Source organism: Bradyrhizobium sp. Arg237L (genome assembly GCF_029990105.1).
GTDB lineage: Bacteria > Pseudomonadota > Alphaproteobacteria > Rhizobiales > Xanthobacteraceae > Bradyrhizobium.
On the sequence record NZ_JAQMIL010000003.1, the window covers coordinates 55,913 to 112,940 of the forward strand.

Annotated in this window: 52 protein-coding genes and 3 pseudogenes (2 of these 55 cut by a window edge); 30 read left to right on the top strand and 25 right to left on the bottom strand. The window is 61.7% G+C overall.

All coding sequences use genetic code 11. The features are described from left to right. A protein-coding gene (locus tag OZ411_RS02415; RefSeq protein WP_282526636.1) for an alpha/beta-hydrolase family protein crosses the window boundary here: on the bottom strand, positions 1–1,000 show its 5' portion. 719 nt of this gene lie to the left of the window's left edge; 1,000 of the gene's 1,719 nt are visible here — the first part of the coding sequence; its start codon is at positions 998–1,000; its stop codon lies off the left edge, out of view. Positions 1,001–1,528: 528 nt separating this feature from the next. On the opposite strand from OZ411_RS02415, the gene OZ411_RS02420 reads away from it, so the two are divergent. The 3 genes and pseudogenes from OZ411_RS02420 to OZ411_RS02430 form a co-directional block, all read left to right on the top strand. Further along, positions 1,529–2,365, top strand: a complete 837-nt coding sequence (locus OZ411_RS02420) for a universal stress protein (RefSeq protein WP_282526637.1) — start codon at positions 1,529–1,531, stop codon at positions 2,363–2,365. A gap of 227 nt (positions 2,366–2,592) precedes the next feature. Beyond that, entirely contained in the window at positions 2,593–4,458 is a 1,866-nt protein-coding gene (gene ggt, locus OZ411_RS02425; RefSeq protein ID WP_282526638.1) for a gamma-glutamyltransferase, read from the top strand. A 54-nt stretch (positions 4,459–4,512) separates the two neighbouring features. Further along, positions 4,513–4,956: pseudogene (locus OZ411_RS02430) on the top strand (ATP-binding cassette domain-containing protein); the annotation flags it as partial. A gap of 221 nt (positions 4,957–5,177) precedes the next feature. Here OZ411_RS02430 and OZ411_RS02435 read toward each other — a convergent pair. Together OZ411_RS02435 and OZ411_RS02440 are read right to left on the bottom strand one after the other, a co-directional pair. Then, positions 5,178–6,122, bottom strand: coding sequence for a LysR family transcriptional regulator (locus OZ411_RS02435; protein WP_165421000.1), 945 nt, complete (start codon positions 6,120–6,122; stop codon positions 5,178–5,180). A 65-nt stretch (positions 6,123–6,187) separates the two neighbouring features. After that, the gene (locus OZ411_RS02440; RefSeq protein WP_282526639.1) at positions 6,188–6,346 is read right to left on the bottom strand and encodes a hypothetical protein; all 159 of its coding nucleotides are present in this window, start codon (positions 6,344–6,346) and stop codon (positions 6,188–6,190) included. Positions 6,347–6,357: 11 nt separating this feature from the next. Between OZ411_RS02440 and OZ411_RS02445 the strand changes: the two genes are divergently transcribed. The 4 genes from OZ411_RS02445 (at position 6,358) to OZ411_RS02460 (ending at position 10,223) form a co-directional block, all read left to right on the top strand. After that, positions 6,358–6,744, top strand: coding sequence for a cupin (locus tag OZ411_RS02445; protein ID WP_282526640.1), 387 nt, complete (start codon positions 6,358–6,360; stop codon positions 6,742–6,744). An 88-nt stretch (positions 6,745–6,832) separates the two neighbouring features. Continuing rightward, on the top strand, positions 6,833–8,056 hold the full coding sequence (locus tag OZ411_RS02450; RefSeq protein WP_165421002.1) for an FAD-dependent monooxygenase: 1,224 nt from the start codon (positions 6,833–6,835) through the stop codon (positions 8,054–8,056). A 154-nt stretch (positions 8,057–8,210) separates the two neighbouring features. Beyond that, positions 8,211–9,188 carry a tripartite tricarboxylate transporter substrate binding protein gene (locus OZ411_RS02455; RefSeq protein WP_282526641.1) on the top strand — a complete coding sequence of 326 codons (978 nt, stop codon included), beginning with the start codon at positions 8,211–8,213 and terminating at the stop codon, positions 9,186–9,188. Between the two features lie 663 nt (positions 9,189–9,851). After that, entirely contained in the window at positions 9,852–10,223 is a 372-nt protein-coding gene (locus OZ411_RS02460) for a hypothetical protein (protein WP_282526757.1), read from the top strand. A gap of 598 nt (positions 10,224–10,821) precedes the next feature. Here OZ411_RS02460 and OZ411_RS02470 read toward each other — a convergent pair. The 8 genes and pseudogenes from OZ411_RS02470 to OZ411_RS02505 form a co-directional block, all read right to left on the bottom strand. After that, positions 10,822–11,427, bottom strand: a complete 606-nt coding sequence (locus OZ411_RS02470) for a hypothetical protein (RefSeq protein WP_282526642.1) — start codon at positions 11,425–11,427, stop codon at positions 10,822–10,824. Between the two features lie 36 nt (positions 11,428–11,463). Further along, the gene (locus OZ411_RS02475; protein ID WP_349016967.1) at positions 11,464–14,400 is read right to left on the bottom strand and encodes a DEAD/DEAH box helicase; all 2,937 of its coding nucleotides are present in this window, start codon (positions 14,398–14,400) and stop codon (positions 11,464–11,466) included. 153 nt (positions 14,401–14,553) lie between these two features. After that, positions 14,554–16,130: pseudogene (locus tag OZ411_RS02480) on the bottom strand (DUF2235 domain-containing protein). Between the two features lie 65 nt (positions 16,131–16,195). Continuing rightward, on the bottom strand, positions 16,196–17,713 hold the full coding sequence (locus tag OZ411_RS02485) for an SAVED domain-containing protein (protein ID WP_282526644.1): 1,518 nt from the start codon (positions 17,711–17,713) through the stop codon (positions 16,196–16,198). A 34-nt stretch (positions 17,714–17,747) separates the two neighbouring features. Next, positions 17,748–18,647, bottom strand: coding sequence for a CBASS oligonucleotide cyclase (locus tag OZ411_RS02490; RefSeq protein WP_282526645.1), 900 nt, complete (start codon positions 18,645–18,647; stop codon positions 17,748–17,750). Then, on the bottom strand, positions 18,647–19,153 hold the full coding sequence (locus OZ411_RS02495; protein ID WP_282526646.1) for an HORMA domain containing protein: 507 nt from the start codon (positions 19,151–19,153) through the stop codon (positions 18,647–18,649). Before OZ411_RS02495 ends, OZ411_RS02490 begins: the two co-directional genes overlap by 1 nt. After that, the gene (locus OZ411_RS02500; protein WP_282526647.1) at positions 19,150–19,632 is read right to left on the bottom strand and encodes a hypothetical protein; all 483 of its coding nucleotides are present in this window, start codon (positions 19,630–19,632) and stop codon (positions 19,150–19,152) included. The genes OZ411_RS02495 and OZ411_RS02500 overlap by 4 nt, the downstream gene beginning before the upstream one ends. Before the next feature lie 2 nt (positions 19,633–19,634). Next, positions 19,635–20,654, bottom strand: a complete 1,020-nt coding sequence (locus tag OZ411_RS02505) for an AAA family ATPase (protein WP_282526648.1) — start codon at positions 20,652–20,654, stop codon at positions 19,635–19,637. Positions 20,655–20,809: 155 nt separating this feature from the next. Between OZ411_RS02505 and OZ411_RS02510 the strand changes: the two genes are divergently transcribed. From OZ411_RS02510 to OZ411_RS02520, 3 genes are all read left to right on the top strand, one after another. Further along, on the top strand, positions 20,810–23,950 hold the full coding sequence (locus OZ411_RS02510; protein ID WP_282526649.1) for a tetratricopeptide repeat protein: 3,141 nt from the start codon (positions 20,810–20,812) through the stop codon (positions 23,948–23,950). 98 nt (positions 23,951–24,048) lie between these two features. Further along, positions 24,049–24,624, top strand: coding sequence for a hypothetical protein (locus OZ411_RS02515; RefSeq protein ID WP_282526650.1), 576 nt, complete (start codon positions 24,049–24,051; stop codon positions 24,622–24,624). A gap of 98 nt (positions 24,625–24,722) precedes the next feature. Continuing rightward, a complete protein-coding gene (locus tag OZ411_RS02520) occupies positions 24,723–25,820 on the top strand; it encodes a hypothetical protein (protein WP_282526651.1) in 1,098 nt (365 codons plus the stop codon). A gap of 115 nt (positions 25,821–25,935) precedes the next feature. Here the strand turns inward: OZ411_RS02520 and OZ411_RS02525 are convergent, their stop codons facing one another. The 3 genes from OZ411_RS02525 to OZ411_RS02535 form a co-directional block, all read right to left on the bottom strand. Continuing rightward, entirely contained in the window at positions 25,936–29,244 is a 3,309-nt protein-coding gene (locus tag OZ411_RS02525; protein WP_282526652.1) for a UvrD-helicase domain-containing protein, read from the bottom strand. Beyond that, positions 29,241–31,889: a PD-(D/E)XK nuclease family protein gene (locus OZ411_RS02530; RefSeq protein WP_282526653.1), complete on the bottom strand. Its 2,649-nt coding sequence runs from the start codon at positions 31,887–31,889 to the stop codon at positions 29,241–29,243. The genes OZ411_RS02525 and OZ411_RS02530 overlap by 4 nt, the downstream gene beginning before the upstream one ends. A 251-nt stretch (positions 31,890–32,140) precedes the next feature. After that, the gene (locus OZ411_RS02535; RefSeq protein ID WP_282526654.1) at positions 32,141–32,539 is read right to left on the bottom strand and encodes a hypothetical protein; all 399 of its coding nucleotides are present in this window, start codon (positions 32,537–32,539) and stop codon (positions 32,141–32,143) included. Positions 32,540–32,680: 141 nt separating this feature from the next. Here OZ411_RS02535 and OZ411_RS02540 point away from each other — a divergent pair, with 141 nt between their 5' ends. The 3 genes from OZ411_RS02540 to OZ411_RS02550 are packed head-to-tail and all read left to right on the top strand — an operon-like array spanning position 32,681 to position 35,176. Beyond that, positions 32,681–33,610 carry a Ku protein gene (locus OZ411_RS02540; protein WP_282526655.1) on the top strand — a complete coding sequence of 310 codons (930 nt, stop codon included), beginning with the start codon at positions 32,681–32,683 and terminating at the stop codon, positions 33,608–33,610. A 13-nt stretch (positions 33,611–33,623) separates the two neighbouring features. Next, on the top strand, positions 33,624–34,529 hold the full coding sequence (locus tag OZ411_RS02545; protein ID WP_282526656.1) for a ribonuclease Z: 906 nt from the start codon (positions 33,624–33,626) through the stop codon (positions 34,527–34,529). A 23-nt stretch (positions 34,530–34,552) separates the two neighbouring features. Beyond that, complete coding sequence (locus tag OZ411_RS02550) at positions 34,553–35,176, top strand: cell envelope biogenesis protein TolA (RefSeq protein WP_282526657.1); 624 nt, start codon at positions 34,553–34,555, stop codon at positions 35,174–35,176. Between the two features lie 56 nt (positions 35,177–35,232). Here OZ411_RS02550 and dinB read toward each other — a convergent pair whose 3' ends face one another. The 3 genes and pseudogenes from dinB to ligD all read right to left on the bottom strand — a co-directional run bounded on the left by dinB (position 35,233) and on the right by ligD (position 37,529). Then, positions 35,233–36,357: a DNA polymerase IV gene (gene dinB, locus OZ411_RS02555; RefSeq protein ID WP_282526751.1), complete on the bottom strand. Its 1,125-nt coding sequence runs from the start codon at positions 36,355–36,357 to the stop codon at positions 35,233–35,235. Between the two features lie 88 nt (positions 36,358–36,445). Next, on the bottom strand, positions 36,446–36,613 hold the full coding sequence (locus tag OZ411_RS02560) for a hypothetical protein (RefSeq protein ID WP_282526658.1): 168 nt from the start codon (positions 36,611–36,613) through the stop codon (positions 36,446–36,448). Further along, positions 36,613–37,529: pseudogene (ligD, locus tag OZ411_RS02565) on the bottom strand (non-homologous end-joining DNA ligase). Before ligD ends, OZ411_RS02560 begins: the two are co-directional and overlap by 1 nt. Before the next feature lie 108 nt (positions 37,530–37,637). Here ligD and OZ411_RS02570 point away from each other — a divergent pair. Further along, complete coding sequence (locus tag OZ411_RS02570; RefSeq protein ID WP_282526659.1) at positions 37,638–37,823, top strand: DUF3606 domain-containing protein; 186 nt, start codon at positions 37,638–37,640, stop codon at positions 37,821–37,823. Between the two features lie 35 nt (positions 37,824–37,858). Here the strand turns inward: OZ411_RS02570 and OZ411_RS02575 are convergent, their stop codons facing one another. The 3 genes from OZ411_RS02575 to OZ411_RS02585 all read right to left on the bottom strand — a co-directional run bounded on the left by OZ411_RS02575 (position 37,859) and on the right by OZ411_RS02585 (position 39,224). After that, positions 37,859–38,125 carry a hypothetical protein gene (locus OZ411_RS02575; RefSeq protein ID WP_282526660.1) on the bottom strand — a complete coding sequence of 89 codons (267 nt, stop codon included), beginning with the start codon at positions 38,123–38,125 and terminating at the stop codon, positions 37,859–37,861. Positions 38,126–38,257: 132 nt separating this feature from the next. Continuing rightward, positions 38,258–38,920, bottom strand: coding sequence for an SOS response-associated peptidase (locus OZ411_RS02580; protein WP_282526661.1), 663 nt, complete (start codon positions 38,918–38,920; stop codon positions 38,258–38,260). A 109-nt stretch (positions 38,921–39,029) separates the two neighbouring features. Next, complete coding sequence (locus OZ411_RS02585) at positions 39,030–39,224, bottom strand: hypothetical protein (protein WP_282526662.1); 195 nt, start codon at positions 39,222–39,224, stop codon at positions 39,030–39,032. A gap of 15 nt (positions 39,225–39,239) precedes the next feature. Between OZ411_RS02585 and OZ411_RS02590 the strand changes: the two genes are divergently transcribed. From OZ411_RS02590 to OZ411_RS02605, 4 genes are all read left to right on the top strand, one after another. Beyond that, positions 39,240–39,833, top strand: a complete 594-nt coding sequence (locus tag OZ411_RS02590) for a hypothetical protein (RefSeq protein WP_282526663.1) — start codon at positions 39,240–39,242, stop codon at positions 39,831–39,833. 159 nt (positions 39,834–39,992) lie between these two features. Then, on the top strand, positions 39,993–40,376 hold the full coding sequence (locus tag OZ411_RS02595; protein ID WP_349016968.1) for a thermonuclease family protein: 384 nt from the start codon (positions 39,993–39,995) through the stop codon (positions 40,374–40,376). Between the two features lie 133 nt (positions 40,377–40,509). Beyond that, the gene (locus tag OZ411_RS02600; protein WP_282526664.1) at positions 40,510–40,692 is read left to right on the top strand and encodes a hypothetical protein; all 183 of its coding nucleotides are present in this window, start codon (positions 40,510–40,512) and stop codon (positions 40,690–40,692) included. A 644-nt stretch (positions 40,693–41,336) separates the two neighbouring features. Then, positions 41,337–43,349 carry a ParB/RepB/Spo0J family partition protein gene (locus tag OZ411_RS02605; protein WP_282526665.1) on the top strand — a complete coding sequence of 671 codons (2,013 nt, stop codon included), beginning with the start codon at positions 41,337–41,339 and terminating at the stop codon, positions 43,347–43,349. Between the two features lie 308 nt (positions 43,350–43,657). Here OZ411_RS02605 and OZ411_RS02610 read toward each other — a convergent pair whose 3' ends face one another. Beyond that, positions 43,658–43,786 carry a hypothetical protein gene (locus OZ411_RS02610; protein ID WP_282526666.1) on the bottom strand — a complete coding sequence of 43 codons (129 nt, stop codon included), beginning with the start codon at positions 43,784–43,786 and terminating at the stop codon, positions 43,658–43,660. A 260-nt stretch (positions 43,787–44,046) separates the two neighbouring features. Between OZ411_RS02610 and OZ411_RS02615 the strand changes: the two genes are divergently transcribed. Further along, positions 44,047–44,358, top strand: coding sequence for a DUF736 domain-containing protein (locus tag OZ411_RS02615; protein ID WP_194456893.1), 312 nt, complete (start codon positions 44,047–44,049; stop codon positions 44,356–44,358). Between the two features lie 361 nt (positions 44,359–44,719). Next, positions 44,720–45,916 (top strand): DUF932 domain-containing protein, encoded by a 1,197-nt coding sequence (locus OZ411_RS02620; protein ID WP_282526667.1) that lies wholly within the window; start codon positions 44,720–44,722, stop codon positions 45,914–45,916. A 143-nt stretch (positions 45,917–46,059) separates the two neighbouring features. Here OZ411_RS02620 and OZ411_RS02625 read toward each other — a convergent pair whose 3' ends face one another. Continuing rightward, entirely contained in the window at positions 46,060–46,287 is a 228-nt protein-coding gene (locus OZ411_RS02625; protein ID WP_282526752.1) for a helix-turn-helix transcriptional regulator, read from the bottom strand. Positions 46,288–46,519: 232 nt separating this feature from the next. Between OZ411_RS02625 and OZ411_RS02630 the strand changes: the two genes are divergently transcribed. The 8 genes from OZ411_RS02630 (at position 46,520) to OZ411_RS02665 (ending at position 51,208) form a co-directional block, all read left to right on the top strand. Continuing rightward, complete coding sequence (locus tag OZ411_RS02630; protein WP_282526668.1) at positions 46,520–46,792, top strand: DUF2285 domain-containing protein; 273 nt, start codon at positions 46,520–46,522, stop codon at positions 46,790–46,792. A gap of 167 nt (positions 46,793–46,959) precedes the next feature. Continuing rightward, positions 46,960–47,154 carry a DUF6499 domain-containing protein gene (locus OZ411_RS02635; protein ID WP_282526669.1) on the top strand — a complete coding sequence of 65 codons (195 nt, stop codon included), beginning with the start codon at positions 46,960–46,962 and terminating at the stop codon, positions 47,152–47,154. Positions 47,155–47,230: 76 nt separating this feature from the next. Next, the gene (locus OZ411_RS02640) at positions 47,231–47,731 is read left to right on the top strand and encodes a DUF2285 domain-containing protein (RefSeq protein ID WP_349016969.1); all 501 of its coding nucleotides are present in this window, start codon (positions 47,231–47,233) and stop codon (positions 47,729–47,731) included. 132 nt (positions 47,732–47,863) lie between these two features. Then, complete coding sequence (locus tag OZ411_RS02645; protein WP_249759698.1) at positions 47,864–48,145, top strand: helix-turn-helix domain-containing protein; 282 nt, start codon at positions 47,864–47,866, stop codon at positions 48,143–48,145. 22 nt (positions 48,146–48,167) lie between these two features. Next, entirely contained in the window at positions 48,168–49,049 is an 882-nt protein-coding gene (locus OZ411_RS02650; protein ID WP_282526671.1) for a replication initiator protein A, read from the top strand. 289 nt (positions 49,050–49,338) lie between these two features. Next, entirely contained in the window at positions 49,339–49,803 is a 465-nt protein-coding gene (locus OZ411_RS02655; protein ID WP_282526672.1) for a DUF2840 domain-containing protein, read from the top strand. After that, positions 49,800–50,312 carry a S26 family signal peptidase gene (locus OZ411_RS02660; RefSeq protein WP_282526673.1) on the top strand — a complete coding sequence of 171 codons (513 nt, stop codon included), beginning with the start codon at positions 49,800–49,802 and terminating at the stop codon, positions 50,310–50,312. Before OZ411_RS02655 ends, OZ411_RS02660 begins: the two co-directional genes overlap by 4 nt. 2 nt (positions 50,313–50,314) lie before the next feature. Then, positions 50,315–51,208: a lytic transglycosylase domain-containing protein gene (locus tag OZ411_RS02665; RefSeq protein ID WP_282526674.1), complete on the top strand. Its 894-nt coding sequence runs from the start codon at positions 50,315–50,317 to the stop codon at positions 51,206–51,208. Positions 51,209–51,323: 115 nt separating this feature from the next. Here OZ411_RS02665 and OZ411_RS02670 read toward each other — a convergent pair whose 3' ends face one another. The 3 genes from OZ411_RS02670 to OZ411_RS02680 all read right to left on the bottom strand — a co-directional run bounded on the left by OZ411_RS02670 (position 51,324) and on the right by OZ411_RS02680 (position 54,166). Further along, entirely contained in the window at positions 51,324–52,859 is a 1,536-nt protein-coding gene (locus tag OZ411_RS02670; RefSeq protein WP_282526675.1) for an IS66 family transposase, read from the bottom strand. 69 nt (positions 52,860–52,928) lie between these two features. Beyond that, positions 52,929–53,282: an IS66 family insertion sequence element accessory protein TnpB gene (gene tnpB, locus OZ411_RS02675; RefSeq protein ID WP_045003380.1), complete on the bottom strand. Its 354-nt coding sequence runs from the start codon at positions 53,280–53,282 to the stop codon at positions 52,929–52,931. Further along, positions 53,279–54,166, bottom strand: a complete 888-nt coding sequence (locus OZ411_RS02680) for a transposase (RefSeq protein ID WP_282526676.1) — start codon at positions 54,164–54,166, stop codon at positions 53,279–53,281. Before OZ411_RS02680 ends, tnpB begins: the two co-directional genes overlap by 4 nt. Before the next feature lie 260 nt (positions 54,167–54,426). Between OZ411_RS02680 and OZ411_RS02685 the strand changes: the two genes are divergently transcribed. Further along, positions 54,427–56,190, top strand: coding sequence for a DUF3363 domain-containing protein (locus OZ411_RS02685; protein WP_282526677.1), 1,764 nt, complete (start codon positions 54,427–54,429; stop codon positions 56,188–56,190). Between the two features lie 36 nt (positions 56,191–56,226). Beyond that, positions 56,227–57,028, top strand: partial view of a conjugal transfer protein TraG gene (locus tag OZ411_RS02690; protein WP_282526678.1) — the start only. 1,187 nt of this gene lie beyond the right edge of the window; the window shows 802 of its 1,989 coding nt (coding positions 1–802); the start codon lies at positions 56,227–56,229; the stop codon falls past the right edge of the window.

The window sequence follows — 57,028 nt, forward strand, 5'->3', positions numbered from 1 at the left end:
GGTATAGCCAACTGGCAAGATAGGAGTATTGCAGAGCAACGCTCGCCACGTCACCGTCGTGCAGATATTCGACGCTGTCGATCGCCGCCGGGTCAACCCAGCCGGTGCCGGTCGGAGTTACCACAATAAGCACGGATCGTTCGAACCCGCCGACGCGCTTTAGTTCTTCCAGTGCAAGCTTGGCGCGCCGTTCCGGCGTGGCCGCCGAGCGTAGTCCGACATAGGCGCGAATGGGCTCGAGCGCTCGCCTGCCCGACAAAGTGCTTATGTCTTCGCGGGTCGGCCCCGAGGAGATGAACTCTCGCCCCGCCCGCCCGAGCTTGTCCCAGGCGAGCAGGGAAGCGTTGCTTCCGGTCTTCAAAGGGTCTGTGGGCGGCGGAGTCTCCGGTTCGATCATCGCGTCGTATTCCCGGAAGGACGCCTCTGCGACGTGCAGGACCGCGCGGAAGAGGACTCCATTGATAACCGACCAAAACAGCGCAACCGCCGCGATGACGCCGATGACGTTAGACACCCGTCCTGGCAGGAAACGATTAACGCTTGTCGCGACAAAGCGGAGCGTCAGTCGGAAGAGCCGCGCGAGCGCGATCAGGATTGCGAAAACAGTCAGCGCAATCAGGCTGACCTCGAGTGGATACACCGTGTCGACCGGCTCGAGTTTCATCAACTCACGGATTGAATTCTGCCATTGCGCCATCTGCGAGAGGGAGATGATCGCGACGATCGCGCAACCGGTGGCGGCAGCGAGCTTGACGACGCGCAGGAAGCGGCCAGTGAGTTGCACAAGCTCCATATAGTCCCAAAGCCAAACGCCAAATACGCCGATGCCGTATCCGGCCGCAAGAGAGCATCCAGAAAGCACGCCCTGCGTCAAAAAGGTCCGCGGCAACAGCGTCGGCGTCAGAGAGGCAGCAAAAAACAGCGTTCCAATGAGAACGCCGCCGGTAGAGAATGAAGGCCACAGCCTTCTCTTTATGGCTGGGGATCGATTGGTGACCATCGTGCTGCGAGCGAAGTGTGGTCAGAAAGCGCCGTTGAACGGATTGCAACAGCATCGCAAGCATGCCGCATACTGACCCGAGTGTTTAGCCGAAGGATCGTCGGCCCGGACGGTATCCTTCGTGTGGCAAACCGCCTTCGAAGAGCATGACGCCCTCCTTGCTGGTTAATCGTCAACCTTCTGCGCGGCGCGCGTTGGCCACTACTAGCATTTTTGTGCCAGCTCGTACACAACTGGGTTGTATGACTATTCGCCAGATCGCCTTGACAGGCTGGTGTTGATGGCTGCGCCGACGCCCCCGTTGGATCATTGTTGGGCGCTACGCTGCCAGAGGCTCGCCCTGGCGCCACCCGCGATCATCATCCCGCGGGCATCAGGCGAAGAGGTCGCGGAACCGACAGCAGGAGGGAACACGCGACACGATCCCGTCGTATTGCAAGGTAGGCAATTGACGAGCCGGCCAGCCTGAGGACAATTGATCACGTGCGCAAACGAGTGCGGATCTCTTGAGCCGTATGGTGATGAAACATGAAGGACATACTCGTTTTCCTTTCCCCCTCGCGCAGAGATGACCTCTCGAGCGGAGCGCATTGTGCGATCGCCCTGGCTCGCATGCATGGGGCGCATCTATCTGCATTGATTGCAGATGTGGAAACCGACCTCCGCGACTTGCCGCCTGAACCGGACATTCGGCAAGTGGAGAGGGCTGGCGCCAAGCCGGCAACGTCAAGTGAACGGGTGGCACGAACGGCGGAACTCGTTCAGTCCGCTGCGACGGACGCAAACGTATCATGTGACATTCTGCAGACCGAAAACCAGCCCGTCTCGCTTCGCGAACGAATGATCCATTGCACCCAGGTGCACGACGTCCTGATTATCGATGCGCGCGGGCCGCTCGATTCGCCCCGCAAAGAACTCGTCGAGGCAGCTCTGTTTGCGAGTGGTCGGCCAATTGTCTTCGTGCCACCAAACACCCCTGTACTCGCAAAAGGCCGGATTGTCGTTGCATGGGACGGAACACGTTCGGCGGTTCGTGCAGTGCGCGATGCTTTGCCCCTTCTCGCTCAGTCGCGTGAGGTACTCGTCGTATCGGTCATTGACGACAAGCTGTTTCCGATACCTCATTCTGGAGACGCACTCTGCCGCTATCTGGGGCGGTGGCATGTTGATGCCAAGTTCGGCACGATCCATCGTGAGACTTTGAACATTGGCGCGAGCCTTCTGGCCTATGCGCAGCAAGCAGACGCGGATCTGCTTGTGATGGGCGCGTTCGCACATGGATTCGAGCGCGAGCTGATGCTCGGTAGCGCAACGCGAGATATCTTCAACGCGAGGATCGAGATTCCCGTACTCTTATCGCACTAGTTTGCAGCGACGGCGCCGCCTGCGCGCGCGACATCCATCCTTCATGCGGCCCTGCTGCTGGCTGCATTAGAACTTGGCAAACACATTGACGCGACCATCCTGCGTCGCGCCGTGGAAGCGGTCTTCGTAGCCAGTGACGCTGACGAAGCCGGGGACTGGAAACCACGAATTTGTCGGTGAACTGAAAACGAGCGGGTCAAACGCTGCCCGTTCAACTCCTGGCGGGGATGTTGGATCGTGACAAACGTAACCATCTAAGTGTTGCGAAGCGCGCGATCACGGCGTCTCCTCATGCGGAAGAGCGTGCGCCCGAGGCTGGCGCGTACTGGAATGGTATGATGATGAACATGCAATGGATTGCCCTGCTCCTGGCGATGGTGGCGGGTGGGGCGCATGCGGCGACGCCGTTGGCGCTCGAGGCACAGAACGGGATGGTTGTGAGTTCGCAACACCTCGCGTCTGAGGCAGGCCTGGAGATTCTGAAGGCTGGCGGCAACGCCATCGATGCGGCTGTCGCAGTAGGCTACGCCGAGGCGGTCGTAAATTCGTGTTGCGGCAATATTGGTGGCGGCGGGTTTATGCTGATGCATCTGGCCGATGGTCGTGACCGGTTCATCAATTTCCGCGAAACTGCGCCGGCAGCGGCGAGCGAAAAGATATATCTCGACATCAGCGGCAATCCGATTCCGGGCGCTAGCCGGTATGGCTACAAGGCGGTTGCTATCCCGGGCACGGTCAAGGGGCTGGATGCCGCCCTGACCGAATATGGGACGATGTCGCGCGCCGAGGTGATGGCGCCCGCGATCCGGCTTGCCCGCGATGGGTTTGTGCTGACCCGCGCTGACACCGACATCATGGATTATGCGGCAGGTCGGTTTCACAATGACCCGGCGGTCGCAGGCATCTTTCTGCGCCACGACGGAAGTAACCTCCAGCCGGGCGACAGGTTGGTGCAGACAGATCTGGCGGTGACGCTCGAAGCGATCGCCAAGGACGGGCCGGACGCCCTCTACACCGGCCGAATCCCGGCTGCGGTCGAGGCTGCGTCGAAGGCAGGCGGCGGAATCCTTACAGCCGATGATTTTGCTCATTACAAGATCACCGAGACAGAGCCGCTGCACTGTACCTATCGCGGCTACGTCTTCGCCTCGGCGCCGCCACCGAGCTCAGGCGGCACGACGCTGTGCGAGATCCTGAATGTTCTCGAAGGCTACGACATGGCGGCGCTTGGTTTTCACTCGGCTGCCTCGATCCATGTCATGGCCGAGGCTATGCGTTATGCCTATCTCGACCGCAATACGTATTTGGGCGATCCCGATTTCGTTAGAAATCCTGTTGATCGGCTATTGTCCAAGCACTATGCGGCAGCCATCCGAGCCAAAATTCTGCCCGACAAGGCGACGCCTTCAGCGGAGCTGCGGCCCGGACTCGAACAGCATGAACAAGGCGATACCACGCACTACTCGGTCATCGATCACGCCGGCAACGCTGTCTCTGTCACCTACACGCTCAACGGTCTGTTCGGCGCAGCGGTGATGGCGCCGGGCACTGGTTTCGTCCTGAATGACGAGATGGATGACTTCACTATCAAGCGCGGCGTGCCGAATATGTACGGGCTGGTGCAGGACCAGGCGAATCTCATCGCGCCGAATAAGCGCCCGCTGTCATCAATGGCCCCGACGCTGATCACCCGGAACGGCAAAATCTTTGCGGCGCTCGGCAGCCCAGGCGGCCCGCGCATCATCACCATTACGCTTGAGGCGGCACTCAACATCATCGATTACGGCATGGAGCCGCGGCAGGCAGTTGATGCGCCCCGGCTGCATCTTCAAGGGCTGCCTGATGAACTCGACTACGAGCCGTATGCGATCTCACCTGACACCGCAAAGCTGCTTCGTGAGATGGGCTACAAACTGGTCGAACAGACGCCGTGGGGAGCGGCTGAGCTCATCGCGATCGGTCCTCCCGATGACGGCGTTGCCGGTCCGCGCTCGTCCGGCAATGATGCCGCGCGGAGCGGCAGGATGCGGCCCGGCTATTTCTATGGCGCCCATGATGATCGCCGACCGGCCGGCAGTGCCGCGGGAGACTAGATCGACGTTTCGAAAGGTCGCGACCGATGAATCGTTGAGCAGGACACCAGCAGCGTGAAGGCTGCGGCCGAAATCCTTGGCATCGAGGAACAACTGCAACGCAAGCCGCGGCAGCTCTCCGGCGGCCAGCCGCAGCGCGTCGCCTTGGGCCGCGCCATCGTTCGACATCCGCAGGTGTTCCTGTTCGACGAGCCGCTATCGAATCTCGACGCCAAGCTGCTCCGGTCGTATGTGGGAGAGAACGTCACGCTCGGAATCCGCCCGGAGGATCTGCATGTCGCATCCGACAGCGACGCGGCGGGCCTCAGCTTCGATGCTGTGGTCGAGGTCATCGGGAAGCTCGGCTCCCAGATTCTCTCGGACGTCAGGGTCGGCCCCAACACGATGGTGGCCGCAGTGGAGCCGACCATCAAAGCAAAAGTCCGCGACCGGCTTCGCCTCGCGCTGAATCCCGATCGGCTGTACTTCTTTGACCGTGTATCGCAGGCGGCGATCTGACGGTTTTTCTTGCGTTAGAGCATGATCCAATCAGGTGGAATTGCAGCCGCGATGAACGCTGCGCTCCCTCTCCCGCTTGCGGGAGAGGGTCTGGAGAGGGCTCTCCGCGAAGGGACTCTTCGTGTGGAGAGAGCGCCATAGCCGAAGCGATGGTGGCCGAAATGGTCACTTGCGCTCGTCGCGTCTTAGGCATTAGGCGTTCGAGCGAGGTTTCGACGGCGTCAAAGCTGTTTCTCAGAGCGAGATACAGTTGAGCGGCGGCTTGCGTTAGGACCAGTTTGCCCACCTGCCGTTCGAAGTGCCGGAGGCGCTGACGTGCCTGCTTGCGTCAGGAGCCATGCACGAAATGCCGAGAGCAGGGGATTGTCGGCTTTCTCTTCCGGGCAGGCGAAATAGTACGAGCCGACGCTTCTCAACGTGAGGCTCGACAGCACCTTCAGCTTGCCGGAGGTCAACTGGTCGGAAATCAGGAATTCAGGAAGCAGGGCGACGCCAAGACCGGAGTTCGCTGCGCTGATCAAAGTGGATTGAATATCGAAGCGTGGCCCGCGGATCACATTCGTACCGCCGAGTTCCGCAGCATCGAACCAGCGACGCCATGCATCGGGTCGCGTGACCAGATGCAGAAGCCGCAATTCGGCAACCTCACTCGGTCGCAGTTCGGCGCGCTTGCCGATAAGCGTCGGCGATCCGACCGGCAGAAGAACTTCGTCGAACAGATAGTCTGCTTGCGTGCCGGGCCAGTCCGGCTCACCGAAGTATAGCGCACCATCGAGCGCGGTCTCGCTGAAGAAGAAGCGCGTGTTGCGCGCACTCACGTTGACGGCAACGCCGGGATTCTGAGCATAGAAGTCCGGCAGGCGCGGAATGAGCCATTGGGTGCCGACGGTGGGCAGCACCGCGATGTCCAGAACCGTGCCGTCGGCCTCGTAGCCCATGATCTCGAGTGTATCGCGCTCGATCCGCTCGATCGTCTGCGCCACACGGGTGCTGTAGGCTGTTCCGGCACGCGTCAGGGTGATCCGCTTTTTGATCCGGTGGAAGAGTTTGACGCCGAGCTGCGTCTCCAGCTGCGCGATCTGGCGCGAGACCGCACTTCCGGTCAGCGCGAGTTCGCTGGCGGCACGCGTGACGCTGAGGTGCTTAGCAACCGCGCTGAAGGCCATCAGCGCGCCGAGGCTGGGTATTCTGCGGCGCATAGTTCATTCCAAAAACGCAAGACGTCCGCAGATTAAATTGTTTGCACGCCTAAACACAAGGCAACAAACTTGCGCGGATGACGAAAGTCAATTGAGCGGCGGCCTCTATCAACGCCGCGCCCATCAATGGCGTTGGGAATTTCAGACTGCGGCGCCAGCCAACCTGCAGGCGCTTCAACGATCAACTTCAAGGAGAATATCCGTGGCGGTCAACAAATTGCATGACGAGTTCCACACGCTCGACATGGAGAGCGGCTGGCAGCTGCCCCAGGGCTACAATCCCAAGTCGGGCGCGCTGGAGAAGATTTTGTCCGGATCGCTGGACACCGCGAACAAGCGCGGTAGCCGGACGCGATTGCTGAAATTCCCTCCGGGCCTATTCACCAAGCAACCGATCGTTCACGACCACTGGGAAGAAGTCTTTCTGGTCTCCGGCGACCTGATCGTTGGCAATGACGTGAACGGGCAAGGTGGCACGCCGTTTGCTGGATACACCTACGCGGTCAGGCCGCCGGGCGCGTGGCACGGTCCGTTCAAATCTGAAGGCGGCTGCCTGCTTCTCGAAATGCACTACTACGATCCCGCCTGACAGCGGCAGACACATTGACTGGCGGCCTCCTTCGCGGAGGCGCCGATGAGAGCCGATGCTCGAAATTTCTGCAAGAGGTCTGGATACAATGAGTAATGCGAAGCCTCCCGTCATCATCGCTGGGGCAGGGCCGGTGGGCATGGTGGCAGCGGCAGATATGGTGCGACAGAACATCCCGGTTCTGGTGCTGGAGAAGAACGACCAACTGAGCAGCGAGTCGCGCGCATCGACGTTCCATCCGCCCACGCTGGACATGCTCGATGATCTCGGTTTCGCCAGCACCCTGATTGCGCAGGGCCTGAAGGCGCCGACTGTTCAATACAGCTCGTCCGAAGACGGCGTGCTCGGGACGTTCGACTTCGCAGCGATTTCCGATCTGGTGCGGCATCCGTTCCGCCTGCAGGCCGAGCAGTTCAAGCTAACGCGCATCATTTTGGATGCTTTGTCCGGCAACCCGCTGTTCTCGATCGCGTTCGGCAGCGAGGTCAAATCCGTCGAGCAGACGAGCGATGCCGTCAAGGTAGTGGTCGGAGCCCAGGGGCGCGACACCATGCATGAATGCGCCTGGCTGATCGGCGCCGATGGCGCGAACAGCATCGTACGCCGCAGCCAGGACATCAAATTCGAGGGCTTCACCTGGCCCGAGCGCTTTCTGGTGATGACAACTCCGGTCGATTTCACGGTGCTTCGCCCGGGTGTGTCGTCGGTCAGCTATGTCGCCGATCCCGAGCGCTGGTACTTCCTTCTCCGCATCCTCGGAGCGTGGCGCGTGATGATGCCGGTGGCTGCGGAAATCTCCGATGCCGAGGCGCTCTCCGAAGACTATGTGACGGCGTCGATCCGGCGGATCGTTCCCGCCGAGATGGAAGCCCCCATCCTCCACACGACGTTGTATCGTGTGCATCAGCGCGTCGCCGCGAACTTCCAGAAAGGTCGCACCTTCCTGGCTGGCGACGCCGCCCATATCAACAATCCGCTCGGCGGCATGGGCATGAATGGCGGCATTCACGACGCATTGAACCTGACGGCGAAGTTGGGTTCGGTCATCAATGGTACGGCCAATGAGCGTGTTCTCGCCGACTACGATCTGCAGCGTCGTACGGTCACGATGCAGGCCATTCAGGGCGACACCATTCGCAACAAGAAGAATCTCGAGGCGAAAGATGAAGCCGACCGCGCGCGTTTCCGCGACGACATTCGCGCCGCGGCCGCCGATCCGGAAAAGGGACGAGCGCTCTTGCGCCGAATTGCAATGCTAGACTCGCTCGAGCGTGCAGCTTCGCTGCATGTCGCCGCGGCCCACCAGGGGTGATCAGCAATTCTCTCTTAGACGATGTCGACGGTAACCGGCTTATCGGCCGGGTAAGAACCACGTCAGTGGAAGCACCAGTGAACTTGGAGGAGTCAATGCCATGGTTCCCAAGATGTCATGCAGGATGTTCAGAATGCGAAGCAATGATCTACTGATGAAGTGGGCGACGTTTATTTTGGCGGCACTGCTATCGCCAGCATCCTTCGGGGTGCCCGGCGCGGCAGCGGCTGGATTTCCTGAAAAGATGATTACGATTGTCGTCCCGTATCCTGCCGGAAGCACCGCCGACGCGATTCCACGATTGGTGGGTCCGTTGATGTCCAAGTCGCTCGGTGTTCCGGTGATCATCGAAAATCGCGGCGGCGCAAACGGGTCGATCGGGGCGGTTCGCGTCGCTTCCTCACCAGCGGATGGCCACACGATTCTGCTTGCGACCACTGGCATGCTTACGATCAACCAATGGATCTATGAAAAGCCGACGTACAATCCTGAAAAGGATTTCACGCCGATCACCAATGGCGCTTCGACGCCGAACATCATCGTCGTCAATCCGTCGGTCAAGGCAAGCTCGCTGAAGGAATTGGTGGCGCTGGCCAAAGCTGAGCCTGGCAAGCTGACATTTGCTTCGGCCGGCAACGGGAGCACGAGCCACCTGTGTGGGGAGACGTTGAAGGTGCTCGAAGACATTGCTGCCGTTCACATACCGTACCAAGGAGCGGCTCCAGCACTCCAGGATGTTGTCGGTGGTCAAGTTTCTATGATGTGCGACAACCTATCGAATGTCGTCCAGCAGGTGCAGAGCGGAGCGCTGAGGCCAATTGTCGTGACCGCGCTTGAACGAAGCAAGCAGCTACCCGATGTGCCGACGTCCCCGGAAGCAGGATCACCTGATCTCCTCGCAGGCAACTGGTACGGCTTTGTTGCTCCATCGGCGACCCCAAAGCACGTGATCGAGAAGCTCAACAAGTCCATCGTGGAGGCCTTGCGAGATTCGACCGTCTCAGCTCGTCTGGAAGGCCTTGGTTTGACCGTGATCGCTGATGAGCCCGCCAAGTTCGGAGAAACCATCGCAAAGGATTCTGCACGGATGGAAAATATTGTAAAGCGTGCAAAAGCAAAGGTTTTCAACTGATGCTGTCGATCAGAAGGCACCGATGATCCCCGTGAGAAGCACTTTCAGCACGAAGACGTAGGCTGCCGCTACAGCACCCAACGCCTGCAACCCGCCTCTCGCCCACAGAAACGTATGTGTGCCCAAACCGCTATGGGTGCCTGAAGCGGATGGGGACGACCTTTGTGAGCGGGTGGTGAGAGCTGTCAAAGGCGGCTTGTGGTCGCACCAACAGCGAGCAGGGTTGTTTGTTCGGGTTTGTCTCGAATGGTGGCGAGTTGGTGCCCCTGGCCGGCAGTCGCCTATTCCCGTAACCATCTGAGTTTAAGGTCATTTTATCCGTCAATTGGCGTCGATACCAGCAGAAATACCAGCAAGATGACGCGCGGCATTAGCTCGCAAAAAATAAAGCAGCAACCGCCTCGGCAGCACGCGCGGCCTATGCCTTCTGGCCTCTACAATCTTCCCAACTGGAATCGAACCCGGCTATCACTCCCGTCGGATCGAACGAATTGATATCACCAGGGCAAGAGAGGCTTATCCCAAGCGCACCTCGTCGATTATGCCCCGCGATGCTGAGCGAGACACTTACCGCGCGCTGGAGGGTTTCCGCGGTCGACCGGTTCGCTTGGCGCCAGACAGGACGCCGAAAGCGCTCATCCGTCCAATGACGATGGCGCGCCAATGTCGGACAAGGCGCTGCGGATCATCGGCTGCGATATTGGCCCCGGCGGCGGACCAATGTGCGCCCGGCTTCCGCTCGACCACGGCGACCCTGCTCAACAAGGAGGGCGCGTTAGACAGCAATGGTGGAAGTCGATCTCGTGCACTACACGGACAAAAGCGCTGGCGCCCTGGCTGCGCCAGCTTAATAAGGGCGGCAAGAACAAGACCTACGGCATCGATGGCCGTGCCGCCTATTGCGCCGAACGCGTGCGTTTAATGCAGCATTTGGCCAGTTGCCTCTACAACCTGCGCGACCGTGTCTTCTCCGTCTCGCTGCGCAGATCGGCGGCCTGGCTTGCTCTCGTTTCGACTCTTGGTAGCGAAGCGTGATAGTCGTCCACGCTCTCAAGGTCGATCATAGTCTTGCCGCCCATCTTGTAGGCTCTGATCCGCTCGCGGGCGATGAGCTCATAAGCCTTGGTCTTTCCGAATTTGCCATAGCGGCAACCGTCCTTGAATTCGACGAGTCGGCGCCGTTTCCTGTTATCGTTGTCAACCATGGTTCCTGCATGTGCTTCGATGAACTCCGCCACAATTGGATCAAGCCCCGCTGAGCGAGATGGCCATTTTCACGGCGCGACCTTGGTGTCGACGCGCGCTTACCAGCAAGGCGCTGCTCTTGTGGTAGCTGACGACGTTCCTGCTGACTTGTTTCGACATGCGCGTAGCCCAATTGTCCGGGATGCGTTGATCTATACCGCCTACGGTGCCAAGCAAAAGGATCTCTGCTGCCGCGGCAAACTCCAGCGCGCTGTAGCGTGCAAATCGGACAGACCGGAAGCCGAAGACGGTGCAGACCTTCGAAGGCCATAGCAGCTTGCAGGTGACGATGGACCTCTACGGCCGCTTGTTCAAATCGGACGACCACAAGAAGGCGATGGACATGGTCGCCGTTGCTTCTAGCCTAAGGTCTCTTACCACCGGCTAGTCACTCATCTGTCAGGTTGGTTTTGTCTGGGACTTCATTGTCGTTTGTCTTCAGCAGGTGTCTCATCGCGCGCGCTGCTGGGACGAATGCCTTTTCGAAGGTGAATGCGTGCCAGTCGATTTCCGCTCGGGCGCCCACCTTATCTTGGTGAAGTTTGTCTCTGACGTTCTTCGCGTTTCCGACGTCGGCATCAAGGCCCATCTTTTTTTCGGGATCGAATTTCTTAGCTAGGGACGGCCTCCACTGGTAAGGTTCGACCTTATCGCCCTTCAGCCCATCCCGACCATTTTCGACTAGCCACAGGGCCGAGCCCAATCCTTCGCAAATCGAAAACGTACCGACGCAGAATTCGAAGTTCAGGATCTGGAAGTAGGGTTCGAACAAAAGGGACTTACCGTTGCCTCGCTCGGCGTGCGGAACGATCAGTGCAGCCTTCATCTCCAGCCCGACCAGAATGTGCTTCAGGTTGGAGACAAGCCGATCGTGCACTTCCTGAGCGAGGCCTGCCGGAAGACATTTCCGGATCCATGCTTCCCAATCGGCGGAATTGGAGACGTTGACGTATCCGTTTGGCTTACCAGGCAATTCGACAAGGTGAAACTTCATTCCGAGTTCCCTGTTCGGGCGCTCTTGCGGGTGGAATCAAGCAACCATCGCACCGACTTCGCCCTCCTGCGGCGCGCCGATGCGTTGGGCCGCAACGGCACCAATGCAATTTTCCAGTATCTGGATTCCGAGCGCCTTCGCCGTGTCGGGCGAACGGGCTCCCGCTCCAAACAAGGCTAGATATTGCCCCCTCGACAAGGGTATCGGCAATGCCATCAGCCCCAAAGCATCAGAAGGAAGGCCGAACTCAAGCCGGCGCAGCAGCCCGTCGAGCGCGAGCAGGAAATCGGGCTGTGCCGGGAAGAGGGCGGACAGGATCTGGTGCGCCGATCGGAGATGGAAGCGCGCGCCGTCCGCGATGCGGGCGATGTCGCCGTAATTGATGACTCCTTGGCGGAGGTTGGTCGTATAGTGCCGCTCAATTTCGTCGACGGGCACGCCGTCGATCCAGTCGTACAGGATTGCTGCTCGCTTGCATCGTGCCAGGAATTCGAACTCGCCGTCGCAGTAGCGCTGCAGGAAGTGTGCCATGTCGGCACCGTAGCGCTGTCCGACCTCGCTGGCGCGGATGCCCTCCGCGCGGCCACGCTTCATAACCGGCGTGTAGATGGCATCCATCTCGGCGAGCACCTGGATGATGCCCAGCACCCTGACCGGATCGGTGCGCGAGATGTCCAGCTGGCGCATTAGCTCGATCAGGCGCAGGCTGGACTCGAAGGCGAGAGAGGACGATCCGCACGCGCGGCCGAGCAGCGTCAAGCGGACCAGGTCGCCATCGCGTTCCGCGAGGCCGGCCTGCAGCAGCCGGTCGATCAGCGCCGCGATGTCGTTTTCGGTCTGGCGGATCCAGTGCGGGTTCGCCAGCGAAGCGGAATAGCCGCCGAACGTGTTGGCAAGAAGCCCGGGGATCTCGTCGGCCCGCACTCCGCGGACCTGGCTGAGGAGGCGGAGGATCCAGGTCGGCAGATCGCGCTGCTTGAACGAGGACGTGACGTCCTCGGGCCTTCCGAGCACGTATTTCTGGAATAGTTGCGCCCGCTCGACGGGCGTGTCCGCGAGGATGATCGCCTTGCCAATCTCGTTGTAGCCAAGCCGCCCGGCGCGACCGGCCATGTTCTTGTACTCGGCGATCGTGAAGGGGCGGCCATCCTCGCCGACGAACTCGTTCTCCGCGAGGATGACCGTCGAGGCCGGGCTGTTGATGCCGGCGGCGAGCGTCGTGGTCGCGGCGAGTGCGTGGATCTGTCCGCCTTGCGCTCGGTATTCGCGCTCGACGGCCTCGCGCTCGGCGCGCAGCAGATTGGTGTTATGGAAGGCGGTGCCTCCCTGGAGACAGACGCGCAGATCCTGCGACGCTGCCGTCAGGTCCTGCGTCGGAAGGACGGCGAGTACGTCCGTTGCGGGACCGAGACCCAGTTCCTTCGACAGATAGCGCGCACAGCCCTGTGCCGGACCTCGCGTGTTGCGGAAGACGATGATCTTCTCGCCCTTCGTGACCAATTGCTTGGCGAGCGGCACGATCACGTCCTGCGAACTCGGCTTCTCCCGCCGCTGGATGATGTGTCCTGGCGGGACCAGGGTCTCGGTCTTCGTCGTTCCGTCGACGTCGACGAACTGGAAGGTGCCGCGCCGGTCGAGCACGCCCTCGATCAGCGGGACGGGGCGATCGCGCGACGTCAGCAGCGGCAGGTCGAGCCACCGGTCGAAATTGTTGAGGTTGCCGATGACCGCGGACAGGACGACCAGCTGGGGATCGATGCCGCGCTGGCGCGCGCGAAGCAGCAAAGCGAAGATCAGTTCGACGGTGATGCCGCGCGTCGGATCCGTGATGAACTGCCCTTCGTCCAGCACGACCAAGCCAAGTTGATTGAGCAGACGCGGTGAGGAGAGCGCGAGATTCAGGAACATCTCGTACGTGAAGAAGCCGAGGTCGTACCGGCCGCTTAGGACAGGCCCAACGCCGTCGGAGGCGTCGCCGCTGCAGCGGACGACGCGCAGGCCCGCGGGCGCGAAGCGGGCGCTGAAGTCTTCGAACTTTTCGTTCACCAGGGCACGGTACGGCAGCAGGAAGACGGCCTTCCTGCCCTCGGTGACCGCGCGGATGGCGGCCAGTTCGCCGACTAGGGTCTTGCCGCTGCTGGTCGGCGCCACGACGAGCAGCGAATTGCCGTTCAGCACGCCGAACTCGTTCACGGCCCTGACCTGCAGCGCGTTCAGGCCGCCCGCAAAGGCCGCGGTCCACCCATCAACGATCTCCTGCGGCAGGCCGGCTCCGGCGAGCTCAGAGAAGGAGCCTGTGATCCGATGCGCGGGCGCGGGCGGGAACGCGGCGGCGTAGTTCGCACCGCGGACCAGCGCCGGGAAGACCAGTCCGCCCTGGACAGTACCGAGGAACGCGGGCGTCTGCGTCACGCCGATGCGGGTCGCCTCCACGCGCGCCAGGCGGATGATCTCGTCGGCGACCGCAGGGAAGCTGACCGGCGCACCGGCGCTCCCGCTCATCGCCTCGATCGTTGCGTAAGTGAGAAGGCCGTGACCGGTGCCGGGCTGCTCCCACGCGGCTTCGGTCGGCGAGCAGGCCGCGAGCAGGATCCGCCCCTCGCCGAAGATGCCGGTTAGCGCGAAGGCGCTACGTGGCTTGGCCGCGGCTTCGAGCACGCGGGCGGGAGCATGACCGCTGAAGCAGCAGTCCAGGATGCACAGGACCACCTTGGCTTTCGTCGTCCGGAACGCCTCGGCCAGCACCGTCATCGACAGCGCCGTGCCGGCGAGATCGGAAGGCTCGGTGTCGTACAGGACTAGGCTGCCGTCCGGGGAGCCATGTCCGGCGAAGCTCAGGACCACAATGTCATCGGCGCCAGCGCCGTTCAGGGTGCCGACGACCGCGTCCCGCACCGCCGACAGCGTGGCCTGCTCGTCGACGAGAATTCGCGATGCGAGCCCGGGCACGGAATCCGCGAACAGCGCCCACAACGCGGTGGCGTCGCGCTTCGCGCCGCCGAGTTCCGGAACGTCCAGCGACCGGTGACGGTCGATGCCGACGAATACTGCCTTCATGGTCATCGGTCTGTCTCTTCGTTGGGTCGGCCCGCGCCTTTTCGGGCAGGATCCGACATGTGCCTGCGATTAGCTTCGAACCTCTTGGGGGACGGCGGGTCGGACGGGCTCGCGGCCGGCAGCATCATCTGCGTAGTACCGCTTGAAATCGACGTGCTGGGCGAGCGCGTCCGGCCGGTAGGGTGCCGTGCCCACCGCGCACTGCACTACGGCGGCAGATCGAAGCGCCGTGCGACGGTTGGATGGACCTTGGAGTCCGTTCCCACATCGCGGTTCTTGATCTCCCAGTTCTGACGGCCAAGCAGACGGCGCAGCCACACCCAGTTCGGCAGCGCGTCGGCGATGCCATCGATGGTGTCGCGCATGCCGGCGACCTCGCAATGCTGCACGCCGCCGGCGGACGGACGGATATTCAGAGCCTGGCCGACGTTGCCGGATCCTTCCATCTTCGTTCCGTCGACGAAGATCGGGCCCGTGAGCAGGCCTTCGGGGACGGAGATCGCCTCGCGGCACATCCATTCCAGCGCGATGTCGGAAAGGCGGGACTCGGGCTCCGGATAGGAGCCGCCAACGTCGGAATGGTTGCCGGCGAACCACCACTGGCGAAGCCGCTCATGTCCGGGGAAGACCGGCGCGCCTTCGTTGCCGCCGCCCCAGCCGACGCGGTCGAAATCCTTCCGCTTTTCGTCGATCGCGTTGGCGGAGCGCGCGAACGCGACGTGGCGACTGAGGAGCCGGTCGAAGTTCGCGCCCTTCCATTCGGCCTTATGCGAGCGGGATTCGCCGGGCTTCGGGTAGTCGACGATCGTCTTGGTGGTCGATTTGTTCTGCCAGCACCAGAACGCGCCGAGTGCGCCGGCGACGATGACGATCTGCGCGAGGAAGCCGGAGAGCATGAAGCCGGCTCCGAGCCAGGAACACAGCAGCGCGATTCCGACCGCCGGGAGGAATCCGGCGGCGAACGCCGCGGCGGCGACGCCGGCGGCAAGTCCCGCCTGGATGATGAAGTAGCGCAAGCCGCTTGCGCCGAGGGCGGCCACGGTGTCGAAGACGCCGATGAAGTACGGCGCGACGTTGGAATCGCTGCCGTCTCCGGATCCGAATTTGACCTGGAAACGCCGCGCCAATTCGAGGCGCTCGGCCTCGTATTCCTCACGGGGATGGCCGGCGCCGTGCTCGAGCACGGTGTTGACCGCCTCCCAGGCGATGTCCTTGACCTGCTTGCGGTAGCGCATCAGCGGGCCGTTCGGCGTTCTGGTCGGCACGCCGCACAGCATCAAAAGGTTAGCTAGGCTCCGGACCGTGTAGGCGCCGCGGCTGAAGCCGAACAACATGATCCTGTCGCCAGGTTCATAGTGGTTGACGATGAATTCGTAGCAGTCCGCGATGTTGCGTTTGATGCCGGCGCCGGTGACCGACCCAAGCAGCTTCTGGACGAAGCGGACGGGCGCGGTCAGCGCCGTGGTGCCGATGTCGGTGCCGAGGCCCGCATCGTAGAAGACAACTTGCCGCGACGGATCGATGCCGGTCTCGGAGTGATCGCGCGAGATGCGATACATCTTGTAGATATTGCTGATCCGCTGCTCCGGACGGGCGCCTCCGTCCTGGCCGGTGCCATCCGAAAAAATCACAATATTCTTTGTCATCGTTTTCACCTTGGCGGCGCGTCTCCCATGGGAAGGCAACTGTGGGTCGAGAAAAACTATCTAAGTCAATCCACGATCATCGAAGGTTGGTAGCTCTTGTTGCCGCGTCGATCGAAATCGTATTCGTAGACGACGCAGGGTGCGATCGCCTGATGCTGCTGGCCGAGATAGAAGAGCAGCGCGTTCGGCGCGGCCGCGAAGATGTGCGCGACGGCGTCGATGTCGTTGCCCTTCAGCGAGCGCAGGTGGTTGGCGACGGATTCGGCGAGCGCCGCGGCGTGGCCGCCGCCCAGTACGCCGCGCTGGCTCGGCCCAAGCGCGAAGACCACCAAGCGACCGACCTTCGGCAGCGACGCCTTGCAGTAGGCGCGCGCGGCGGCTTCGGCGGATTGAGCGACGCTGATGGCGACCGCGATCTCCGGTCCGTCGCCGAGCTTGTGTTCCGCGACGTCGAACGTAGGAGCTTCGCGGTCCGAACCGTCATCCGCTCGCCACACGCGAGACCCGACGCTGCCCTTCTGCACCAACTCGATGGAAACGCCGGATTTCACGTCCAACACGGCGCCGGCGATGAAAGCCACCGATGCGTGTGCGTCCAGTATCAGACGCAGCATCGGGCTTCGCGAGACCTTCGCGCACAGGAAATCCTCGACTTGCGGACGGATGTCGCGCTGCCAGTCGAGGTCGTCGCGGAGATATCGCTGCCGGAATGAGCCGGTCAGCATCAGCGTATCCTCCGGCAAGGCGCCCACGATGTCCGATGCCGGCCCCAGGAACGAGCGGATGGCCACAGGCAGGTAAGGATTCGCCGCCGCGGCAATCTCGGCAAGTATCGACTCGTCCTTGCACAGCTGCCTGAAGGTCTCGCGCGTAAACGAATTGAGGCCGCGCTTCTTGAGGGCCCGAGCGAGTTCGTCGAGCCGGAAGTCGGAACTGGTCGGCAACGTGGTTAGGACCCCGACCGTCTTGGCGCGCAAGATGATCGATTCTTTGAGCTCCTCGAGCGAGCGATGTCCGTCGAAGATGCGGAAATTGGCGAGAAGTCCGCGAAGGTCCTCGTTGTCGGCGAGACTGAGGTGCTCGCGCCACAGCTTGCGGACCGCACCCATCCTGCTGCCGTCGGTCTTGGTGCCGTCGAACAATTTCTCGACCAGCAACGATCTGTCGTTGCCGGAAACCAAGTCGGCGAGCGGATCGCCGTCCTTGATGCGGTACGTGGTGATGAAGGAAAAGCAAGCGCCGGGGCCGGCGTCCTGTCGGGCCTCCTTGAGGCGCTGGAGGATGGAGGAAGTCTTGGCGCCGATGAACTCGGGGTCGACAAGATCGGCATAGCCGAAGCGACCGCCATACTCGACGTGCCACTTCACCTGATGATAGTCGGCGGTGACGCGCTCGGGCCCCGACCGCGCCACCGCGGGATCGTAGCGGACCACGACATCGTCGAAGGCCTTCGGACCGTCGGCTTCGAACGACACTTCCACGATACACGAAGCCCCGTCGTCGAGCAGGTTGAGCGCGTTTTCCCAGAACACGCGGGCCTGATAGTTGTCGCCATGCCATCTCGGCATCACCGCATCAGCCATGTTCCGCTCCCGGCAGATCAAACATGCAGCGACCTCATGAAATCGGAAACTTAGGACCGAACAAGGCGCGCCATGCCTTCAGCGAGTCTCCCTGCCGTCCCTTCCGAGCGAGATCGATGGCGAATGCGGCTTCGCCCTCGGCCGCGCGCAGCAGGTCGCGCGCACGCTGCTTGCGCGCCTGGTCCATGCCGTCGCTGATCGGCGGTCCCAACCCCGCCGGGTCGGGCCAGGTGTCGAAGATCCGGTCGGCCAGTGTCGCGAAGAAGCCCTGGATCTCCCGGTCGAAGCTGCCGCCGAAGCCGCCGTGCAGCACCTCCAGCGCCATGACCTCGATCAGGAAGGACGGCTTGACCGGCTTCTCGCCGTGCTTCGGATTGTTGTTCCAGTATTTGACCATGCGGACGAGGCCCTTCCATTCGCTGGAATAGGCCTGATGGGCCGCAGTCGCCTTCTCGGCATGCGTCTTCGGGTTGGTCGTGATCCACTTGCCGAGATCTTTGTCGGGAATCTCGTAGTCGTCGCCGGCGACGAATGCGGGCACCGCGTCCACGCTCATGATCCGGTAGTCGGTGTTGTCGTCGGCATCGACGTGCACGCCGAAGTCCACGTTGATCGAGCGCCCCTGCTTCTTGGTGGCCTTGTCGCCGTATTTGGCGAGGAGGGCGTCGTAGAAGTCACCGAGCACCACCGAAGGCGCCTCGGAGCGGTAGTCGCGCTTGTTCGGGTTCAGCACGAAGAAGATGTCGACGTCCTTGAGCGGCTTCGTCTTGGTCCACCGCGCGTAGGAGCCGGTCAGGAAGTCGTTGTTGATAGCGAATTTGGTGTCGAGGTACTCACGCACTTCCCGCTCGCGCGACCGCGCGTTGTCCTGCTCGCGCTGGTTCAGCTCGAGCTTGCTCTTGAACTTGCGGAAGGCTTCGTTCGTGGTCAGCATCAGGGTCTCCTCAGGTACGACGTGCTGCCGCTGAGGCTGCCGTGGCCGATGGTGGTGCCGAGGCTCTGGCGGATCATGCCATCGGTGGACCGCGCCGCGCCGGTGCCCCAGCCGTCGATCTCGCGGTGTCCCGGCTTGACTTTGAGACGCAGGTCGTACTTCGCCTCGCTCGGCGCCACGCCGGCCTTGCGGATCGCGTACTTCAGCTGCTCGGTGTCGGTCCAGAAACTGCCGTCGCCGCCCGTCCAGCTGTAGGAGATCTCGATGTTCCACTGAAAGAGCAGCTCGCCCGTGCGCGGATGGAAGATGTCGAGCTTGACGCGCTCGAGGTCTCCCGACCGGAGCCAGCCGTCGATACCGCGCATGTGCAGGTCCCAATCCTTGACGAATTCGGCGGGGTCGAGGCCGCTGAGGCGGATGATGTCCTTCAGGCTCTTAAGGATGTTCTCGGCGACGTATGTGACCGAGTGCGTGTGCGAGTAGACGTTTACAGCGACGGCGGTCATGGTTCGAGCAATCCCTTCAGGTCGGGGACTAGCGAAAGCTTGGCCGCCGCAGTGGTCGGCTCGTCCTGGTCGGCGGCGACCGGCTCGTCGAGTTCGCGCGCCGTGATCCTGTCGCCGTGCTTCTTCAGCGCCCGCTGCACCCAGTCGAGCTCGTCGGCGCCGCAGGGCAGCGAGACGGCCCAGTCGCCCTTAAGCGGGTCGTAGCCGAGAGCGGCCTCGTTGGCGTCGGAGCCGTCGACCGCGTCGTCGTCGAACAGGCAGTAGACGCGTGTGCGCGGGCCGTCGCCGGTGGCGACGATGGCGCGGTCCTTCGGCGATCGGTCCGAGATGATGCTGGCCGCGATGCCGGCGACCGCCGTCAGCTCCTTGCGGGCTGGATGCGCGGCGCCTGGCGCGAGCAGATCGACGATCGCGTTCCAGGTCGAGAGGGCGTCGCGTGCGGGGGTAGCGGCGAAGACTCGGCGGGAGACGGTGCTCATGATCAGCGCTCCGCCGCAGCGCGGGCGGTCTTTGCGGCCTTGGCCGCGGCCAGGATCTGCGCGAGGGTGACCTTTTCCGGATGCAGCGCTGTCTCCGGATCGGTCGCCAACGCGCTCGCGACCATTTTGCGGATGGCGCGACCGTCGAGCCCGACGCACGCGGCGGCGCACTCGGCAAAGCCGGGCGCGTTCGCGAGCCTGGCGACGGCGGGATAGGTCGCGCCGAGCCCGACCAAGCAATCCTTGAGGATCTGCGCGCAGGCTTCTTTCGCGGGAAGCGGGATCTCGACGATGAGGTCGCAGCGCGAGGTGAAGGCGCCGTCCACCGCGCGCGGGAAGTTGCTGGTGGCGACGAACAGGAGGTTCGGGTACCGCTCCGCGAGCGCGTCGAGCTGGACGAGAACGGCGTCGGTGGCGCGGTGCACGTCGACTGGGTTCGCATCCATGCTCAGCTTGGCGCGATCCACGGCGAGCGTCTCGACCTCGTCGAGCAGCACCACCACCGGCCCCCCTGCGGCGGCCTCGGCGATGGCCTGGCCGAACAGTTCGGTGACGGCGCGCTGGCTCTTGCCGAGCGAGGAACTCGCGAGCTGATGCGGTTCGACCTCCATCAGACGAAACTTGCCGCCGGGGAACGCCTTGGAGACGCGGTGGGCCAGACCGCGGGCCAGCGAAGTCTTGCCGGTGCCGGGCGGTCCGACCAGAAGGATGACGCCGTGCAGCGGCAGCACGGTCCGCGACACCTTCTCGCGGACGGTGAAGTTCAGGATCGCCTGAGCCGTGAGCTTGTCCTTGATCGCGGCGTCGAGAACGATCGAGTTCCAGAGAACGCCGAGCTGGTCGTTCGGGAGGGGAAGGATCCGCTGAATGCCCTTGGGCAGTTCGATCTCCGCGGAAAGAGCCTTGAGTTGGGCCGTCACATTTACCTCCGGGTGCTGCTGCGGCGGATTCTCGCAGGCGAGATCGCCAAGTTCTGGTTCGCCAGGCCGGCGGGTGTCCTTCCACGTTCCGTAGGGGCGCATGACCTGATTTCACCTGTGCCAACAAATTTGCTGGTAACCTTAATCGACTGGAACCCGATTCGCAAGGCTTGCCAACAAATTTGCTGGCATATAGGTTGGTGTTGAGATGCTCGATCCCTGAGCTCTGTAAAATAGTAACAATATCAGTAGCTTAAATGGCAAAGACCTATAGGTTCAATCCTGGGTTTCAGTCGGACGAGGAGTCTGTCCAGAACTTCATCGTGCGGAAGGCAGATCTTTCGCGCGTCCTCGCCCCGCTGCGCGAAGGCGCCGCAATGCCCCCTCGGGTCTTGATCGTGGCGCCCCGCGGCGCCGGGAAGACCACCCTATGCCGTCGCGTACTGGCGGAGATGCACCGGGATCCGACTTTGCGTTCGCGATGGCACCCCGTCTTCTTCGGCGAGGAAAGCTATGCGATCACCACACCCGGCGAGTTCTTCCTCGAATGTCTGTTTCATCTGCAGGACCGGTCGGACGATCCCGCGATCTCGGAGGCCTACGGACGCGCGCTATCGCATTCCGGCGAAAAGGAGCTCGTCGATCTCGCCTCGAAGACGCTACGTGCCTATTCGAAGCGCGTCGGAAAACGTCTTCTAATCATCGTCGAGAACTTCCAGACCATACTCGACGATCAGATCGGCTCGGGCGCGAAGGATCTGCTGAAGCGGCTTTCCGACGACAGCTTCTTCGGCGTGCTCGCGACATCCGTCTCCCAACTGACGACGGAAGAGAACGTCGCCGTTCCGTCCGACTTCCTGAGGATCGACCTGCAGCCGCTTTCTCGGGAGGAGTGTCGCGCGCTCTGGAATTCGCTCACGAGCCAGGACATCAAGATCGACCGCATACGACCGATCGAGATATTGACCGGCGGAAGTCCTCGGATGATCCACATCCTGGCGGAATTCATGCGGTCGCCGTCGCTCCATAATTTGATGGAGAACCTGAATTTCCTGATCGATCAGAACACCGAGTATTTCAAAAGCCAGCTCGACGGTCTTCCGCCCACCGAACGCAAGATCTTCGCTGCGCTGCTGGAAGCATGGGACCCCGCCACCGCCAAGCAGGTCGCTGATGCCGCTCGCGTGACGACGAACACCGCGTCCGCGATGCTCTCGCGGCTCGCCGAACGTGGCTCGGTCGTCAAAAGCCCGGGATCCGGCAAGTCGGTGCTCTATTCCGCATCCGAGCGGTTGTTCAACATCTACTACCTGATGCGCCGTCGCAGCCATCCTTCGAGCCGGGTGCGCGCGCTCGTTTCGTTCATGACAGACTACTACGATCGCGACGAACTGATCGATACCGCCACCACGCTCGCGCGCGAGGCCTGTTCGGTCCGTCCCGACAATCGCATGGACTATCATGCCTTCTACGACGCCATCCTCGCGCGCACCACGACGTTGGTCCGCACTAGCATCCTCGAACGGACGCCTCCCGACTTCCTGACTTCGTTCACCGCGCATCAGAAGGCCATGGCGGAAAGCGCTAGGGCACATGCGGAAATGCGTGTAGCGGAGTCCAAAGGCACCAACCAGGCTCTGGCGGAATTGCTGGCCGAAGCCGATGGATCGAAAGAAGCCGGCGATCGCGAAAAGGCCATAAGGCTCTATTTCCAAGCCACGGAACTCCATCCTCGCAGCGTAACGCCGTGGATGAGGCTCGCGGTTCTCTATCTCAGCGAAGACCGGACCGAGGACGCGATCAGAGCAGTCGGCGAATTCATAAAACTGCGACCGAACAGTCCATGGGGATATGCGATCCAAGGCCTGGCGCACGCCGTCGACCGCGAAATCGACCTGGCGGAGACGGCGTTCGAGTCGGCGCTCCGGGTCGATCCGGACTACGGTCTTGCGATATCGGAGTTGGCCGAGATCAAGGAAGCGAAAGGACAGCGCAAGGAAGCGATCGCACTGTTCGAACGGGCATCGCGCCTCGACGCGCTGACGGACAGCGCCCGCGCCGGTTACGCGCGCGTCCTGCAAGACGAAGATCGGGCGACCGACGCGGAGGAACTGCTTCGCGCCGGCGCCGACGAGGATGATCAGGTCGAAAGTCGCCGGGCTTTGGTAGAACTGCTCAGTCAGACGAAACGACAGCAGGAAGGTATCGACCTGCTGCGACGCGTCGCGGAGAAGTCGCAGGACTGGCGCCATTGGGCCGACCTGGGTTCGTTCGTTCTCTCGCGCGAGGCCGGCGACAACCAGGCCACCGAAGCGCTCGCGAAGTCCATCGCGCTCGGCGCCGCGGCTCCCGAGGTCTTCGTCACCTACGCAAAAGCGCTGCAACAGAGCGGAAGACCAAAATCCCGCATTTTGGAGGTGGCGAGAGATCTGACCGAGCGCCTCTCGGACGATCACAATGCGTGGATATACGCGAGCCTGCTCGCGAACGCGGCCGACGACAAGTCGCTGGCGGAAGCATACGTCCGTAGGGCGCTGGATATCGTCGAAGATACGCGCGGATGGCTGACGCTGGCAACTCTTCTCCAATCGCAGCCGAAACGGGATTCCGAAACCGAGGATGCCTTGCGGAAAGCCGTCGCGCTCGCTCATGAATTGGGATCGTGTTCTTCGGTAAGATCTCTTGCCGAGTTTCTCGTCCACCGGGGAGAAGAGACAGCGGCCCAGGAGGCAATGGCCAAATGGTTCGCGGGCCAGAAGCCCTGCTACTGTTGTGCCGTGCTCGAAGGCGACATCGCGGCGCGGAGCGGCAATGCCGACAGGGCCGGCCGTGCCTACCGGAGCGCGCTCGAAGAGCGAAACGATGGCGTCCACGCATTGACTGGTCTGTCCCGCTTCGTGGATCGCGACGAGGGCGAGGAGCTCATCGCGCGTGCGATGGCGTCCTACCCTGCCGATCATCGCTGCCTGCTCGCGCGCGCCCACCTACGTGAGGACGACCTGGAAAGCCAGATCCGGGACGCTTCCGAAGCCATACGCCTGTTGCCGTCGTACGCGGAAGCGCACCTTTTCCTGGTCCGCCCACTTCTCAAACACGACCAGGCTGACCATGCGCTCGATCATCTGAAGCTCGCCTTGAAGGAGCTACCCCAGCAACGCGAACTCACCGCGATGTTCGTGGATGCAGCCATGGCGGCGGCCGCGGCGGGGCACGGCGAGCGCGTCAGCGAGATACTCAATCAGGACGAATTCGGATCGAAGATGGAGCCTCTGATCGTGGCGTTGCGGATCAAGCGAGGCGACACTCCGATCGTCGCCAAAGAGGTCATGGAGGTGGCGATGGACATCGCGAACAACGCTAAACCTTCGGAACGAACCGCATCGAAGTTCGTGGAATGACCGACGGGCACTTATATCCGCGGCCGGTAAGTTGCCCTGACAGATGCGATCGTCTCGGTATCGCAAACCGAACGTCCGCACCCGCCTAGGAGATAGTCTTGCCTCGTAGAACCTCGCATACCGCCGAACAGATCACAGCCGCGGTCAAAGAAATTCAGGAGCAAACCGACCGTGGATCCGCCATCGTTGGGGCTGCCATGATGGATGAAATGATGGCGGTCGTATTGCAGAAGCGCATGTCCGACATGAACCGGACCCACTACGACGCCTTCTTCGGACAGAATGGGCCTGGTGGAACGTTCAGCAACAAAATCGAGCTGTTCTATGCTTTCGGGCTCTGCAATGAAACGCTGTACAAGGCGATGCACGGCATCCGGGCTATCCGAAACAAGTTTGCCCATCGCATCGAGCAGTTGAGCTTCGACGATCCCTCGATTGCCGAGTTGGTTGACGGCCTCTCAGCTTATGGCTTCGATGTGCCAAACAGGCGGCAGAAGTTCATCGGGATCCTGACCATCATCTTGTCACTGGTTTTCGCCACAGGGGTAGACGATATCCGCGTCAAATCCATCGCCGAAACCCATTCAGAAATCTATATTGGCCTGCTCAAACGGTTCTTCCCTGAATACGCCAGCATTATGGATAAGGTCTGGAAGGACTATAACGCCGACTAGCTGAAGAAATCGAAGAACCTTTCGACGGTCGGAGTCCTGATAATTTCCGGCTGCGGCAGCGCACATCGCGCGTGGTGCGGCACTTCGAGGATTTGACGATGATGCATCTTCAAAAAATCCAGAAATTCATCGCGGAGGCTCTCGAATGCAGCGTTTACGTGAATCCCCGCGAGCCTGGATTGACTTACGATGAGCTCAAGGAAATCGGCGCCCGCATCGGTTACAGGGAAGGCGAGATCGGAGATGCCTTCCGGACCATGGGTCTTTACCCGCTGAGGCGAGGATCACTACTGCTTGGCCCGGAGAAACAGACCCTCGTGACGTGGAAATTCTACATGCGCGAGGAGCCTGAATACCGCGATCTCGACGCATTCGACTTTGTCTACTCCGAGTTCGCCGAGCTCGCGCGTAATGTAGGGCAAGCTAAAGCGCAGATCGAGCGCGACACTTTGGTTTCGCGCGCGCTCGCGCGCGGCATCGGCGAGGACGGGATCGAAGCGACGATAGCGATCCTCATCTTCGCGGACAATATGGAGGAAAAGGATGGCGCCCTGCGCTTCAAGATGCCGCTGTACGCAAATGGTCCACTTCCAAGCGCACAGATGCGGTCTCACCATAGCGCCTTGGCGCGGACCACGCGGACCGAGTTGTTACCACACGTCAAGGACGTCATCGCCCGCAGGACCGACGGCAGACCCCGCCGAACCGAGCCGTTCGACGCCTTCGCCGAACGCCTTGCGCCGTTGGGTCATGGCGCATTCCGCACGTGGTGGGTGCAGATCGCAGCCGAGTTACGGCGGGCCGATGTCCAGTCGTCTTCGGTCTCCGTCTGCGTGCTCGCGGCCGCCTTGGTCGAAGGGGTTCTCGCGTTCGTGGTAAAGCACGCGAAATCCAAGCAGATCGGTCCATTCGGATCGAAGGATTTCGAGCGAGAGCCGCGAACTTGGAAGATCGAAGATCTCGTCGGGAGCGCGGCCGCAGGAGGAGCATCAAGCATTTTGGACCCCGCGACCAGAAGCCGGGCGGACGGCCTGATTCGAGCCCGACAACGGATCCATGCCGGACGGATGCTGCAAGACCACCCCGCTGGGGTCTCCGACCTCCGGCCCGAGGAAGCTCGTGACGCCAAGCAGACGGCCGAACTGGTCGTGAGGAGTGTCATTGATTGGCTCGACAAATTTCCGCCGGCCCCGTGAGCACGTAGCCGACCGTCCTCACAGGAAGCAAACTCTGAATCATTGGGATCGATCCGAAGAACAGCGAACGGCCACCAGGCGGCCACCGGCGTTTAGGCATCGAGGCCGGCGACCCTTAACCGACGGCGCAATAAATCAACCGAGAGATCCAATCTACGCGACCGGATGTCATGTAGACGATGGCGCCGCGTCGAGCTCCGATTACGTGCATATACTGACCGAGCTGCTGCCTGTAGGCTGCCCGGTCTGACTCTTGGGGTGCGACGTCGCTTTTCCAATCGAACGCGATCGTGCCGCCGTCCGCCACCGCATCCGCCCGCCCGACAATTAATTGATCCGAGCTCGCTGGACCAACGCCATAGATCGGTAGTTCGGCCACAAGCCGGGCACGATACGGCTTGATATCGGGAAGCTGGAGAGTGCGCAGCGCGTTGGTTGCAAGTTCCGTCGCCTCGGGCGAGGCGCCGGATGATGATTGCGAGCACATCTGATCGCGCAGTAGTGCGGCCCTCGCAATTACCGTCTCCGGGTTCTCGTCCAGTTCGCCGGTCACCAGCTCTTCCATCAGCTTGTGCAAGAGGATGCCGCGAATGCGCCCGCCGTCTATGGGACGTAGGGCGTGAAGGAACTCGTCATCGCTTATTTCTGACGGAATCATACCGGTGATCACATCTGGATCGCCATCGCTTGGGGTAATCCAGCGGATTCGTGATGAAGCCTCGAGCCGCGATCGCTCCTCCGCGAATAATTCGGCTTTCTGAAGATTTTTGGTTACGGTGGGCGAGACGATGCTCGCGCGCGGTAAGCGCGACAGATCCAATTCAGGCACGGTGTCCAGCTTGAAATCGAGGAGCTTGGCCCAAGACGCGTCGTTGCTCCACGTGAAGTCCGGCAGGATCAGCAATTCCATCGCTCGCGTGCACGCGACGTAGAGAAGGCGCAGATTCTCATTTCGCTTCTCGGCTTCTTCGGCCAGCAGGGCGTCGCCGAGGCTCGGAGGGACCACCTGCCCCAGGGCCCAGTGCAAGGTCTCGTCCCTTCGTCGATAGACGAACGTTTCGGCGCGGCGCGGCATCGACGCGCGATTGATCGGAATGACGACTGGCCACTCGAGGCCTTTTGAGCTATGAACCGTGACGATCTCTATCGACTGACCGTCGGCCTCGACCATGCCTTCCGGGGATCCCGAACTGCTCGACCATTCATCGTCGATGTCCCTGGCGAATTGAACGAAGCCGCGGACACGATAGCTGCGGGCGCGCTCGACCAAACCGTCGATATTCGCGAGCGATCTAACCGCCTGATCGGCGCTGCGGGCCGCTACGATGGCGCGAACGCGCAGTCGCTCGATCGCTTCAGCGAGGATGAGGGCGGGCGTCGTGCCATTAACGCGACGGCGAAGATCGCGCAAGATTGTCAGTAGCTCGCGCGCAACGGGGTGGTCAACGCTGGCCGGATCGGTTCGCAGGGAGAGCCCGATGATCCGATCCTTCTCGTCCGGCGTTGCAAGGTGTGCGATTATGTCCAGCAGCTCTTGTTCGGTGAGCCCAACCAGGGGACCGCGCAACAAGGCTCCGAGCGCCAACGTATCTCGCGGGTCGGCCAGCGCGCGGATCAACGCGACCAGGTCCTGTGCCTCCTGCCTCCTGAACAGGTTCTTGCCTGCCTGCGAGGCGAAGGGCAGGCCGGCTTCCTCGAGCGCTCTCTCATATCGCCATAGATCGGTCGAAACGGGAGCGAGCAGCGCGATGTCCCCCGGACTGAGGCGCCTCGTTTCGCCGTCGTTGAGCTTTACTTCGACATTTCCTATCAGGCGTGCGCAGACCTCGGCGACCACGCGAGCCTCCTCGTCGCGGGAGCTGTCGACCCGCGTGTCGGGAGGGAGTTGCACCTTGACCTTGGCGACGCTCGGAAAGCCGTACTCCATCGCGGTCCGCGTGCCTCGCAGGGCGACGTAGCCGGCTTCCTGCAATGACAGGCGCTCTTCGAAGCAGCGGTTGACGTGATCGAGAATTTGACTACGCGACCGGAAGTTGGCCGTGACGCGAAGGATATTGTTCGGAAATTGCGTCTTAATGGCTCTCCGCACCATCAGATAGGTCGCGAGGTCGGCTCCCCGGAAGCGATAGATCGCCTGTTTCGGATCCCCGACGAGGAATAGATGGCCGGGTGTCAAGGACCGATGTTGCCATGACTGCGCATGCTCATCGGCGCTGCACAGGAGGAACATGATCTCCGCTTGCACGGGGTCGGTGTCCTGAAACTCGTCCACGAGTATCCGGGAGAACCGCGCGCCGGCAGTAGTTCGTACTGCTCGATAATTGCGAAGCACGTCGCGGCACGTGAACAATAGATCGTCGAAGTCGAGAACGGCCGCCCGCTTCTTGAAGGCTTCATATTCCGCGAGCACGTCTCCGAGCTCTGCGGAGAGTGTACCGATCAGAGATGTGGCGATCCTCCCCATTAGCGTGCCGTATGCGCTGCGGCATCGTGCGTAGTGCTCCTCAGCCTGGTCCGCCAGGCGGTCACCGGCTTCTCGCCCCGCCACCTTTCGCCATAAGGACCGCCGTCTATAGTCGCGCAGATCGAACGCATCCTTGCGCATGATCGGAAGCCAAGCCGGGTGAGCCAATTCCCAGAGAGCTTCGAAGTCGGGGAGAGGGTTGAACCGCCCCTGAAAATGCAACGCCAATGTCTCGAGTCCTACGATATCGGGATCCGCCTCGGGCGGAACGTCGACGTGGTCGCACCAGCGGCGGAACTCGCGGACGTTTTCGGCGAACTCCAGATCTGCCTTCGAATCGAGATCGGATGGCAACGGCTGTGCCAATCGATAGCGTCGCCGGAATCTGGCGAAGCTGCGCAGAAGATCTTCAGCGCCCGTCGGATCTCTGCGCGCGATCGAGGCAACGCAATCGCCCGGCGAGGAAACCGATTTATCGAGCCGATTCCGCCACCATCGATCAAAGATCGCATCGAAGGCGAAGTCCGCCTGATCGGCGTCCAGCACCTCCGCACCCGGATCGATGGCGGCTTCGACGGAGTAAGTGCGCAGCAGATCGTGGCAAAATCCGTGAATCGTTCCACAATTCAATTCATCGAGCCGGTCGGACGCGGTGCGCAGCGCTTTTCTCTGATCGGGCGTCGGCCCGTCCGACAAACTGAGCCGGAGTTCGTGCGGGACCTTGTCCGCGAGGATAGAGTCGAGATACCACGCGATGCGTTGACGAAGCTCGCCGGCCGCAAGCTCCGTGAAGGTGATGGCTGCGATCGATTTTGGATCCACGCCGGCCGCGAGCAGCATCACCACGCGGCCCGCAAGAAGGGACGTCTTCCCTGTACCTGCCGCTGCCTCAACCAGCAGGCATGAGTCGAGGTCGGTCAAGGCGCGCAAACGTTCGGCGTCGTCGACCATGGCCGTCATGGTACGCTCCAGAAGCGGGCGATGCTTTCACTCGCCTTGCTGTAGGCTATGAGCTTGCGCCTCTCGTAGCCGGGCGATGCCGGGAGGGCCAATCGCATTTCATTCGATATGTCGAACGACAGCCGTCCCGGCACCGCGACGCCACGGCGGAGCATTGCGACAGCGACGGTGATGAAGGTTGCAATCTGTTCGATCGCAACATCGAGATCTGGCAACCTTAAAGCCAGAGGCTCGCCACGCAGATAAAGGAGCCTTGCGACGATTTGCGGGTCTTCCTTCAGCAATTGGCGGCACGCGAGCCCGTACAGCGCGCGTTGAAGCTCAGCTCCGCCGTTGATCACGATGCGGTTGGCGTTCCTGGGAGCTTCGCTCGTTTTGTAATCCGTTATGCGGGCCGCGGAACGGTCCATTCGCAGGTCGAGGCGATCGATGGTGCCGCGCAGCTTTACGGGAGTGCCCGGTACGGCAACGGGGATCTTTGGGTCCCAAGGCAGTTCCCGCTCGACGGCGAAGTCCTCGGGTTGACCGAACGGGACCTCGGTCCAACTGCGCGTTCCAGTCTCCGAGATCTCCTTGCGCAACAGCCCTACCAACGCGAGGGAGGCCGCGAAGTCGAGTGTGTTGTTCCACAATAGCCTTGGAGGCACGTGTCCTTCGAGTGGCCAGACTTGGCGCACGGTTTGGGTCGCTTCCTTCAGAGCGCCCTCGATCTCTTCGTCCGACGCGCGCGCATAGCCCGGTTGAGGCTCCAGCAAGTCCACCGCGCGGCGCAGCAATTCATGGACCAGCTTTCCGAACTCTGCAGGCGCCATTGTGAGCGGCTGCTCTCGATCCTGGGGCGTCGACCAACCGAGTCCATAGCGCCAGACGAAGCCAAGCGGATCCCGCAGCAGCCTTTGCAAGGATGTAGGGGACTGCACCCGTTCGATTGCCTTGATGATAATCGGATGATCTGCGTCGAACTGGCCGTCGTTGCGGGTCAGTTGTCCAAGGTGCCAATTGCGCCAACACAGATGAGCCGATCTCATCCGGTCGATCTTGGCCGCGTCCTCCGGGCGAGCCATCAGCCGGTCCGCTTCGTTCCAGGCATGCTCGGGTATGCGCGCTCTCGAGAGGGATTGTTCGGGGCGATTCAGCAGGAGGGGGCTTCGTCCGACCCGGCTACCTTGCGCGCTTCGACGGCTGCGCGACAACACGATGTCGCCAGAGGCCGCTGCCAGGATGATCCGAAAATGTCTGCGATCGGACTTCGCAACGGGATCAACGTCAAACTCGCCCGATGGGAGGACATGATCGGGCAGAACGGAATCGTTGCCAGCGTGACGAGGCCAATTCCGGTTCGTGAGGCCGAGCAGACGGACATGGCGCCGAGGTGCGGACGCAAGATCGCGCGCCGAACACCAGACAATCGAATCGGCAGCGTCATTTTCGGATTCAAGTCGGGCATTCTGCAGGGAGAGCTCGATCGCCTCGGGCGGCGCGGTCCGCAATGCCGCTTCCCAAAGCTGCAGTGCGCGGCCGCGCACAAAGAGGCGGCCCCCTTCTCCTGCAGCCGAAACACCCTTCGTGAGCACCTCGACGAGTGGCAGGACGGCTTCCACGCCATCCAAGGACGGGTCCTTTAGCACAATGGCGGAAATCGCGCGTCGCCAATCCTCCACGCGGGCCAAGGTCGCGCCGCGCGGGATCGAAGCCATCCACTGCTGAGGAAGCTTGTCGAGAAGTTCATGCTGGCCGCGACACAGCGAGACCAGGCGACGCATGCGTTGTTGGTTCAAGCCATGCAAGAGGATGTCGGCCAACGCTGCGCACCGTTGGCCATCGCGCGTCGAGAGTGCGGGAATTCCGTGCGCGAAATGCAATCTCAATCCAGCATCGGCAGCCAACGCGCAGAAATGATCATCCCAAGGCACGGTGCCCGCCGAGGTGATCGCGATCTCATGCGGCTTTGCAGCGCCGGACACGATCGCCTGTCGTGCCCAGCGCAGGCTCTCGACCACTTCATGATGCGGGTCGGCGCAGGATACGGCGGCGGCTTCGCTTTCGGCTCGGGGCTCCGGCCGCACTATCAGTCCCGCGAACCACTCGGTTTCGGCATGCGCGGGGGCATGCCATTCGACAGGCACCTCTTTGGAGAGCGCCTCCACCAAAGACCGCCAAATCGGCGCGATCCAGGAAAGCCCTTCGATGGTCACCGGACCGATCACACGCTTCGCGTAATGAATCCGCTTGAGGGCTGCCGATCGCAGATCGTGCGGCATCAATGTCGCGATTGGCAACGATCGCCGGATGCGCTCTTCGATGAGCGCGAGGTCTGCGAGGCGCGCGTGGCCCGATCGCGCTTTCGAGTGGAGATCGATATCCGCATCCCAGACCTTACGTAACGTCCGCGAAACTGCTCGATTCATCCCCGGAAGGTGTCTTACCGCCTCCAGTTCGACGAAGCCGCCCTCGGCTAGTGCGTGCTGCACGGCAAGGTCGAGTACCTGCGTCGTAAGTGGCGCGGTAAACCCGCCCGCAAGCCTTGCAGCGAGCTTCGGCAGTGTCAGGATTTGAAGGCCGCATTCGTTTGCGCGCGCCGCTGCTGCACGTCGCCCTTGAAAGGCAAGGTGGCTCCCAATTACAGAGGTCCGGATTTCGAGCATATCATCAGCGACGTTGTTAGCGGACCCGTGTCATTAAACGCCGAAAACGCTTGCGAGACTTCGGCAAATCCCACGAGCGGCTATCACGGCGGGCCCTGCCGGGAATAGCCAGCCTAGATGCAATCTGAATTATAACCAGGCCGTATTGGAAGAGCCGCTTGTAGATCGCCCTCCTCCGTGCACGACTTTCGGCCTTCTCCTGACAGCGTGCGGTCGTGTTGCGGGCCATTCCGTGCATTTTGCCGACGTGTTCAGGGCGCATCGTAGAACGGCCAGCAGCCGTCTTCCTCGTGACGTCCCGTCCGCTGGGTGCAGGTATCGTCCAACAAGCGTAGCCCGACATCCTTCCAGACAGCGCGCTGGCCGTAGAGCCGGACGGCGTCGAGTCTCTGAATCTCGATGCACCGGTTGCAGCGGCGGCAATTCACCCTCAGAAGGTGCTGGACAATTTCGCCAAGCCGCAGCGCGGCGATGCTGGACCCGGATGGCTTGGCACGCGCTTCCTCCAAAAGCGCTTGCCAGTATTCGGGCGGCAGGTCGTTGTTTGGAGCCAGCGCAGGTGGGACCGTGGCCTTCCTGCTTAGGGCCGCGGCCATCTTTTCCATCTGTTTTGCATTCGGCATGCGCCAACTGGCGGGGCGGTCAGTCACGGCTTTATTAGAACATAACGAGAACAAATGTCGAGTCCCGCCTCAGCCGAAAATATCGTTTGTAGGGAGGCCTACACTGTCGGAACCATGCTCACCCATTCGTCTTGAATTAAGCCGCCCTCGCTTCGGAGTACTGCGTTCATGGCCGCGCGCGCCAACTGGAAAGGCTTTCTGCGCCTGTCGCTCGTCACGTGTCCGGTCGCACTATATCCTGCTACCTCAGAGAGCGAGAAGATCTCGTTCAACCAGCTCAACAGGCAGACCGGCCACCGCATCAAATACGTGAAGGTTGATGCCGACACTGGCGAGGAAGTGCCGAACGAGGACATCGTCAAGGGGTATGCGCTCGACAAGGAGACGTTCATCGAAGTGTCGAAAGAGGAGCTCGAGGAGCTCGCGTTGGAATCGACGAGGACCATCGATATCGACGAGTTCGTCGAGAAATCGGAGATCGATCCGCGCTACTTGATCCGGCCATATTACCTTCGGCCCGATGGCAAGGTCGGGCACGATGCTTTCGCCGTGATCCGAGAGACCATCCGCGACATGAACAAGGTCGCAATTGGCCGTGTCGTGCTGACCAACCGCGAGCACATCATCGCACTTGAGCCGCTCGACAAGGGGCTCGTCGGCACGCTGCTGCGCTACCCGTACGAAGTCCGCTCCGAGGACGAATATTTCGACGAGATCCAGGACGTCAAGGTCACCAAGGACATGCTCGATCTCGCCAAGCACATCGTGAACCAGAAGTCCGGACGGTTCGAGCCGGACAAGTTCGAAGACCAGTACGAAACCGCTCTCATCGACCTCATCAACCAGAAGCGCGCAGGGAAGCCGATCACGCCGAGGGAGCGCCCTGGGGGCGAGAACGTCGTCGACCTGATGGAAGCGCTGCGACGGAGCGTTGGCGGCACTGCGGCGGAGACCAAGGCACAGCAGAAGTCATCAAAGAAACCGCGCAAGGCGTCGGCGGGCCAAAAGGAAATGCTCATGCCGATCGCCGGCAAGAAGCAGGCCAAGGAGACCGCGGCGAAGAAGCCGTCGACCAAGTCACAGCGGAAGTCGGCGTGACACCAAGCCACGAATGTTCGCACTCACCGTTCTCGGAACATCGGCAAGCGTTCCATCAGCAGATCGCAACCACCCGGGCATTCTAGTCGAGGCGGGTAGCCATCGCATTCTGGTGGATTGCGGAGAGGGGACGCAGCGCCAGTTGCTACGCAGCGGCGCCGGCTTCCGACGGCTCGACCGGATCCTGCTGACCCACGGTCACTTCGACCATGTGCTCGGCCTTCCCGGGCTCTTTTCGACTCTGCGGCTTCGGCGAACCGATGACCTGATGAAGATCCATGCGAGCCCGGGCACCCTCGATATCGTCGCCCGGATGCTCGCGGGCCTGTGGGGAGAAGGGCGTGCGCCCGTTCCGCTAGAACTCGTTCCGCTGGCGACCGGCCAGGTCCTCGACGCCGGCGACTTCACGATCGGCTGCTTTCCGGTCCGCCACCGCGATACCGACAGCTTCGGATTCTCCTTCGAAAGCCAGGTCCGCCGTCATCTTCGGCCGGACCGCCTCGCGGCCCTTAGAGTGCCGGACGGCCCAGTGCGCAAAGAGTTGGCGGAAGGAAGGGCGGTGACGCTCGCGGACGGCAGGACGATCGATCCCGAAGACGTCCTCGGGCCGCCGGAGGGACGCAAGAAGCTTGTCATCGTTGGAGATACTGAAACCGTCGATGGTCTGGCTGAGCACGTTCGCGATGCAGACGTGCTTGTGATTGAGGCGACTTTTCTCCAACGTGATGCGTCCATCGCCCGTGATTATGGGCATCTTACCGCGGCCGAAGCTGCCGCGCTCGCGGCAATGACGGGCATCAAGCTGCTCATTCTGACACACATTTCCGGTCGCTATCATGATGAGGAAATATTGACCGAGGCGAGCAGGACGTTTGCAAACAGTCGAGTAGCTGCAGATTTCGATCGCATCGTGATCTAAGGGCCGCGCAGGAGAGCACGAAAATGGCGAGGAAGCTGAAGACGTATCAAACTTCACTTGGCTTCTTCGATCTGGCGATAGCGGCGCCGTCAATGAAGGCGGCCTTGGAAGCCTGGGGTGCCGACAGCAACCTCTTCCACCAGGGAGCCGCGATGCAGAGTGAAGATCCGGACGTTGTTGCGGCGACAATGGCAGCGCCGGGCGTGGTTCTGAAGCGTCCAGTCGGCTCAAGCGGTCCGTTCAAAGAGCAGGCCGAACTGCCCACGGATCTCACTGATGATGACGGTTCGAAGAAGGCGCGCCGTCCCAAGCTCGCCGGCCAAAAGCCGCGGAAGCAGCAGGCAAAGCGGGGCAATGATCCGGCAGCCGACCGGAAGGCCGCACTCGCTTTTGAGAAGGAGCAGAAGCGACGCGAGCGCGAGCATGCAAAGCAAGAGGCGGCCCGGCAGAAGGAACGCGAGCGACGGCAGCGCGCCATCGACAAAGCGCAAGCCGCCTTGGACGCAGCTCGTCAGAACCACGAAAAGAATGCTGCCGATATTCGAGCTGAGGTCGAAGTTCTCGAGGAGCGAGCGCAAGCCGAAGAGGTGCGTTGGGATAAGGAGAAAGCGAAGCTGGAAGCTTCGTTGCGACGCGCCCGAGGGTAGTCCTCGGAGCCGTGTGGCCGTCACCGGTCAGCTAGACCAGTGCTGATTCGGAACAATCATCCCCGGACACTAAATGCATCCAAGGTAAGTGGCAATTGTTGCTCATCTTCTGGGTCGTGCACTCCAAAGCCGGAAACAGCGATTCCGATCAGTCGTATTGCCTTCCGTGGCGGCATCAGCTGCTTCAGTAACTCGAGAGCTAGGCGAGAGAGATCGCCCGTACTGTCGATGAGGCCCGTGGACCTGCTGCGCGTGATCAACTCGAAATCGGAAAATTTCACCTTGAGCGTCGCCGTCCGTCCCCGCGCACCGGTGGTCTCGCAGTGACGCCAAACCTTCTCGATCAGCGGTTGCAATTCGGCTGCCAGAGCTTCGTAGTCGGCGAGGTCCTGCGAGAACGTGGTCTCCGCACCGACCGACTTTCGGATACGATTGGCTCGGACCGGCCGATTGTCGATGCCGCGCGAGATCCAATAGTAATGGACTCCCGCCTTCCCGAAATTGGTGGTCATGAACTCGAGCGTTTGGTTACGCATGTCCATGCCCGTGAAGATGCCAAGACTATTCATTTTCGCGCTCGTCGCCGGGCCGATTCCATGGAATTTGCCAACGGCGAGCTCCTGAACGAAGGTCGGCCCTATCTTGGGTGTGATGACGAACTGACCGTTCGGCTTGCGTTGGTCGGATGCAAGTTTCGCCAGAAACTTGTTGTAGGAGATGCCGGCGGAGGCGGTCAGACCTGTTTCGCTGAGGATTTTGGCCCGGATCATGGTCGCGATCTCCGTCGCGATCGGAATGCCTTGGATGTTCTCTGTAACATCCAGGTATGCCTCATCTAGCGATAACGGCTCGATGATTTCCGTATGCTCGGCGAAGATCGCTCGGATTTGTCGCGAGATCTCCTTGTAGACCTCGAAGCGCGGCTTCACAAAGATCAAGTCCGGGCATTGTCGCTTGGCAGTCACCGATGGCATCGCTGACCGAACCCCGAACTTGCGCGCCTCATAGCTCGCGGCGGCGACGACGCCACGCCCCCTGGATCCGCCCACGGCGACGGGCTTGCCGCGCAAGTCCGGATTGTCTCGCTGTTCGACCGACGCGTAGAAGGCATCCATATCGATATGGATGATCTTGCGGCCGTCCCCTTCAACGACATTCTGATTCTGATCAGACGATCTCATACGTAAATTATACAGCGAATTCCTCGTGCCGGGTTCTTCCTTTCGAAGCGCAGCGGGGAAAAGCACAGACTGATCTTCGCGGGATGGGTCAGCGTTCAGGATCGGCCGCCCGCGCTACAGCGGCGTTGACCTTCGCGCGATCTCGCCGATCTTCTGGAGGAAGCATCATCACGGCGTGATGGAGCTCAGCGGGAATAGTCAAAAAGCTGTCCAGGGGCTTTTCTGCCCACTGCCAAAAGCGGTCGTAGGCATCCATCACAGGTCCTCCCGCAGGCCCCGAAGAAGGGATGGCGGACTTTTCCCTCCACCGACTTCGCGCGGTACTCGATCTCGGCAAGCAACTTCGGTTCGACCCAGATACCCTTATGTGCGATCCGCTTCGTGTACGGCTGGGTCTTCCGGATCAGCGGTTTTAGCCTCTTCTGCAAGTCGGCGGCGGAAGCCTTGTCGAAGCCATGGTCGACCTTGCCCGCATAGATCAGGTCATCACCCTTGCGCCGACCGAGATAGATGCCGTCCCACTTGCCCTCATCGAGCGCGAAGCCGGCTATGGTCAGTGTCTCGCGCTGGACGCAGGTCTTCTTCACCCACTCGCTCGTACGTCCCTTCGGGTAAGAGCCGTCTCGTACCTTCGAGACGACGCCTTCCAAGCCGAGTTTACATGCGTGTGCGAACATCTCACGTCCTTCGATCTCGAAGCTTTCACTGAACTGGACGTCGGTGCGATCGACGATCTTCTTTAGCTCCGCTTTCCTCTGGAACAGCGGTAGCTTCCGAAGATCACGGCCATTCAGGTAGAGCAGATCGAAGGCCACGAGCACGATCCTGGTCGACTTGCCCTTCAGTTCCTTCTGCAGCACCGAAAAATCGGTACCGTCGACCGTGGGGACGACGATCTCGCCGTCGACGATGGCGGAGCTCGCCTTGATGCGCCAGGCGTCGTGGGCAACCTTCTTGAAGCGATGGGTCCAGTCGTGACCTCGCCGGGTAAAGATCCTGGCCGCCTCGTTGGCCAAGTGTACCTGAACGCGGTAGCCGTCGAACTTGATTTCGTGAATCCATCGACTGCCGGACGGCACCTTCTCGATCGAGGTCGCCAAGGCCGGTTCGATAAAGCCGGGCAACGGTGCCTTAGTGCCGATTGTCGCCGGTTTTCGACGCTGAAACGCCACTCACCTACTCCACGCAACAGCTGATTCAAACTGACACAGTTCGAATCGTTCCGGAACCCATGAATCCTTTGCTGCGTTGCTTCATCATCAATCCATCAGGAGGAGCCGATGGCGACAGCGAAGAAGAAGACGGCGCGCGGACGCAAGCAGGACCGGGCCAAGGTGGCCGGCCGACAAAAGTATGAAGTGGGGTACGAGTCCAAGAAGACAGGGCGGTCGGCGTCGGCGGTCAAAAAGGCAGTCAAGAAAGTCGGCAACAGCCGGAAGCGCGTCGAGAAGCGTCTGGGGCGCTAGTCGCCTTCGCTGATCTTGATTGTCCAGCCGGTCTCCTAAACCTCGGGCGGGCATTCGGGGCAGGTGTCGCCTATCGAATCCAGAGCCTCGGTGACCGCCTCGGCGGCCGCTTCGGGCGAAAGACCCGGCGGCGGATCCTGGCGGGCGATCTCGAACGCGCGCTTCCGGGCGTGCGGATCTGCGCGGTCCTGCATCCAGCCGTGGTACTCGCACTCGCGGATCGCGCCTGCCTCCTGCAGCACCGCTATCGCCCAGCCGCGCACCGTGCGGATCGCCGTCCGCTTCTCCTTGGTCATCAGCATCGAGATCGCTCCTGCGCGAGGGGCGAATCCTTGCAGCCCTCAAGTCGTTCCGGCTGCTAACACAGGGCAGGGATTCCAAATCGTCAGGACAGGTGCTTTTCCACGTGTTCCGCCGCCCTGTGCAAAAGCCGCCTACGCAGCGACCTTGTCTTCCTTGTCTTCGCCACGCATGACGATCTTCAGCGCATCATCGGACAAAGGGCGCTGAAGCGCCTTCGCCTCATCCCAGGGAGCGCGCATCCAGACGTCACGCTCCTCCTCAGTGGTCAGAATTACCGGCATGGCCTTCGGATGGATTGGCTCGACGACGGCATTCGGCGATGTTGTGAGAAACCCGTAAACAAGGTGAGGGCCCGGGATTGGCTTCGACTTGGTGCCGCGGTCGCCCTTGAACTCGGTCCAGATGCCGGCGAAGCAAAAGAGCGGCCGGCTTTCCTCGAGCGCGAACCAGACGACCTCCTTCTTCTTTGTCTCAGGATTTGGCTCGGGGGCGTACTCGGCGAAGCTGTTCGCCGGCACGAGGCAGCGGCTCTCCGGCTTCAGCCAGCCGCGCCAATGCGGCGACGACGTATTGCGGATGTTGGTGACCGGCGGCCCGCCGGTCTTGGGTGGGGGCGGCATGCCCCAGCGCATCAGCACCATCTCTTCGGCATCACCGACATTGCGGATCACCGGTGCCGGATAGTCCGGAAACACACCGGGCATCGGCGCCAGATTGCCGACATAACGGTTCATGCGTCTGAACAGACCGGCGATCGCGGCCTGGTTAGTTGTGATCGAATAGAGATTGCACATTCAGCCTTCGCTCTCGGTCATCCATCAATTCAATCAACCATGTCGGTGCCTGATCCTTTACGAAGGAATACTAGTCCGGATCGTTCATCGCCAGCTCACCGCGCGCCGACTACCCCGTGTAGGTCCGAAAGTGTCCACGCGTGTAGGCGTGCGAGACGGCCTTTTTCAGCTCCGAGATCTCGGTTTCCAGGAAATTGTTCGCGACGATCAACGCGCGAATATCGCCGTCGCAAATGGCGATCGCCTGCTCGACGGCCGCGTCCAGCCCCTCGTCGTGTTCGTTCGGCTTCGAGACCGATGACATGGCGTTGTTCCAGGGTTGACCGTCGATGAAGTATGTTCTTATTTTGTTCTAATGGAGTCAAGCCGCCGTTTCAAGCCGCCCTGGACGTTGGTCCGGGAAAATTCCGAGTGCTACGTCGTTAGGGATGCGAACGGCGTAACGCTGGCGTGGCCTTATTGCCGCGATGATGCGCAGTGCTACAGCTTCGGCGTTAGCAAGCTCTCCTCGGACGAGGCACGCCGGATCGGCAAGGCAATCGCGCGCATTCCCGAGTTCCTGATGCCACGCCAAGGCTTCTATCCGCGTGGGGGCGGGGCCCGCTGGCGCGCCGACCGGCCGTATCATGTGGCCTTGGAAGACCGTTACATGCGCGAGCACTGGGATGAGATCTACGCGCTTTGCCGACTGAACAGCCTGCCCTTCAACGCAACGGGTGAAGTCATAAAGAGCGACGGCGTTTGGAGGGTCTATGAGTTTACCTGGCAGATGGATGCGATCCTGTTCTGGGACCGCTTCCAGGGCCGCTGGCTGCGCGGCACGGAGTTTCATTATCCCGAGCGGCCAGAGAATCTGCCGTCCCTGAGGCCACTTGAGAACTGGCCGAAATCCAATCCCCGCGATCTGCGGTAATCGCTGGTACCCACGCCATGAACAAACGCCGAGACCTTATATTGATTCTCCTGCTGTTATCGAGCGCGGCGCTGGCCGACGACTTTGTCGGTCAGGCCAGCGTCATTGATGGCGACACGCTGGAGGTTCATGGAATGCGGATCCGCCTTTGGGCCGTGGATGCTCCGGAAAGCACTCAGCTATGTCGCGGTGAGGACAGTGCACAGTACCGCTGTGGTTCGAAGGCTGCGAACGACCTCGACGCTTACATTGCCCGGCGCCCCCGTCAATTGCGTTCCTCTCAGTCTCGACCGGTATGGCCGCACGGTCGCGACCTGTTCCGTCGCGGGCAGGGATCTTGCGGAATGGCTTGTGCGCAACGGTCTCGCGCTGGATTGGCCCCAATACTCGAAGGGCAGATATCACGAAGCTCAGCGCGAGGCTGAGCGCGCCGGACTAGGACTCTGGAAGGGCAGCTACATCGAGCCGTGGCTCTATCGTGCATGCATCCGCGCGGGCGGAAAGCCGTCCGACTGTTCGGACGATGCAAGTGCCCATCCTTGATGGACTCCACTGCGGGGCATCAATCCACAACGTGCGATGGTCTATCACCACCCTCACGCAGGTGGGCGCTAGCGTGGTTTGGGCGACTCACGCTAACCCTCATCCAATCACCTCACTGCACAATGGGAATGAAATGGTTGCAGCCAACCGTGAAATGCCGGCCTCTGGTTACGCGCTTGAAGTGGACGGCCGACTCAAAGCCGAATTTGCGACCAAAGACGGCGCCAAGGCCGGTGGAGAAGAACTAAAGAAGCGTTTTCCCATGCTTCAGATCAGGATCTATGACACGCAGACGAATGCGCGCGAGGAAATTTAGATCCTCAGACTCAGGTCCCAATGGCTTTCTGCCGCTTGGGCGCGTGCGGCTTTCGCCGCATCGGGCTCTCGTGAACCGAGCCGCTTCGCGTCTCGGCCATAGGCTTCGATCCCTCGCGCAACATAATGAGTCGCTCGCCGGAGGCACTCGCTCGCGGGCCCCGCCGTCATTGCATGCCGGCGTCGCTATCACTGTCCCGCGTTCGGGTGCCTTCTTAACCGGTCTCGCGACTGCACTCGGTCCCGGGTCCCGCCGCTACGCGTCGGCGCTATGCTGACCCTCCTGCGGGTGCCTCTTTTGATTCTCTCACTCTTGCCTCTTGTTTTCACCTCTGCCGGGCTGCGCAGCAATCTCACGGTTGAGATCTAAGGGGCGCTGCCCCTCGCGCGCGCCAGGGTAAAGCGCCGGCTGACGCCGGCGCCGCCCCGAGCGGTCTCCCCGGTCTTCCGCGCTTTCTCTGATCCCTCACTCTTCCGAACGACTGGCATGCGCCCGTGCAGACCCGCTCTTACGAGCGGCCCTTTCGGGCGGGTGATCCCCCTCCGCTCGGTTCGCCCTGGCACTTGCTACCCCGGTCTCGCCGACGGGCAGGGGCGCAGGCGCGGAGTGCGCCCTGCACCCATGAAAGCATAGGGAGATTGATCATGTCGGCCAAGCACGTTGAAACCATCCCCGAGAGCGGGACGGAGATGTTCATTCCGCTTAACAAGCTCAAGAAGTCGCCGAAGAACGCGCGCAAGACACCGCACAGTGAAGCGGCGATCGAGGCGTACGCGGCCAGCATCGCCGCCAAAGGTATTCTGCAAAATCTGGTGGTCGAGCCGGAGTTGGACGGAGAAGGGGCGGCCACGGGATTCTACTTCGTGACCATCGGCGAAGGCAGGCGGCTGGCGCAGCTTCTGCGGGTGAAGCGGAAGGAGATCAAGAAGACCGAGCCCATTCGCTGCATCATCGACACCGCGAACGACCCGCACGAAATCAGCCTGGACGAGAACGTCACCCGGGAAAACATGCATCCTGCCGATCAATTCGAGGCCTTCAAGAAGCTGGCGGAAGAACGGGGCTTCGGCGCGGAGGAAATCGCCGCCCGCTTCGGTGTGACGCCGCATGTGGTGCGTCAACGCCTGCGGCTGGGCGCGGTCTCCCCGAAACTGATGCAGGTTTATCGCGATGGCGAGCTGACCCTTGAACAGTTGATGGCCTTTGCCATCACTGATGATCATGCCCGGCAGGAAGGCGTGTATGAGCGGCTATCTTATAACCGTGATGCCAGCACCATCCGTCGCATGCTCACCGAAACGCACGTGGCCGCAACCGACCGCCGTGCGCGGTTTGTCGGGATCGAGGCCTACACGGAAGCGGGCGGCTCGATCCTTCGTGATCTCTTCACCGAAGATCGCGGCGGCTATCTGGAAGACGTGGCGCTGCTCGATCTGCTGGTGACCGCAAAGCTCGGCCGCGAAGCCGATGCCGTGCGGGCGTCTGAAGGTTGGAAATGGACGGAAGCCCATCTTGATTTCCCGCACGCCCACGGCATGCGGCGGACTTATCCGCATCCGGTCGAGCTTTCGACGGAAGATCAGGCCGCTCTTACTACGGCACAGACGGCATTCGACCGGCTATCGGAAGAGCATCAGGCGGCTGAGGAACTTGGTGACGACGTGGACGCTCGGTTCGGTGAGCTTGAGGCCGAAATCGAGCGGCTGGAAGCGAAGCGGCAGGCCTATGATCCTGACGACATCGCGCGCGGTGGCGCTTTCGTGATCCTCAATCACGACGGCACCATTCGGATCGAGCGCGGGTTCATCCGCCCGGCAGACGAGAAGCCCCAAGCCGAAACCGAGGAGGGGAGCGACGCGCAGGCGCCGAACGAGTGCGGCGAGACAGATGGCCACGCGGCGCAAGGTGATAATGGAGAAGAAGTCGTTGCCGAGGAAGAGGACGACGACCGACCTCTATCTGACGTTCTTGTTCGGGACCTCACCGCACATCGCACCTTGGGACTGCGCCTCAATTTGAGCGAACAGCCTGAAACCGCAATCGTGGGCGTCACGCATGCGCTTGCGGCGCAAATCTTCTATCTCGGTGCGGATGCGCATGTCGTCGGCATCCAGCCGGTCAAGACCGATTTGGCTGGGCATGCGGATGGCATCGAGGATACACCGGCCGGCAAGGCTTGGGCGGATCGTCACGCCAATTGGGCAAGGCAGATGCCCCGGGACGTCGCTGGCCTTTGGGCTTTCGTGGCCGAACTCGACCACGATAGCCGCATGACCCTGTTCGCGCATTGCGCCGCATTGACCGTCAATGCGGTGAAACTGCCATGGGAGCGGCGGCCGCGAGCGCTGGCAACAGCGGATCGGCTCGCGGAAGCCGTGTCCCTCGACATGACCGGCTATTGGCGGCCGACGGTGCGCAGCTATCTTGGCCGCGTCACCAAAGCGCGCATTCTCGAGGCGGTTTGCGAAGGTGTGAGCGGCGAGGCGGCCGAACGAATGGTGGATATGAAGAAGGCCGACATGGCAGAAGCCGCCGAACAGTTACTGGCGGCGACCGACTGGCTGCCCTCGCTGCTGAGAACGGCCAGGCCGGAGGATCGGACGGCTGTCCCAAGCGAGGCGCAAGGCGGCGATGAATATTCGCAGGCCGCAGAATGAGGCTTAAGCCGGGGCCGCGCGAGCGGCCCCGGTTCCAAAATTTCGGCCGCGCGCCTGACCGGCGCGCGGCCGATTTTTGCGTTCAGCGGCGACCGCTGAATGGAAGCCCCGCCACGAGCGAGACCTCGATCACTTTGATCGACGCCGCCTGCGGCAGCCATGTGGACCGCTATGTGGTGCTCGCCTATCAACAGCAAGCGATGAGGCCGGACGCTTTGTCGTCTGCAGACTGGAGTATTGCAAGCGCTGCCTGGCGGATCGCTCCAGCAGCACCTTCGTCCTGGCACGCAGGAATGCGACGAGGGGCGCTAGCGTTTGCCAGAATGCGTCTTTCTTGCCGTTGATGCGCTGATGTCAGCATGTGTCCGATCGATCCAGTCCCGTCCCTGTGCTGCGTCGGTGTCGGCCGCCATGGTGGTCTCCGTCAGTTCGTTCATGGCGCGTCCAACGCAACCTCGAATGGGCTGATCAGGCCCGAGGGCCGGCAAGAGCCTCGATCGCCTTCCCGCAACGGCTGCGCCTGCTTTTTTCCCCTGCCGCGAAGGGGCGGCATTCCTCGCGGAAGACAAAAAAGCAGGCTTGTCGCCGTCCTCCGCTGACGCTGCGGGCCTGAAGGCTGCGGGCCGATCGCTCCCCGGGCCAAGGATCGCCATCGAGGCTGCGATAGGCGCGGCCCGAGCAACAAACGGAGACCACCATGGCTACCATCGGCACCTTCACCGCCTCAGACAACGGCTACGTCGGCTCGATCAAGACGCTGACGCTGAACATCAAGGCGAGGTTCGCCGCATCCGAGAAGGACAACGACAAGGCGCCCGACTACCGCATTTTCAACGGTGTGACCGAGTTCGGCGCGGCCTGGAAGAAGACCGCCCGCGACAGCGACCGCGAATACCTCTCGGTCAAGCTCGACGACCCGAGCTTCCCGGCCCCGATCTACGCCTCGCTGGTGAAGGTCGAAGGCGACGAGGGCTTCACCCTGATCTGGTCCCGCCGCAACGGCGACTGATCCCTCGGGATCATCGGCCCCGCCTCTCCGGAGGCGGAGCTTTTTTGCATTTCTTGCGCCGCTTTGCAGGAGGAAGAGCATTTTTTCTTTGAAGAGATTGCTAAGGGCTCCGCCCTCGCGCGGGCAAGGGTGAAGCACGATTCCGTGCCGGCCGGAGCGGTATCCCCGGTCTTCCGCGCGAAGAATCTTCATGACGACGATGTCGTCAAGCGCGTGCAGACGCGCGCTGTTAGCGCGCCCTTGTCAGGCGGGTGATCCCCCTCCGCTCCGGCCGCCCTTGCCCTTGCTACCCCAGGTCTCGCCGACGGGCAGGGTTGCAGCGCAGCGCTGCGCTTCAACCTCAGCCCATAGGAGAACGACCATGAACATGATGACCTTGTCCCAAAGCGAACAGCCTGCTTCCGGCGGTTTCCGCGTGGATATATCGCGCGGCCAGCGGATCGGCCGCGTGTCGTCCGAGTGGTTTGCGCGACCGGATGACGAGCGGTATCTGAACCTGCCGGACCTTTATGAAGCGGTGCGAGGCCGGGCCGAGCGCGCACATGCGCGAACGGTAGAAAGCCGGACCATCCGGGTGGAGGCGAGCCGGGACAATGCCGAGCGGCTGGCCCTGACGGTGCCGGGACGTGACGAGCCGGTGGCGCCGACCCATTGGAGCTTTGGCCAGTTGTGCACGTTGGTCGGCGCGCCGACCTCCTATCTGCGGCAGCTTCCCGCGGCCCTATCGGCCATCAACCTGCAACACGGCTTGCTGTCGCAACGCGCCGAGCTCGTGAAGACATTGGAGACCAACAACGGACGCGTTGAGCTCCGTGCTGTTACCGGGCCGGACTATGGCCGCATCTGGGATCATGAACTGGTCGCGGCGGTCATGAAGATCGCGGGCAATGGCACCGGTGACACGCGCTGGAAGGTGCCGGGCGTGATGGACTGGGCGACGATGACACACAATCCATTTGTGGACGTAACCAAGGACACGACCACGCTCTACGCCAGTGACCGGGATGTGTTTCTGTTTCTAGTCGACGATACTAACCCTATCGAAGCGGGGCGCCTAGCGGACGGGTCGCCGGATTTGTATTTCCGGGGATTTTACTGCTGGAATAGTGAAGTCGGCAGCAAGACGCTCGGCATTGCCAGCTTCTACCTCCGCGCTGTCTGCATGAACCGCAATCTGTGGGGCGTGGAGAATTTTGAGGAGATCACTCTCCGGCATTCGAAATTCGCCGCACAGCGGTTCGCGCATGAAGCCGCGCCCGCATTGACAAGCTTTGCCAATTCCTCGCCCGCGCCGTTTATCGCCGGCATCAAGGCGGCTCGGGAGCGGATCGTCGCCCGCACGGACGATGACCGAGAGAGCTTTCTTCGCAGAGGCGGGTTTTCCAAGTCCGAGACCGCGAAGATCATCGAAACCGTTCTAGGTGAGGAAAACCGCAAGCCGGAAAGCATCTTTGATTTCGTGCAGGGCATTACCGCATTTGCTCGCGGCAAGGCTCATCAGGACACGCGCCTCGAACTGGAAGGCAAAGCCAAGCGCCTGATGGAGCGTGCAATCTGACACTGTGAGCCGCGCAATCGGGAACGGTTGCGCGGTCTCGCTTCCAGCCCAACGCATCGCCGCCGATCCGGCAAGCCGGATCGGCGGCGATGACGCGTATCCGCGTTCTGCGCTCGCCGGGCCTCCGGCCCGGCTCGCGAAGATCAGGATCGAACCTTGGGCACTTTCTCCTCAAGCAGATCTGCAGGTCGGACGTCCAAAGCTTGGGCAATCTGCCAGATTGTGAGCAATGTCGCGTTTTGCAGCCCTCGTTCCATGCTGCTCACGAAGGCCCGATCGACGCCCATGCGTTCCGCCACGGCCTCTTGGCTCAAGCCAAGGGCCAGTCTAAATCGACGCGCGTTCGCTCCAAAGACCTTGCGAATATCCATCCGCAGGATAGGAAGCAATCGCGTATTTTGGCGCTACGTGTTATAATACGCGGAGCTTGGATGTGCGGGTCAGGGACGGAGCTTCGATTGCCGGAAATATGGAGAATGCTGCGGCTTCTTGTACGGTCGCCCGTGCGGGTGGCATGCCGTATGCTACGAGAGGGAACTGTTTCGAGCCGACAAGGCTCACGCCTCGCGATTAAATTTTCGATCCCGCGGATATTGAGCTCTGATGTCGAACCCGCAGCTAGACCCTGACGTCGCGGATGTCGCGCCGAATGAGCCGGCGCTGACGGCCTACGACGAACAGCATGTCGTCACGTACATTCGCCTTCTGCAGGCGGAGGGTGAGGGGGCGGACTGGCGAGAAGTCGCTCGAGTGGTCCTGCATATCGATCCGGAGCGAGAGCCGGACCGTGCACGCAACGCATACCAGAGTCATCTTGCGCGCGCCAAATGGGTGACCGAGCAGGGGCGCCTTTTGCGCGGCGCCGGCTCAAAATAGAAGAGAATCGCCGACTGGCGACTTGCAGGCAGAACTATTTTCTTTCGCTAACCGGTGGTCATTCTCATGCACCACGTGGTGCCAAACTAGGGGCTTCCTACAACCGTCTCGTTCATAATTATTGCGCCGCAATCCTTGTTAGCTGCGTGCAATGGGGGGCGGAAGCAATGCCTGAATTCGACTGGCGATCGCCGGATTCGTTTAAGAGCCTAGAGAACGCTGAGATCACTCACATCGCCTGGGAAGGCCTTCGTATGAACGTGGACTACCAACGCGATTACGCAACAATGATTGCGGACAGCCCCAATGGCGAAGTGACCGAGGAATTCAGGAGGAGGTGGGGCATCTGCTTTCGCCCATGACCCGCAAAAATCATCCAAAGAGCAGGCTATCTTTTGGACACCTGAGGTTCTAGCGTCCGTTGTCCCGGTGACAACCGTGCCGGCTGCTTCTCACAAATCAGCGCCTCAGCCACTGCTCGACTTTACTGCCGGACAGGTGTGCCGCGCTGCCGACGGGTGGCACGCGGTGCTGCACATCGGCTCGGCGGAGCATCGCATCTGGTCGAAACAGCCGCTGACCGCAGGCGCTCACTATGCAGCCGAGTTGCCGCTCGACCGCGATTTCGAAGCACACGCGCACGCCGCCACGCGGCTGTGGCGCGCGATGAATGGACGCGCGCCAGGGCCCGCCTTTCATCGCTTGTCTAAGCAGCGGCGCGAACGACTATGCGCGGGTCTTCGCGCAGTCGCTGCGTACTTCGCCGGCGCGACCTACCGCAGCATCGCAGAGACTTTGTTCGGCGGAAGGCGCATACCCGATCGTGCCTGGAAAACACACGATCTGCGCAGCAGAATCATCCGCCTCGTGCAAAGCGGCCTCGCGCTGGTGCGCGGAGGCTATCGCAAACTTCTGCGGCCCGAGCGCAGGGACGAGTAGCACCCTCCCAAGGGGTGCCGAAAATCGACCCCCCAATATTCGGCATCCCCCTCCGAGAACTTGCTTCTCCATGATGACCGCACACACGCCGACGCCGCCATCCGCGGTGCGCTATCATCCTGGAGTTCTCAAATGCCCGATCCGATGGCCGGTCTACCCCCGCGCTTCCTGCGTACACCGGAAGCCGCGCGCTATCTTGGCCTTTCCGGTCGCACGCTGGAGAAGCACCGCACATACGGTACCGGACCGACGTATCGGAAGATTGGCGGACGTGTCGTCTACGCCGTAGATGACCTGAAAGCATGGGCCGACCTCGGCGCCAAGACGTCGACGTCCGACCCCGGGAAGGGGACGGTGCTGCCGGCCAAGAAGCACCCAACGCTGCGCCCTTATGCGGGCCAGGAACGTCGCTGATCACCGCGGAAGGACAGTGATCATGCGGCGCAGAGACCGTTCTGAGCGCGATCAGCTTGAGCTTTTTAGGGCGCTGCCCGGCGATCTCGCGCTCCGCGACGCGCAGGATCTCATGGCTTATCCGTTCTTCTCGCTCGCAAAAACGAAGCGGATTGTGCCGATCGATTTCCATGCCGGTGCGATCGCAATTCGTGTTGAAGCCGTGCCGGAGCACGGCATGGCCACCATCTGGGATGCAGACGTTCTGATCTGGGCTGCGTCTCAGGTCGTCGAAGCACGGGACGCCGGTTTGAAGACGTCGCGCCTCATGGCTGCAACGCCTTACGAGATTCTAACGTTCGTCGGCCGCGGCACCAGCGCGCGCGATTATGACCGGCTGAAGGCTGGTCTCGACAGACTTCAGTCAACAACCGTGCTGACGTCGATCCGACAGGCGACAGAACGGCGACGGCATCGCTTCTCCTGGATCAACGAGTGGAAGGAGACGTCCGATGCAAATGGTCGCCCATTTGGACTCGAATTGATCCTGCCTGATTGGTTCTATGCCGGCGTCATCGATGATGCGCTCGTGCTGACGATCGACCGCGCCTATTTCGAGCTGACGGGCGGCCTTGAGCGGTGGCTCTACCGGCTCGTGCGCAAGCACGGTGGACGCCAGGATGGCGGCTGGAGTTTTGACCTTGTGCACCTCCATGCCAAGTCCGGCATCCTCTCGCCGCTCAAGCACTTCGCTTACGATGTGCGTCAGATCGTCCAGCGCCAGACATTGCCCGGCTATCAGCTCGTGCTCACGCGCGATCCGAATGGCACCGAGCGACTGAACTTCGCGCCTACGCCTGTTGATCCCTTTACGGCACGCCTGCGCCGGCGCGATCTCATTCCAAATTCGGAGGACAACCTGTGAATCAGCTCGTGCTATCGGGGACCGCAACCCTCGTGCTATCGGGGACCGGATCCTCGTGCTATCGGGGACCGGAATCGGGCTTAAGAGCTTGTTTTTTCGCGCTTTCCAGCCGCTCTAACTTTACTAACCAGAAATCCTTCGGATTTTTTCTAACGGACCAGGCCGCAAGCCGCATCGGAGGCGATTGGCAACGGCGGGCCGTTAGCCCTGCTTGCGTTTGCAAGCCGCACACGCTCTTCACCGACCCCAAAGCTCACGGCTCCCAGTTCGAGCTTCAGGGAGCGGCGGCATGAGCGATCTTACTGAAGTAGAAGTGCTGTGGCTCGAGAAGCGCATCGAAAACCGCATTCGGTTCGGTCGTATCGTCAAGGAACGGAAGCTTGATCGCCACCGGCGTGTCCTGTCATTCGCGCCCGGCAGCGTCTTTGCCTTCGTCCGTTGGACCTCGAACGACTTTGGGACGATCATTTCGCGGATCGACATCCTGCGCGCGGTCGCGCCGGGACAGCGCTGCTCGACCGTTCCTTATGTGACACCCGGCGGCGAGATTCTGCTGCGCCTGTCAGGTTGGCCGAAGGTCGAGCGCGTGCTGCAGATGACCGATGCCGTTGAGGCGCTCGGCATCGATCCCGCCGATGTCGCGCCTGATCATTGGCATCACGTTCATAATCGTCTGTCCGTCAACGAAAACCCGCGTCCGTATACGAAAGCGCGCCACCAGGCCTGGCTTCACCGTCAGAGGATAATGCGATGACGGGCCGCATGAAGACGCTGACCGCGACGTTTGGGGCGGCTGCTGCGCTCGTCGCGACAGTCGCTCTGGAGCCGCTTCCGCTCTACATTTGGAATGTATCGGCGAGCGTGCCAATCGGTCTCTATCGCTTACGACCGACGGAGAGCTTCCATGTCACCGAGCTGGTCGCCGTTCAGCCGCCCGAGCCGCTTGCGACCTTCCTCGATTTGAACGGCTATCTGCCAGTCGGCGTTCCGATGCTCAAGCGGATCTTGGCGCTGCCAGGGCAGACGGTCTGCAGAAGCGGGCTCACAATTTCGGTCGACGACATTGCAATGGGCGAAGCGCGGGATCGCGACGGACGCGGCCGGCCGCTGCCGAAGTGGCAGGGCTGCCGCGTCGTCGGAGACGGCGAGCTCTTTGTCATGAACTGGCAGTCTGACGACTCCCTTGATGGCCGATATTTTGGATTCTTGCCGGCGTCGGCGGTGATCGGCCGTGCGCTGCCCGTGTGGACGTGGGAGGAGTGATCGTGCGTGTTCCACGTTCTTACCCCGCCATTTCTCTGTTCGATCAATTGCGGGATCATTCCTCCGTCCCGATCAATGTCTGCAAGGCCGACGCGCGCCGCGGCAGTCCAGGGCGGCCGCATGGCCGGCGCGAAGCGGCTTTACCCTGGACGGGCGCGAGCACGACGGCATGCTTGGCTCGGTCGGGCGTGCGTGTTTGGGCTGTCGTGTCGCTGCTGTTTATTTTCGCTGCGTCGGACAGTGGTGCTCTAGCGGAGAGCGGATCAGCGTCGATTCAAGCGGTTGCTCGGGCAAGCAACCCGTTTTCTGCTTTCGTCGACGAAGCCTCAAAGCGCTTTGCAATTCCGATGAGCTGGATCGGTTCGGTCATCAGCATCGAAAGCGCTGGAGACGGGCACGCCAAGTCACCCAAGGGCGCAATGGGACTGATGCAGATCATGCCGGCGACCTGGGCGGAACTGCGCCAACGCTATGATTTAGGGAACGATCCGTACGATCCGCGTGACAACATTCTGGCCGGCACGGCGTATCTCCGTGAATTGCTCGACCGCTACGGTTCACCTGGCCTGTTTGCGGCGTACAACGCGGGACCAACTCGCTACGAAGAGTATCTCGCGGGCCATTTCTTGCCCGATGAGACGCGATCCTATGTGACCAAGCTTGCAAGCCTGTTCGGCATCGAACTGCTGCCGACGTGGATCGCCGGCCGGCAGTCGTCGGCAGCGGCCACGTCGTTCGTTGTCCGATCCGATCTCATGCAAAGAGGCCGTCGACCGTCGACGTTCGTCGCTTCGACCGACGCCACGACTGCAGTCTCGTCGCGAAACATTTCGCACATGATCCCTAAGTCGACTGGGGTCTTTGCCGCTCGATCAGCTTCGGGAGCATCGCAATGACCAGGCGCGCGGGCTAGCAAACAATGGCGTGCTTCAGCGGGGAATTGGCGGGAGAACTTGGACAGGGGGTAAACTCGACAACTCGACGGTATGCGTCCGGATCCTGCACATGAGCTCAGGCCTTGACAGGATGCTGAGCGTTCCAAGCCCACGGCAGCAGTTCGTCGAGACGGTTGATCGGATGTCCGCCGACCATTCGCTGCAGCACGTCACGCAGGTATGCGTAAGGCTCGACGTCATTGAGCTTGCACGTCTCGATCAGCGAACAGATAATTGCCCATCGTTCTCCGCCGCCGTCGCTACCGGCAAAGAGGTGGTTCTTGCGGCCGAGCGCCACAGGTCGGATCGCTCGCTCGACGGGGTTCGTGTCGAGTTCTATGCGGCCGTCATGGAGGAAGCGGGTCAATCCATCCCAGCGCGACAGAGCATACCGGATCGCTTCGGCGAGATTGCCGCGGCCGGGCAGTTGCGGGAGCTGCACCTCGAGCCAAAGGCGAAGGCTGTCAATGATCGGCTTGGCGAGTGCGCGCCGCGTGGCCAGTCGAAGCGCCGGCGATTGACCACGCACCTGCGCTTCGACAGCATAGAGGCTGGCGATGCGGCGCAGGGCCTCGTGCGCGACGGGCGTGTCCTCGGCTTGCGCAACCTCGTAGAACTTGCGCCTGGTGTGCGCCCAACATGCGGCGAGAGTGATGTTGCCGGCGTCGGTCAGCCGCTCGAATCCCGCGTAACCGTCGACGTGCAGAACGCCCTTGAAGTGCGTCAGATGCGCCGCCGGGCGCTCCGCTTTCCGGTCGGGCGCGAACACATAAACCGCAGCCGGCGGCTCAGGCCCAGCCCAGCTCCGTTGATCGCGGGCATACACCCACAGCCGTCCGGTTTTGGTGCGGCCTCGGCCCGGATCGAGCACAGGGATTGGAGTGTCGTCGGCAAACAGGTGATCCGACGCGAACATGTGCTCGCACAGCCGATCGTGCAGGGCCTCAAACCACCAGCACGCGCCGCCGACCCATCCGGCCAATGTCGAGCGCTCAAGTTCGACGCCATGACGCGCAAAAATCTGCGCCTGCCGATAGAGCGGTGTGTGGTCGCAATATTTGCTGACCAGCACCTGCGCGAGCATGGCTGGCGTGGCCAAACCGCCGGCGATCGGTCGCTCGGGCGCCGGGGCCTGGGTGATCGTTCCGCAGCTGCGGCAGGCATATTTTGGGCGGCGGACGCGCACCACGCGCAACTGTGCTGGCACCCAGTCCAGCATCTCGCTGACGCTCTCACCGATCGCATGCAGCGCGGCGCCGCAGCACGCACATCTCTCACTATCGACGTTAAGCACGACCTCTTCTCGAGGCAGATGATCCGGCAGCGGCTTGCGCTTCGGCTGCAGTTTCTGCGTCGGCGAAAACGCCTCCAGCGAGGCGTGATCTACCTCGACGGCCGACAAATCGATGTCCAAATCTTCGAGTCCAAGGGCGAGTTGATCGGCGTCGAGACGCTCGGAACGACGCCCAAATTGTGCGCGCTGAAGCTGTTTGATGATCGCCTGGAGACGTTGGATCTCGCTGTTTCTATGCGCGATAACCGAGGCAATGTCGCGCACCAGGCGATGCAGAAGCGCAGTATCCGACGGCAGATTGTCGAGGTCGAGCTGCATGACCGATTCTACTCGACCACGCTGATTCGAAGAAGCAACTTCGCTATATTCTATGCGGGTTTTTGCGATTCAACCCGCAATGACTGGGCGCCATCGACGCTCCGGCGTGCGCCAATCGATGCCTTCGATCAGCATGGCAAGCTGTGCCGGCGACAGCGTCACGGTGCCGCCAGGATCGCTCATTCTCGGCCAGATGAAGCCGCCTTGGTCGAGCCGCTTGCTGAACAGGCAAAGCCCGTTGCCGTCCCAGAACAGGATCTTCAGCGTGCTTGCCTTCTTGCCTCTGAAGGCAAACAGGTGGCCGGAGAATGGATCCTTCTTGAGGTGTTCCTGAACGAGCGCGGCGAGGCCATCCAGGCCCTTGCGCATGTCGGTATACCCCAAGGCAAGATGCACTTTTACGCCGGCCGGCACGATCATCATCGCGCTGTCTCCCGCTCAGTGATCTGGCGACGGACCGCATCCGGATCGCTGCCGATCGGCGCGAAGACGCGGCGGCCATCATGCAATTTGACAACCGTCATGCCGTCAGGCGGCTGCAACAGATCGTGCAGAACAACCGGTGTCGATGACCTCGCGGCTCCTGCATCGGCCACCGCGACTGGCGCCAACTTGGCGCGCTTGCCCTTGCCGAACCCAAGCTCCGCTCGCCAGCGGAACAACATGCTAGTGACGATACCGTGCCTTCGTGCCGTCGATGATACGGTCTCCCCAGGTCGTTCGGTCTCCAGCACGATGGCGAGCTTTTCCTCGTCGGTGAAGCTGCGGCGGCTCTGCTTCTCAGGTGTTGGAGGATCGTCATTCGGCGTCGCTGTCAAGCGGCATTCAGCCGCGCCATCCTTAGCACTAGTCTTAGCAGTAGTGCTTAACAGTGGGCGGGCACTCGGATGAAGGTGCGTCCGCCAGTCGATTTCAACCTCATTGGCGTCGATCAAATCGCGCCATCGTCTCAAGCTGTGCTGCGATATGCCATGTGCTCGGGCATAGGCTTGCATGCTCAGACCGCACCACTTCATGGCTTCAACGTGCATCGCCCAGAACGCTTGCACGGCTCTGCAGCGGAGGTCCTTCGACACTGGGGCCCGCTTCTTCCGGAGCCGCTCCCGACGTTCCTCGCGACGCAATTCCGCACGTATTTTCAACGTCTCGGCGTCAACCAGGTGCCGCAGCCAACGATCGAATGTGCCGCCACTGAGACGATGCTGACGACAATATTTGCGCTTGCTGAGACCGCTTCGCCGCCACGCTTCAACGTGTACCGACCAAAAGGAGCGACGCGCTTCGTTCTTGAAATATTCCGTACCCACCGGAGATCCTCCAATGCAGCAAGGAACCCGATATGGAACGACAACGTACTCTCGGAAAGTCGTGCAGGATTCGAACGCTTACACTCGACGGTAGGACGGCGAGATAAAAGGGGCTCGCCGGTCGAACCGCAAACCATTGACATGGCTTGGGTTCTGGCGTGCCAGTCGGTCGGGCGCGTGCCGCGCCGTGATATTTTAACAAATGCAATCATAGGCATTCTCGGCACCGTGTGCGCTTTTCATCGCTCGGAGGGCCTGCTGTGAGCGTGCGCGACAGCGACCTGCGTATTCGCCCTGGGCGCATTCGCACTACTCGAGCGCCGAAGCCCAACAGCTTCATCAACCAGGTGCTGCGCGCGGCGAAGAAAGCCGGACAAACCTCGGGTCAGACCGGCACCGGCAGGCGTTCGGCGGCCCATGGGCGCTCGACGTTTGGCCGCGGCCGGCTGTCCTTTAGCCGCGCCAGATTGTTCAGCCCGACGCGGCGCGTTGTGGTGAAGGCGCGCGTGGTTCGTCATAAAGGGCGAGCCTTCCGTTCGGCGCCACTGACCGCTCACCTCTCATATCTGAAGCGCGACGGCGTGACCCGGAGTGGTGAGCGTGCCGAGATGTTCGATGAGGGCAGCGACCGCGCCGATAGCGCGGCTTTCGCAGAACGGTGCGAGGGCGACCGGCATCATTTCCGGTTCATCGTCTCTCCCGAGGATGCCGGCGACATGACGGACCTCAGGGCTTTCACCCGCGACCTCGCCAGGCAGATGGAGACGGATATCGGTACGCGGCTCGATTGGGTGGCTGTCGATCATTGGAATACCGACAACCCGCACGTCCATCTTCTCGTTCGGGGAGTAGACGAGGAAGGGGCGGATCTCGTGATCTCCCGCGACTACATCAGCCAAGGCCTGCGATCACGCGCCGAGGAGCTGGTCGCAATCGAACTGGGTCCAAAACCAGAGCACGAGATCCGCAATTCGCTGGAAAGGGAGGTCACCGCGGAACGATGGACGCGGCTCGATCGGGAGATCCGGCTGGCGGCTGACGAGACCGGCTATATCGATCTTCGCCCAGAGAACCCCGGCAAGTCCGATTCTGAGATCCGGCGCCTGATGGTCGGTCGCCTTCAGCACCTGGAGAAGATGGGCCTTGCCGCATCCGCCGCATCGGGGGAATGGATGGTCGGGCTCGAGGCCGAGCCGAGCTTGCGCGACCTTGGCATGCGCGGCGATATCATCAAGACCATGCACCGCGCCTTTACCGAGCGCGGTGAAGCGCGCGGCGTTGCCGACTTCGTTATCGAGGGTGGACTGCCGACGTCCCAGATCATCGGACGACTGGTCGACCGTGGATTGCATGACGAACTGACGGGCGAGGCCTACGCCCTGATCGACGGAACGGACGGACGTGCTCACCATGTGCGCTTCCGAGGGCTCGAGGCCTTCGAACAGGCGCCACCGGTCGGCGGCATCGTCGAAGTCCGACGCTTCGGTCAAGCCAGCGATCCGCGGCCCACCATGGTGCTCGCAACTCGTTCCGATCTCGATCTTGGTAGCCAGATCACGGCACGAGGGGCAACCTGGCTCGACCATCGGCTGGTTGAACGTGACCCCATGCCGCTTGCCATGGGTGGATTCGGTCGCGAGACGCGCGACGCGATGGAGGCCCGTACTGAGCATCTGGTTCAAGAGGGCCTGGCGCGGCGGCAGGGCCAACGCATCATCTTGCAGCGCGACCTCCTGAATACGTTGCGTCGGCGTGAACTCGACGAGGTGGCTGCAAAAGTCTCGGCCGACACTCGCCTTCCTTACCTGAAGCCTCACTCCGGGGAGCATGTGGCGGGCACGTATCGCCAGCGGCTGACGCTCGCCTCAGGACGCTTCGCCATGATCGACAATGGGCTGGGCTTCCAACTCGTGCCCTGGTCGCGCGATCTCGAAAAGAAGCTCGGCCAACACGTCAACGGCGTCGTGAAGGACGGCGGTGGCATCGAATGGGGCTTCGGTCGCAAGCGCGACCTCGGCCTTTAGCAATCTCTCCAATTCAGTTGCGGAAGGGCGTTCGCGATGTCCGGAACCAAGATTCTCTGGGGCCAAGTGATCGTTGTCGGCCTGATCGTCTTGCTGGCCATCTGGGGAGCAACCGAGTGGACGGCTTGGCGGCTCGCCTGGCAACCAGAGCTAGGGCGACCCTGGTTCGAACTGTTGGGCTTCAAGATCTATTACCCGCCTGTCTTTTTCTGGTGGTGGTTCGTCTTTGATGCCTATGCGCCGCAGGTCTTTGTCGAGGGGGCGTTCATCGCGGCGTCCGGGACCTTTGTTTCGATCGCGGTGGCGATCGGCATGTCGGTATGGCGGGCGCGTGAAGCCAAGAACGTCGAGACCTATGGTTCGGCGCGCTGGGCTGATGCGGAAGAGGTTCGAGCCGCCGGACTTCTCGGTCCGGATGGTGTGGTGCTCGGCAAACTCGACCACGACTACCTCCGCCATGACGGACCGGAGCACGTCTTGTGTTTCGCGCCCACCCGGTCCGGCAAGGGTGTCGGACTCGTCGTTCCCTCATTGTTGGCATGGCCAGATTCGGCCATCGTTCACGACATCAAGGGCGAGAACTGGCAACTGACCGCGGGCTTTCGCTCGCGGCATGGCCGCGTCCTGTTGTTCGACCCGACCAACCCAAAGTCCTCAGCTTACAATCCGCTGCTCGAGGTCCGGCGCGGCGAGTGGGAGGTGCGCGACGTCCAGAACGTTGCCGACGTCCTGGTCGATCCCGAAGGCTCCCTCGATAAGCGGAACCATTGGGAGAAGACCAGTCATTCGCTTTTGGTCGGCGCCATACTCCATGTCCTCTATGCCGAGGCAGATAAGA

Bases quoted from the DNA above. Each gene is read 5' to 3' on its own strand.
- OZ411_RS02420 (WP_282526637.1), top strand. From the start codon at position 1,529: ATGAAGGACATACTCGTTTTCCTTTCCCCCTCGCGCAGAGATGACCTC.
- ggt (WP_282526638.1), top strand. From the start codon at position 2,593: ATGTTGGATCGTGACAAACGTAACCATCTAAGTGTTGCGAAGCGCGCG.
- OZ411_RS02435 (WP_165421000.1), bottom strand. From the start codon at position 6,122: ATGGCCTTCAGCGCGGTTGCTAAGCACCTCAGCGTCACGCGTGCCGCC.
- OZ411_RS02450 (WP_165421002.1), top strand. From the start codon at position 6,833: ATGAGTAATGCGAAGCCTCCCGTCATCATCGCTGGGGCAGGGCCGGTG.
- OZ411_RS02455 (WP_282526641.1), top strand. From the start codon at position 8,211: ATGAAGTGGGCGACGTTTATTTTGGCGGCACTGCTATCGCCAGCATCC.
- OZ411_RS02460 (WP_282526757.1), top strand. From the start codon at position 9,852: ATGTCGGACAAGGCGCTGCGGATCATCGGCTGCGATATTGGCCCCGGC.
- OZ411_RS02470 (WP_282526642.1), bottom strand. From the start codon at position 11,427: ATGAAGTTTCACCTTGTCGAATTGCCTGGTAAGCCAAACGGATACGTC.
- OZ411_RS02485 (WP_282526644.1), bottom strand. From the start codon at position 17,713: ATGGCTGATGCGGTGATGCCGAGATGGCATGGCGACAACTATCAGGCC.
- OZ411_RS02490 (WP_282526645.1), bottom strand. From the start codon at position 18,647: ATGCTGACCACGAACGAAGCCTTCCGCAAGTTCAAGAGCAAGCTCGAG.
- OZ411_RS02495 (WP_282526646.1), bottom strand. From the start codon at position 19,153: ATGACCGCCGTCGCTGTAAACGTCTACTCGCACACGCACTCGGTCACA.
- OZ411_RS02500 (WP_282526647.1), bottom strand. From the start codon at position 19,632: ATGAGCACCGTCTCCCGCCGAGTCTTCGCCGCTACCCCCGCACGCGAC.
- OZ411_RS02505 (WP_282526648.1), bottom strand. From the start codon at position 20,654: ATGCGCCCCTACGGAACGTGGAAGGACACCCGCCGGCCTGGCGAACCA.
- OZ411_RS02510 (WP_282526649.1), top strand. From the start codon at position 20,810: ATGGCAAAGACCTATAGGTTCAATCCTGGGTTTCAGTCGGACGAGGAG.
- OZ411_RS02520 (WP_282526651.1), top strand. From the start codon at position 24,723: ATGATGCATCTTCAAAAAATCCAGAAATTCATCGCGGAGGCTCTCGAA.
- OZ411_RS02525 (WP_282526652.1), bottom strand. From the start codon at position 29,244: ATGACGGCCATGGTCGACGACGCCGAACGTTTGCGCGCCTTGACCGAC.
- OZ411_RS02530 (WP_282526653.1), bottom strand. From the start codon at position 31,889: ATGCTCGAAATCCGGACCTCTGTAATTGGGAGCCACCTTGCCTTTCAA.
- OZ411_RS02540 (WP_282526655.1), top strand. From the start codon at position 32,681: ATGGCCGCGCGCGCCAACTGGAAAGGCTTTCTGCGCCTGTCGCTCGTC.
- OZ411_RS02545 (WP_282526656.1), top strand. From the start codon at position 33,624: ATGTTCGCACTCACCGTTCTCGGAACATCGGCAAGCGTTCCATCAGCA.
- OZ411_RS02550 (WP_282526657.1), top strand. From the start codon at position 34,553: ATGGCGAGGAAGCTGAAGACGTATCAAACTTCACTTGGCTTCTTCGAT.
- dinB (WP_282526751.1), bottom strand. From the start codon at position 36,357: ATGAGATCGTCTGATCAGAATCAGAATGTCGTTGAAGGGGACGGCCGC.
- OZ411_RS02560 (WP_282526658.1), bottom strand. From the start codon at position 36,613: ATGGATGCCTACGACCGCTTTTGGCAGTGGGCAGAAAAGCCCCTGGAC.
- OZ411_RS02570 (WP_282526659.1), top strand. From the start codon at position 37,638: ATGGCGACAGCGAAGAAGAAGACGGCGCGCGGACGCAAGCAGGACCGG.
- OZ411_RS02575 (WP_282526660.1), bottom strand. From the start codon at position 38,125: ATGCTGATGACCAAGGAGAAGCGGACGGCGATCCGCACGGTGCGCGGC.
- OZ411_RS02580 (WP_282526661.1), bottom strand. From the start codon at position 38,920: ATGTGCAATCTCTATTCGATCACAACTAACCAGGCCGCGATCGCCGGT.
- OZ411_RS02585 (WP_282526662.1), bottom strand. From the start codon at position 39,224: ATGTCATCGGTCTCGAAGCCGAACGAACACGACGAGGGGCTGGACGCG.
- OZ411_RS02595 (WP_349016968.1), top strand. From the start codon at position 39,993: ATGCTCCGGAAAGCACTCAGCTATGTCGCGGTGAGGACAGTGCACAGT.
- OZ411_RS02600 (WP_282526664.1), top strand. From the start codon at position 40,510: ATGGTTGCAGCCAACCGTGAAATGCCGGCCTCTGGTTACGCGCTTGAA.
- OZ411_RS02605 (WP_282526665.1), top strand. From the start codon at position 41,337: ATGTCGGCCAAGCACGTTGAAACCATCCCCGAGAGCGGGACGGAGATG.
- OZ411_RS02610 (WP_282526666.1), bottom strand. From the start codon at position 43,786: ATGAACGAACTGACGGAGACCACCATGGCGGCCGACACCGACGCAGCA.
- OZ411_RS02615 (WP_194456893.1), top strand. From the start codon at position 44,047: ATGGCTACCATCGGCACCTTCACCGCCTCAGACAACGGCTACGTCGGC.
- OZ411_RS02620 (WP_282526667.1), top strand. From the start codon at position 44,720: ATGAACATGATGACCTTGTCCCAAAGCGAACAGCCTGCTTCCGGCGGT.
- OZ411_RS02625 (WP_282526752.1), bottom strand. From the start codon at position 46,287: ATGGATATTCGCAAGGTCTTTGGAGCGAACGCGCGTCGATTTAGACTG.
- OZ411_RS02630 (WP_282526668.1), top strand. From the start codon at position 46,520: ATGTCGAACCCGCAGCTAGACCCTGACGTCGCGGATGTCGCGCCGAAT.
- OZ411_RS02635 (WP_282526669.1), top strand. From the start codon at position 46,960: ATGCCTGAATTCGACTGGCGATCGCCGGATTCGTTTAAGAGCCTAGAG.
- OZ411_RS02645 (WP_249759698.1), top strand. From the start codon at position 47,864: ATGCCCGATCCGATGGCCGGTCTACCCCCGCGCTTCCTGCGTACACCG.
- OZ411_RS02650 (WP_282526671.1), top strand. From the start codon at position 48,168: ATGCGGCGCAGAGACCGTTCTGAGCGCGATCAGCTTGAGCTTTTTAGG.
- OZ411_RS02655 (WP_282526672.1), top strand. From the start codon at position 49,339: ATGAGCGATCTTACTGAAGTAGAAGTGCTGTGGCTCGAGAAGCGCATC.
- OZ411_RS02660 (WP_282526673.1), top strand. From the start codon at position 49,800: ATGACGGGCCGCATGAAGACGCTGACCGCGACGTTTGGGGCGGCTGCT.
- OZ411_RS02670 (WP_282526675.1), bottom strand. From the start codon at position 52,859: ATGCAGCTCGACCTCGACAATCTGCCGTCGGATACTGCGCTTCTGCAT.
- tnpB (WP_045003380.1), bottom strand. From the start codon at position 53,282: ATGATGATCGTGCCGGCCGGCGTAAAAGTGCATCTTGCCTTGGGGTAT.